This window comes from Aeromonas sp. ASNIH7, assembly GCF_002903485.1.
GTDB classification, from domain to species: Bacteria; Pseudomonadota; Gammaproteobacteria; order Enterobacterales; family Aeromonadaceae; genus Aeromonas; species Aeromonas caviae.
The window spans coordinates 2,877,501-2,935,171 of record NZ_CP026226.1 but is presented as its reverse complement, the minus strand read 5'-3'; the positions used below and the strand labels follow the sequence as shown (position 1 = coordinate 2,935,171).

Sequence of the window (57,671 nt, the reverse complement as noted above, 5' to 3'; positions counted from 1 at the left end):
CTTGAATCATGAAAATCGTCACCACATCCAACCTCGGACTCACCATTCTGCTCGGCTGCACCCTGGGCATGGGGGCGATCGGCTGGTATGGCAGCCAGCGGCTGGCTGATCTGCTCTCCTACGTCCTGGGTGCCGCCTGGCAGACGGCAGATGGTGCCATGGAGGGCTCCATCGAACTCGGCAACCAGTCGCTCTATATCCAGAAAATGCTTTCGGGGATCCCCCTCGACGCACCGGAGCTGCAACGGGCAAAAGAGGCGGCCAGCGACGCTTTGCACCGGGTGGAGCAAGGCGGGCTCATCGATGCGGCGGCCATCACCACGCTGAAGCAGCATGAGCAGACCTATCAGCAAGAGCAGGCACAGCTGCTGACCCTCTATCGCACCTTCACGAGCGCCGATGAGGCGCTGCGTGCCAGTTCTGAACGCATGTCACGCCTCTCGACCAGGCTGGAGGTGATCGGTGACGAGGCCGTCGAGAGCCTCACCCGCTCACCGGATCAGGCCATCAGCTGGAACGGCGGCCTTGCGACCCGCTGGCAAGCGGCCGATGGCGGCATGGAGGCCAACATCGGATTCCTGCGCCAGCTCTATGCGCTGGAGAAGATGCAGAGCGAAGGCCCTACTCCTGCCATCCAGGCCGAGCTGGCACAAGCCACCCGCTTCTATCAGGACGCGGTTGACGGCATGCTGGCAACCGGCCAGTTCGATGTGCCCGGCGACGGGGAGTTTGCAGGCCAAATGCTCTCCACCCAGTATCGTGCCCTGCAAGCCGACAATGCCCGCCTGATCCGTGAATGGACCACAGCCCTGAGCGCTTATCAGAACCAGCTGGCCCGTTACGAACACAGTGCCGACCAGCTCAGGCTGGCTCTGGTCGAGGTCGAGGCCCAGGGGGACGCCACCGTCGAGGATCAGGTTCACCAGCTCAACGCCATCATCGACTACACCAGGGGACTCATCCTGGGGGGCTTGCTGCTCAGCCTGCTGATCGTCACCTGCTGCGGCTTCTGGCTGGTACGCACCATTGTTCGTCCGCTACTCCAGGTCGACAAGCGCATGCAGGACATCGCCGCCGGGGAGGGAGATCTCAATGCCCGCATCAACCTCTCACGCGACGACGAGATTGGCTCCCTGGCCGGCAGCGTGGATCGCTTCATCGAGAAGCTGCAGAAAATGATCAGCGCCACCATGGACAACAACCAGCACATCAACCAGCACGTGCACACCTCGGTCAACCGGGTCCAGGCCATCAGCCAGAGCAGCCGCCAGACCGCAGCGCATGCCCAGGCGCTGCACCACGACAGCGAGCAGATGGTGCAGGTGGCCACCACCATCTCGGACAACTGCAACCTGGCGGCACACAACGCCAACGAGGTGCGCCAGCTCACCACGCAAAGCAGCCAGTATGTCTCCTCCGCCACCGCCGGCATGCAGCGGGTGGTCATGGAGGTGGGTGAATGTGCCACCGCCATCAACGCCCTCAAGGAGCAGGCAGGGCAGATTGGCCAGATCATCTCCACCATCAGCAATATCTCGGAGCAGACCAACCTGCTGGCACTCAATGCCGCCATCGAAGCCGCCCGGGCGGGCGAGATGGGGCGCGGTTTTGCCGTGGTGGCCGACGAGGTGCGCACCCTGGCCAATCGCACCGCCACCTCCAGTGCCGAGATAACGGACGTGATCAACAGCATCCAGCAGCAGACAGAGCAGGCTTATCTGATGATGCAACGCAACCTGAAAACCGTGGAATCGGGTATGGCGGACTCCGACAACACCAAGCAGATCCTGTTCAAGGTAGAAGAGGCCATCGATCAGCTCGCCGACATGGTGCAACAGGTGGCAGAGGCGACCAGCCAGCTCTCCCACACCCTGGGGCACACCACGGGCAAGGTTTCGGATATCAGCCTGCAGGCCCAGACGGGCGAACAGGAAGCCCAGGAGTGCCTGCAACTGGCCTCCTCCCTCCATCAGGCCAGCCAGCAGCAACAGCAGTTGCTGTCGCAATTTCGGGTCTAGTGCGGACGGGGCAAGGCCCCCGCCCTCCCCCCAGCGCCGCTGAATTTAGCCCTTGGGCCGGGGGGCTTCGCCTGTTAAAATTCCGCACTTGAAATTTTCCAGGGCCAAGCCGCCCGAACTAGCGAAGGTCTACCGCGATGCGTACCAGCCAATATCTGCTTTCCACTCTCAAGGAAACCCCCTCCGACGCTGAAGTTGTCAGCCACCAGCTGATGCTGCGCGCCGGGATGATCCGCAAACTCGCTTCCGGCATGTACGCCTGGCTGCCGACCGGCCTGCGGGTCCTGAAGAAGATTGAAAACATCGTCCGCGAAGAGATGAACAATGCGGGTGCCGTCGAAGTGTCCATGCCGGTGGTACAGCCCGCCGAGCTGTGGCAGGAGTCCGGCCGCTGGGATGACTACGGCCCCGAGCTGTGCCGCCTGACCGACCGTCACAACCGCCCCTTCGTGCTGGGTCCGACCCACGAAGAGGTGATCACCGCGCTGGTCCGTTACGAAGTGAACAGCTACAAGCAACTGCCGCTGAACCTCTACCAGATCCAAACCAAGTTCCGCGATGAAGTGCGCCCCCGTTTCGGCGTGATGCGTGGCCGCGAATTCCTGATGAAGGATGCCTACTCCTTCCACATCGACAAGGCCTCCCTGGTCGATACCTATGAGAAGATGCATGCGGCCTACTGCACCGCCTTCACTCGCATGGGTCTGAACTTCCGCCCGGTGCAGGCCGATACCGGCTCCATCGGGGGCACCGGCTCCCACGAATTCCAGGTGCTGGCCGAGAGCGGTGAAGACTTGATCGCCTTCTCCGATACATCCGATTACGCCGCCAACATCGAGATGGCCGAAGCCCTGGCGCCGGCTGGCGAGCGCGCTGCCGCAACCAAAGCCCTGACCAAGGTGGCCACCCCGGCCGTCCACACCATCGACGAAGTGGCCGCTTTCCTGAACGTGGCGCCGACCGCCATCGCCAAGACCCTGCTGGTACTGGCCGAGGAAGACGAGCACGGCAAACAGGCCGTCATCGCCCTGGTACTGCGTGGCGACCACGAGCTGAACGAAATCAAGGCCGAGAAGCTTTCTGGCGTGGCTAACCCGCTGACCTTCGCCAATGACGAGCAGATCAAAGCGGCCGCCGGTTGCGATGCAGGCTCCATCGGCCCGGTCGGCTTTGCCGGTCGCATCATCGTCGATCGCAGCGCCGCCCATCTGAGCGATTTTGTTTGCGGCGCCAACGAGACCGGTTTCCACCTGACCGGTGCCAACTGGGATCGCGACATCACCTCTTTTGAGGTTGCCGACCTGCGCAACGTGGTGGAAGGCGACCCGAGCCCGTGCGGCCAGGGCAAGCTGCTGCTCAAGCGCGGTATCGAAGTGGGCCACATCTTCCAGCTGGGTACCAAGTACTCCGAAGCGATGAAGGCGAGCGTGCTGAACGAAGGCGGCAAGTCCGTCACCATGGAGATGGGTTGCTACGGTATCGGGGTTTCCCGTCTGGTGGCTGCGGCCATCGAGCAGAACAACGACCAGTACGGCATCATCTGGCCGGATGCCATCGCCCCGTTCGAAGTGGCCATCGTGCCGATGAACATGCACAAGTCCGAGCGCGTGGCCGAGCAGGCGCAGCAGTTCTACGCCGAGCTCAAAGCCGCCGGTGTGGACGTGCTGTTTGACGACCGCAAGGAGCGCCCGGGTGTGATGTTCGCCGACATGGAGCTGATCGGTGTGCCCCACGCCATCGTCATCGGTGACCGTGGTCTCGACAACGGCGTGGTGGAGTACAAGTGCCGCCGCTCCGGCGAGAAGCAGGAAGTGGCCATCGGCGAGATCGTTGCCATGCTCAAGGCCAAGCTGGGTCGCTGATAACGCGACACCGCCTTTCGCTTTTCATAGGAAAGCCCCGAGTGCCACGGCACTCGGGGCTTTTTATATGGCTCTCAGCCATGATGCACAAAAATGCGTCTCCAGCGTGAACCAATGAGATAACTGCATTGCCCTGTACACGGCACGGCTGATTTCCTAGACTGGCGCTCTTTACCGAGCTTGCCCGAGAAGTTATGTCCATCGCCTCAGCCAATACCGTTGTCGTGCTCGACTTCGAGACCACAGGGCTTTCACCCGGACAAGGGGATAGAGCCATCGAGATCGGTGCCGTCAGAATCAAGGATGGCCATATCAGTGAGCGTTTCTCGGCATTGATGAATCCGGGCTTCAACGTGAGCAGCTTCATCGAGCAATATACCGGGATCAGCAATGCCATGCTGAAACAGGCTCCCCCCTGTAACGAGGTGATGGCGGATTTCGTCGACTTTATCGGTGATGACAATCTGGTCGCCCACAACGCCTCCTTCGACAAGCGCTTTCTGGATGCGGAAATAGAGCGATTGCCGGCGCAATACCGCGGCCAGTTCGCCTGTTCCCTGCTGCTATCGAGGCGCCTGTTTCCCGATGCCCCGGATCACAAGCTGGGTACCCTGGTGCAATACCGGAGCCTGCCCAATGACGGGGTGTTTCACCGTGCCCTGGCGGATGCAGAGGTGACGGCCCACCTCTGGCTTGCCTTGTTGGAAGAGCTGGCGTGTCGGCATGGCATTATCGACCCGGACTTTGCATTGCTGCTGACCCTTGGCAAGAAGCCAAAACAGGTGATTCCATCCTTCCTGCGGGAATATGCGACTCGGAAATAATATGTGCCGAGATGCATCATCAATCATCCGTGCCATGTCGGCACTGAATTTACCCGCCTTCACATCCATGATGGCCCGGCGTAAAGAGAGGCAGGCAAGCAGATAATTTAGCACTGCACATCAATGAAAAAGCGCGCCAAATGGCGCGCTTTTTTTCCTTGTCATCTGGCGACGGGGCCGGTTCACGGCGCTTCAGGCATTACGACCGATAAAGAGATCGGTCACATGGCAGCTGCTTCTCGCGGCCAGCGCATCCAGCATGTAGGCTGCCGCGTCTTCCGGCGTCATGAAACCACTCGAATCCACGTGATCCGAATTCTCCCAGAACTCGCTGCGGATCCCGCTCGGATAAAGGTTCACCAGTCGCAGGGGAGCACTCTTCAGCTCGGCCCGCAAGGATTCGAGAAAGCCGCGCATGCCCCATTTGGAGGCGCAATAGAGGCTCTCGTTGGCCTTGCCGGTCTGGGCGGCGGAGGAGAGCACATTCGCCAGCACCCCGCCCTTGTCGCCGATGAGGCGTACCGTCTGCTGGGCCACCAGTATGGTGGAGATGAGATTGCTCTCCACCACCCGGCGGATCTGCTCGGCGGTGTAGACACCCACCGGGCCGAACTCGCCGACACCGGCACAGTGGATCACCATGTCGGGCAGACCGCCCCACTCCACCGCAGCGGCAAAGGCGACATCCACCTCTTCGTGGTGTGCGAGATCGGCGGCAATGCCGATCACCGCCTTGCCGAGCAGCTCTTCCTGCTCCTGCAGTTTCTGGTAACGGCGACCCATCATGGAAACCTGATGGCCGCGTTCAACCAGCCCTATGGTCAGGGCGCGGCCCAGTCCGGACCCCGCGCCAGTCACTATGATGTGGCCCATGTGTGCTCCTCAGGGAGATCAGAAGGTGAATTCACCACCGATGAACCAGCCGTCGATGGTCTGATCGACGCGATCGAAGTCCATCTCGGCCTCACGCCAGCCGGCGCGGATCTTGAGCGGCACGGAAGAGAACTTGTAGGAGCCGCCCAGACGGTAGTCGTAGTTGTCGGCATCCTGCACGCGGGCATCACCGAAGGCGGCAAAGCCGGTCCCCGGGATGCGTACTTCACCCCCGGTGTAGGCCATCAGCACATCCTTGTCATAGGAGTAGTGCTGGGTGTTGAAATCACCGTCGTAGCGACGACCGGTCAGACCCAGATCGATCTGGAACAGATCGTTGTTGAACAGGCGATAGTAGAGGCTCAGGTCGTAAGCCAGCAGATCGTTGTTGAAGCTGCCACCGCTGCTGCTGAAGTCGGACATTTCAAACTTGGCGTTGGGCAGCAGCAGGATGCCGTGCTCCAGTTGCAGGTAGCCGCTCCAGTTGTAGTTCTCGTCGTAGCTGCCATCGGCACCCACGCTGCTGACCTGGCCACTTCCCTGGGCATTCCACAGATCGGCACCCGCCGCAAAACGCCAGTCATTGGCGGCCATGGCCCCATGGCTGAGCAGAGCCATCACAGTGCCGGCAATCAGGGTCTTCTTCATCACTTCGCTCCATTTTGGACTGGAAAGGCCATCATTTTACCCGCTGGGCAAGGAATACCTAGAGTAAAAAGCTGAACAAGCGTCCATAAATGTCAGTGCTTCATCCCTTTCATGGGTTCGACCGGCTTCACGGGCAGGCTCAGTGACAGCGTCTGCCCATCGTCCAGGGTCAGGGTCAGCGGGAAGGGCGTGCCCTGGGCCAGGGTATGGATGTCGAACAACATGATGTGCAGGCTGCCGGGCTTGAGCACGGCCTCCCCCTTGGCCGGGATCTCGATACTCTCCACCTGGCGCATCTTCATGACGCCGTTCTCGTGCAAATGGGTGTGCAGCTCGACACGGCCCGCCTCAGGAGACGCTCCCGCCACCAGTTTCACCGGTTTGTCCCCATCGTTCCTGAGCACCATGAACGCCGCTGTGTTCGGCGAGCCAGGGGGCAGCAGGCGCACATAACCATCGACTGCGTCGACCTTGGCCAGGGCCGGGGCGGCCAGAAGCAGTGCCATGGTGGAATAAAACGCACGTTTAAACATGGTTGAAATCCTTTTATGATGTTGTTAAACGAGACAAAGCTTACCCCTGTGGCAAGCTTTTGACAGCCCCCGACAACAAGGATTCAGACATGGCCCTCACAATTCTGGCCGAACAGCAGGACGGCTTGCTCACCCTGACCTTCAATCGACCGGAAAAGCGCAATGCCCTCAACACGGAAACGTATCTGGCGCTGACCGACGCACTGCGCCAGGCCGCCCGGGACGAAGAGGTCCATGTGCTGCTGTTGCAGGGCCAGGCGGGGTGCTTCACCGCCGGCAACGATCTGGCCGACTTTGTTGGCAAGCACGCCCTTGAGCCGGACGACCCCATCCTGCAATTTCTGCACACCCTGGCCGACTTCCCCAAACCGGTGATCGCCGCCGTGGGCGGCCCGGCAGTCGGCATCGGCACCACACTGCTGCTGCACTGCGACCTGGTCTATCTGGGTGACAACGCCCGGCTGCAGCTGCCTTTCGTCGAGCTGGGACTGGTGCCGGAGTTTGCCGCCAGCCTGCTGCTGCCACGCGCCGTCGGTCACCTCAAGGCGGCGGAGCTGTTGCTGCTGGCAGAGGCCATCGATGGGGAAGAGGCGCTGCGTCTCGGGCTCGCCAACCGGGTGCTGGCCCCGGCGGACCTGCTCCCCTTCGCTCGGGAGCAGGGACTGAAACTGGCGGCCAAGCCGCCGATGGCGCTCCAGAAGAGCAAGGCGCTGCTCAAGCAGGAGCTCAAACAGGCGGTGCATTTCGTCATCGACCTGGAAGCGCGCGCCTTCGCCCAGGCCCTGCAAGGGGAAGAGGCGCAAAACCGCATCGCCAGCAAGCTGCAAAAACGGCGCTGAACTTAGTTGAGACGGAACCGGCCTATCAGCTCGCAGCCCTGCACCCTGTCCTGCACCTGGATAAGCCGGGCAATCTCCGGATTGGGGTGGCGCTTCAAGAAGGAGAGCAGGGCGGCGCGGCAGCAGCCCAGCTCGCTGATGAGGGATTCGCACTCACGGTTGGGGCACTGGGGCACCAGGGCGGTGACCAGCTCGGAGGCGAGCTTGAGGTAGCGCAGTTCATAGGCGGGCTCTTCCATGGCACGCCAGAAATCGGCCATGCGGTGACAGGTGGCGACCCGCATGCTGGCCAGTTCGTCCAGATCCCCGGAGGCCAGCTCATACACTTCCCCCAGGGCCTGCTGATAGAGGCAGATCGCCGTGCCCAGAGCCCCCATGCCAAGGGCGTTCTCCGCCTCCAGCATGTAACGTTGCCAGTTCTGATGTTCCATGTTCCTCTCCTTTGCCGACACGAGTGGAGTTTGTATCATGGCCAATCGAGAACAAATATCAACCAGACCCTTTGTGCAGGATCCCTCAACCCGCCGTTCTGGGCTGATTGACGCGACACTGCTTGCCGGGGTAACCAGGCAGATCCGACGCCTTGCTGCTGCACGCCAGCCGTTTGGCTTCGGCGAGGCGATCTGCGAGGTTGACCTCATCGATCGGCTGCCAGGCCATCTGCTGGCCGAGCCAGCTGGCCCAGGCAAACTCGACGAAGTAGACCTGATCCTTCTTGCTGAAGTAGCCCGCATCCTGCAACAGCCCCGCCAGGGTGCGGTAGGGGTAATCCGGCAATTCACCGATATGGCCGGGCAACTGCTCGGGAGTCAGGGGTTGACCCCGTTCATCCTTGAGCCAGGCCCAGTGGTTGTTCTGCATCTGGCTCCAGAAATTGGCCCTGTCCTGCAACCGTGCAATCACCTTGACCCTGACCTGCTTCACCCCCTGCTGCCACAGCGCCTTGGTCAGATGGTGCCTGTCCACCAGCCAGTAACCCCCATCCGGCGCGATGACGATGGGGATCTCTTTCTTTTTCATCAGCTTGTCGAGCTGCTTCTCGCTCTTGTCCGCCAGCTCCCGGGCAGTGGTATCCACCTGCAACTGCCCCACGCCGCCCTGGGTGGGGTGCAGCGCCTCTATGTTCACCTCGCACCAGCTTCCCACCGGGCTGCTCTTCTCGCACGGGGACAACGCCCAGGCGCCCTGGCTCAGCACGCAGGCCAACAAGATCCATGCTCTCATCATTCTCTCCTTTTCCTGGCGCTCACGGCGCCCCTTCGTTGACAGCCGCATCGGATATCAATGGGACTCATGCTGGCGGTCTGACCAGCAAAGGGGATATCATGATTTCCCATCTGCCGGCGATGCATTCTCGCCGAGTTTTCTCCCCGCTTCACACATTTTGAAGGATTCACCATGAAAGGATGGAGCCCCCTGCTGGCCCTGCTGGGCTGTGCCTGCGTCCAGGCCGCCGATGTGCCGCCCGGTACCCCACTCGCCGCTGAACAGGCCGTCGTCCGTCATCTCAAGGATGAACCGGCGAGCCTGAGCCCTCTCAAGCTGGTGGGATTGCCGGAGCTGCAGGTCCTCAGAGACCTTTACGAGGGGCTGCTGACCCAGGGGCCGGACGGCAAGGTGCTGCCCGGGGTGGCCGCGAGCTGGGACAACGAGGGGAACCAGACATTCACCTTCCACCTGAGGCCGGATGCCCGCTGGTCCAACGGCGACCCCGTGCGCGCCGCCGACTTCGTCTATGGCTGGCGCAAGCTGGTTGACCCCAGGGAAGCCGCCACTTTCGCCTGGTTCGCCCAGCTCGCTCGCTTCGACAAGGTGGACGACATAGTGGCAGGCAAGCTGGCCCCCGATGCGCTCGGGGTGGAGGCCGTCGATGACCATACCCTGAAGGTGACCCTCTCCCAGCCGGTGCCCTATTTCCTGAGCCTGCTGACCCATCCCAGCCTGTCGCCCCTGCACCAGGCCAGCATGGAACAATATGGCAACCAGTGGACCCAGCCCGGCAAGCTGGTGGGCAACGGCGCCTTCGTGTTGAGTCACCGGGTGGTGAACGAGAAACTGGAGCTGACGCCCAATCCCTACTACTGGGATCGCGCCCACACGGTGCTGACCCGCGTCACCTTCGTGCCCATCAACCAGGAGAGCGCGGCCACACACCGCTATCTGGCCGGGGATCTGCACATCACCGAATCCTTCCCCAAGGAGCAGTACCAGAGCCTGATGGCCCAGATCCCGGGGGAGGTCTATACCCCGGAACAGCTCGGCACCTACTACTACGCCTTCAACACCCAGCGCCCGCCCCTCAATGATGTTCGGGTTCGCCAGGCGCTCTCCTACACCATCGACAGGGGCCTGATTGCCGACAAGGTGCTGGGCACCGGAGAGAAACCGGCCTACCACTTCACCCCGGACGTGACCGCCGGCTTCGACCCCAAGCCCAATCTGCTCTCCACCAGCAGTCAGCAGGCGCTGGACGAGCGTGCCAGATCCCTGCTGAAAGAAGCGGGCTACGGCCCAAGCAATCCCCTCAGGCTGACCCTGCTCTACAACACGGCGGAAATTCACAAGAAGATGGCGCTGGCCATCGCCAACCTGTGGAAACAGAAGCTGGGGGCCCGGGTCGAGCTCACCAACCAGGAGTGGAAAACCTATCTCGACAGCCGTCAAAGTGGCCAGTTCGAGGTGATCCGCTCCTCCTGGGTCGCCGATTACAACGACCCCTCCGCCTTCCTCGGGCTCTGGGGATCGGGCCACAGCGGCAACATGGCCCGGTTCGCCAACCCGGCTTACGACAAGCTGCTGGCGCAGGCGGCCAACAGTCAGGAGCCCACAGAGCGGGCCCGCCTGTTCGATGAGGCCGAGGCCATCTTGCAGAAGGAGGCCCCCATCGCCCCCATCTACCAGTACACCAATGCCCGGCTCATCAAGCCCTGGCTCAAGGGGTATCCCATCAACAACCCGGAAGACGTGGCCTACAGCCGTCAGCTCTACCTCGTCAAACACTGAGTCCGGGGAGGGGTCGGGACATCTGACCCCTCCTGACACTGTTCCTGTTCAAGTTCCCGGCATAAAATGCCGCCTCTTTTCATTCATCAACCCCGTGATCCGATCCTGCCATGCGTGCTCTGCTCCTGATTGCCCTGTTTGTTGCCCTTCCCGCCAAGGCCGCCGATGAAACCGAATGCCGCCAGGCCTTCCTCGAATGGATGTTGAGCCAGCAGAAGCAGTTCAGCGACCGCAAGGCCAGCAAGATGGATCGGCGCAATGCCGAACGAGCCATCGATCAGGCCCGGGATGCCTTCGCCAAGCAGGAGAGTTTCTGCCAGGCCATGGCCTGGGTCGCCAGCGCAGAAGACAATGACCCCCGCTTCAAACCGAGGACGGGGGAGATCCACGACTTCACTCCCCGCGGCTGAGCCCGCCATCTACGACTTTTTTCAGCCTTTCCCGTGTTGATTTATTGACCCAAGCCAAGGTGGTGTAACAGTCCGCATCTACAATGACGCCGTAACAATCACAAATATAAAAAATAACTTTATCAGTTACTTGGCTCATTCAGGATGCGCACATGACCACAACCCGGCACGAAGGGGAGATCCGTTTCCCCGATCACATCTCACTGATCTCGACCACGGATCCCGCCAGTCACATCACTTATGCCAACCAGCACTTTTGCGATGTGGCGGGCTACAGCGCGACCGAAATGGAAGGGGAGCCCCACAATCTGGTCCGCCACCCCGACATGCCCAAGGCCGCGTTCGCCGACATGTGGCGCCGCCTGCAACAAGGAAAGAGCTGGATGGGGCTGGTAAAGAACCGCGCCAAGAGTGGTCAGTTCTACTGGGTCAACGCCTACGTCACGCCGATTCTCAACGATCAGCAGCAGATCATCGAATACCAGTCTGTCCGCACCCGTCCCCAGGATCACGACATCGCCTGGGCAGAGCAGCTCTATGCCCGGATCCGTGACGGCAAGGCACTGCCCTGGCTAACCCGGCTGACCCTGGAGCCGGGGCAGCTGTGTCTGCTGCTCTCTGGCACCGCCCTGCTCGGCATGGGGGCCAGTCTGGTCACCGGCCAGCCGGGGTGGGGCGTCATCACCCTGCTCTGCTTGCTGGCCCAGATGGGGCATGGCTGGCATCTGCAACGGCGGCTGGCCAGACTGCTGGCCATGGCGGGCGAGGAGCAGGGCAGCGCCCTTTGCCAGGTACTCTATGCCAGGCGTCAGGACAGCCTGGCCGCCCTTGAACTGCTGCTGCGCATGAAGAAGGCGGAGCTGCGCGCCGTGGTGGGTCGCAGCGCGGACACCAACCAACAGATCCTGCAGGCGGCGGAGGATGACAGGGGGCATATCCAGACCATAGACACCCACCTGCAACAGCAGCGGGCCCAGAGCGAGCAACTGGCGGCGGCCATCACCCAGATGAGCCAGTCCATCCGCGATGTGGCTGACAATGCCCACCAGGCCAATGCGCTGGTGGGCGAGGTCCAGCAGGTGTCCGCCAGTGGTCAGCAGGCGCTGGCCACCACCCGGGATTCGGTCGACAGGCTTCATCAGGAGCTGGACGCCAGCCAGGGCGTGCTGGCGCGCCTGACCCAGGACAGCCAGAAGATCAACGGCATTCTGGAGGTGATCGGGCAGATTGCGGATCAGACCAACCTGCTCTCCCTCAATGCGGCCATCGAGGCGGCACGGGCCGGTGAACAGGGGCGCGGCTTTGCGGTGGTGGCCGACGAGATACGGGCCCTGGCCCAGAAGACCCGCAGTTCCACCGGCGAGATAAGCGACATGATAGGGGCGCTGCAACAGAGCACCCGGCAACTGTCCGATGGCATGGAGCAGGGGGCCCAGACATCAGTGCTCTGCCAGCAGCACATGGGGGCCACCGCCGAGGTGCTCGACCAGATCAACCGGATGCTGGCCCGGGTGACCCACACCAGCGACGAGATAGCCCAGGCGGTGAGCCAGCAGGCGGATGTCACCAGCACCCTGGATCAGGGGATCCACCAGATCCACCAACTGGCGAGCCACACCGCGGACAACAGCCGTCAAGCCCTCGATGGCATCACCCTGCTGGTGGAGCGGTTGCAAAACCTCTCCCGCCTGATCAACCAGTTCCACGACTGACCCCCTTGCCGTGTAGTTTGGCGCGCCCCCGGGCGCGCTGCCGATCTCTCCTCTCCTTCACGACGACAGGCTCCCGCCGGGGGCAAGAAGTCCGTCTCAGGATTTGCCCTTGAACTGCTTGATGCTGCGCTTGCCCTGGGTGCGACGGTTCGCCTGCTTGTCTCTTGGCGCCCGTTTGCTCTCCCCGCTGGCGGGTTTGTCGGTCACCGGGAAACCTGCCAGCGCCGCCAGGGGCAGGGGCCGACCGGTCAGGGCCCGGATCCCCTCGAGCGCCTCCCCATCACCGTGGCAGGTAAGGGAGATGGCCAGACCGCTCTGCCCGGCACGGGCGGTACGACCGATACGATGCACGTAGACGGGCGCATGCTCCGGCAGATCCAGATTGATCACCACCGGCAATGCCTCCACGTGGATGCCGCGCGCCATCAGATCCGTGGCCACCAGCACCCGCACCCTGCCCTCCTTGAAATCCGCCAGCGCCTGCTCCCGCGTGGCCTGATCCTTGTTTCCGTGCAGGGCTGCCACCGTCATGCCAGCCCTGGCGAGTTTCTTGGCCACCCCGTCCGCGTCGTCCCTGGCACTGATGAAGACCAGCACCTGGGGCCACTCTCCGGCCTCCAGCAGGGCGATCAGCGCAGGCACCTTGCTGCTCCTGTTGACCAGATAGAGCCGCTCCTCGATGTCGTTCACCAGGCTGTTGAGCAGCTCGGCCTCGATGCGCACCGGATCCTGCAGCAGGCCCGAGGCCAGGCTCTCCAGCTCGACCGGCAAGGTGGCGGAGAAGAGCATCTGCTGCCGCGCCTCCGGAATCGCCTTCATCAGCCACTGGATGTCGGGCCAGAACCCCATCTCCAGCAGGCGATCCGCTTCATCCAGCACCAGCATGCGCAGGGCACCCAGCCCCAGCGTCTGCTGGGCCAGCAAGTCCCGCAACCGTCCGGGGGTCGCCACCAGCAGTTGGGGGCCGAGAGCCAGTTCCCGCTCCTGCCACTCCTGGGCCACCCCGCCACACAGGGTCAGAAGGCGCACCCCCAACCCGTCGGCAATCTCCTGCAGGGCGGCGCTCACCTGGCTTGCCAGCTCCCGGGTGGGGACCAGTACCAATCCCTGTACCCGGTCGCTGGCTGCGTCCAGCCTCTGCAGCAACGGCAGGCCGAATGCCAGGGTCTTGCCACTGCCGGTCCTGGCCAGGGCAAGCAGATCCCGTCCTGACAAGGCAGCAGGAATGGCTAGCTGCTGAATGGGGGTCGGTTTTTCCAGCGCTGCGGGCAGCAGGGGCAACAGGGCTGGGTCAAGGGCGAGTTCGTCAAACGTCATGGGGATCGCAGATACAGGCTGAACGAGGATGTGGAGGCGAAGTCTAGCCAGACCCACCCCATAAGTAAAAGGTTCGGGAGCGCAATAAAAACGGCCTGCCCCGTGTGAACGGGGCAGGCCGTCAGGCAATCAGCCTGTGGCGCGACTTACAGAACGGCCAGGGCGGCGGCGTAGTTCGGCTCGTCGGCGACTTCGGCCACCAGCTCGCTGTGCAGCACCTTGTCGTGCTCATCCAGTACCACGATGGCACGGGCAGCCAGACCCACCAGCGGGCCGGAGGAGAAGGCCACGCCGTAGTCCTGCAGGAAGGAGACGCCACGCAGGGTGGAGAGGTTCACCACCTTGTCCAGACCCTCGGCGCCGCAGAAACGGGCCTGGGCGAACGGCAGGTCGGCGGAGATGCACAGCACGACGGTGTTGTTCAGGGCGCTTGCCTGCTCGTTGAACTTGCGCACGGAAGTGGCGCAGGTCGGGGTGTCGACGCTCGGGAAGATGTTCAGGATCTTGCGCTTGCCGGCGAAGGTCGCCAGGGTCGCATCGGACAGATCGCCAGCAACCAGGGAGAAGGGCTTGGCCTGCTCACCGGCAACGGGGAAGTGGCCGGAGACGGAGACGGGGTTGCCTTGCAGGGTGACGGTATTGCTCATGTTAGGTCCTTGATGATTGATGTGGGATCCAGGGTCCCCAGTATAGGCCCGCCACGGGATGACAAACACCCGCTAATGAAAGGGATTTGGCATCCCTTTGCATCCCTCCTGCTCCAGAGGCAGATCAGCGGCCACTGACATGGACCCGGACAAAGAGGAGAAGAGGGCTTGACCTTGGACTTTACACCAAGGTTTACACTCGGCGCAGTCATCCAGGATCCCGCAGGGGCGGGATCCCTCAAGAGGAACGCATCATGAGCAAATCCTGCTGCAGCCATCAACACGCCGCCGCCCCCATCAAGGCCGTCAGCAAGGCCGCCACCCCAGAGGCCGGGCACAGCCACACCAGCCACTGCTGCGACAACGGGGCACAGGCCAGTGGTGTCGCCAACCCGACCCGCCACGATCATCAGGGGCAAAGTGGCGCAGACGGCCCGGGTGATGAAGAGCCCCCCAGAGGCGCTTGCGCCACCGACACAGCCCACGACCACGACCACGATCATCATGAGCAGGGGCACGCCCACACGGCCGCCGCGACCGAGCCGCCGCTGACGCCCCCGAGCAGAACAGCCGCCGCCATAGCTGGCAGGTGCTGGGCATGGATTGTCCCAGCTGTGCCCGCAAGATAGAGACCGCCGTCAGCCGGGTGGAGGGCGTACAGCAGGCTCGGGTGCTGTTCGCCACCGAGAAGCTGGTGGTGGATCTGGCCCCCGGCCTCTCCCCCGACCCCGTTACCGCCGCCGTGCTGGCCGCCGGCTTCCAGCTCAAAGGGGGAGCTCAGAACACGGCTCGCAGCGAACCGGGCCGCAGCCCGCTGATGCAGAGGGTCAGTAACCTGCTCGGCAAATACTGGCAGCCCCTGTCGCTGGCCGGCCTGATGGGGGTGGCGGCCCTGCTGCCGGCCCAGCTAGGTCAGCCGCTCTTTACCCTGGCCACCCTCTGGGGACTGTGGCCCATCTCCCGCAAGGCGTGGGCACTGACCAGAAGCGGCTCTCCCTTCGCCATCGAGACCCTGATGACGGTCGCCGCCGTGGGGGCCCTGTTCCTCGGTGAAACCGCCGAAGCGGCCATGGTGCTGCTGCTGTTCATGCTGGGCGAACATCTGGAGGCCTACGCTGCTGGCCGCGCCCGCGCCGGGGTCACCGCCCTGATGGCGCTGGTGCCCGACAAGGCGCTGCGCATCCGCACCACTGCCGAGGGCGAGGTGCGCGAAGAGGTCGCTGCCGACCAGCTGCGCCCCGGCGACATCATCGAAATCGCCCCGGGCGCCCGCCTGGCCGCCGATGCCCGCCTGCTCGACCCCCTCGGCGCCTTTGACGAGAGCGCCCTGACCGGCGAATCCATCCCGGTGGAGCGCCATCAGGGTGACAAGGTGCCCGCCGGCAGCCTGGCGGCGGATCGGGTGCTGCGCCTCGAGGTGGTGTCCGAGCCCGGCAACAACGCCATCGACCGCATTCTGCATCTCATCGAGGAGGCCGAGACCCAGCGCGCGCCCATCGAGCGCTTCATCGACCGCTTCAGCCGCTGGTATACCCCGGCCATGATGCTGGTTGCCCTGCTGGTGGTGCTGGTACCGCCGCTCGCCTTCGGCCAGAGCTGGGACGAGTGGGTCTATCGCGGGCTGGCGCTGCTGCTGATCGGCTGCCCATGCGCCCTGGTCATCTCCACCCCGGCGGCGGTCACCTCGGCACTGGCGGCAGCCACCCGGCAGGGTGCCCTCATCAAGGGGGGCGCCGCGCTGGAGCGCCTCGCCCACATCGATACTCTGGCCTTTGACAAGACCGGCACCCTGACCCTGGGCAAGCCGCAGCTGACCGAACTGGTGAGCCTCAATGGCCAGCCTGAGGCCGACCTGCTGGCACTGGCGGCGGCCATCGAGCAGGGCTCCCACCACCCGCTGGCCCGCGCCGTGGTGACGGCGGCAGGGAAGCGGGGTCTTGCCCTGGCGGCAGCCCAGGAGCTGCGCGCCCTGCCCGGCATGGGGGTAGAGGGTCGCATCGACGGCGCCCTCTGGCAATTGCTGGCGCCGAGTCGGGTCGCCTCCCTCGATGACGCAACACGGGGCCGGGTCGCCGCCCTGGAGCTGCAAGGCAAGACAGTCGTGGTGCTCGGTCAGCCCGACGCCGCCCCGGCCGCCCTGCTGGCCCTGCGCGACCAGATCCGGCCGGAAGCGGCTGCGGCGCTGCAAGAGCTCAACCAGCTCGGCCTGCAGAGCATCATGCTGACCGGCGACAACCCCCGCGCCGCCGAGGCGATCGCCACCGAGCTCGGCATGGGCTGGCGCGCCGGCCTGCTGCCGGAAGGCAAGGTAGAGGAGATAAGCCAGCTCGCCAGCACCCGCAAGGTGGCCATGATCGGCGACGGCATCAACGACGCACCGGCCATGAAGCGGGCCAGCATCGGCATCGCCATGGGAGGCGGCACCGACGTGGCGCTGGAAACCGCCGATGCGGCGCTGACCCACAACCAGCTCGGCGGGGTCGCCGCCATGATCCGGCTCTCCCGCGCGGCGCTGGCCAACATCCACCAGAACATCGCGCTGGCGCTGGGGCTCAAGGCCATCTTCCTGGTCACCAGCCTGCTCGGCATCACCGGCCTGTGGATTGCGGTGCTGGCCGACACCGGCGCCACCGCCCTGGTCACCGCCAACGCTCTGCGCCTGCTGCGAAAACGCTAGGCCGGCCGTAAACTGCACAACCAACAGCCGCTCCAACGGGGCGGCTTTTTTATTGCCTCGCCCACGAGCAAAGAAAAAGCGCGGCTGCCGGTCGGCAGTCGCGCTTTGCTTACTCTCTCGGTGTTATCCCGCCCTTGGCGAGGCGGAATTCAACCCGGGGCTGCCGAGCCAGCCCCGGGCTCGATGGGAAAGACTTACTTGGCGCTGCACTCCTGGATGATGACGCTGCCCACCTCGCCGGAAGTCTGGGTCGGGTCAACCTTCACCAGGAAGCTCCACAGACCCTGTTCCAGCGTGATGCTGTTGTTGCCCATGCCACCGTCGCCGTGCTGGAGCGGGTAAACCTGCTCGGGCTCCAGTGCGATCAGGGTGCCACCGGCATCCTTCACGAAGAACTGCTTGCTCCAGTTGCCATCGTCGTTGGCAAACTTGAAGTCAAAGCTGCCCGCGTAGTTGAAGGCGGCCTGATAGATGGCGAGGTTGCCTTCCATCCCCTTGTAGCTCAGCTGGTAGGCCGGCTGGGCGTTCCAGTCGCTCAGACTGCCGCGCACATAGAGCGGGAAGCCGAGCGGATTGCCCGCGACGGTATCCAGCACCTTGCAGCTCTGCGCCGGTTCGGTGTAGCTGACACTCAGGGTGGGCTTGTCCTTGTTCATGGCGGTGAAGACAAACTTGTAGGTGCCAGCCTTCTCCACGTTGAACGGCAGATCCCCGCCATTGGCACAGAGCGTATTGACCTGGCCGGTCGCAAGCTGGTCGGTATCGCTGCACTTGCCGTAATTGACGGGGCCGCTCCACTCGTTGCCAGCGATCTTCACCTGGGTCGACCCCAGCTGATCCGCCGTCACCTCGGTGGTGAACTCATAGGTGAAGTTGCCACTGAAGTTCATCTTGTTGACCGGATCCCACTGATTCAGGAAACCGCGCACGAACACCTCGGTGTCACCGAAGGGAGGCAAGGTGCTCAGATCCGTCTTCTTGCTCACCGGCAGCCCCGCGCCCTGGGCACCGCTCTGCGGCTTGACGAACACCGCCGCCGACCAGGCGCCAAGGGTCAGCTGACCGCTGTCATTGGCCGCACCGCTGGCGATGCTGTCGGAGTCACGGTGGGCACCGCTCAGGACCATGCCGGTCAGATCGATGGGCTGATCCTTGCCGTCACGGAAATCGCCGATGCTCTGGGGCTGATTGGTGGCGTTGATCATCACCACCAGGCCGTCGATGGCCGGATCCAGATCCGCACCGGCGCCCACCCCGTCATCCACGCTCATCACGATGAGACCCGGGATCTGCTCAGGGCCGGTGTTGCGGAAGTCGACCCGCTTGATCACCTCGGCGCCGCTGCCAAGACGCAGCAGACGAGAGGATTGACGCAGTTCGGAGAGCTCCTGGTAGAAGTTCACCATCTGATGCATCTCGGCCGAACCCGGCTTGGCGTGCTGGCCGAGCACCTGCTCGATCAGCTCGTAGTTGGCCTCGTCCTTGTCCTTGCGCGGCAGCCCTTTGTCAAAATTATTGTCACTTAAGCCGTAGTCGACCCGGTTGTACCAGTCACCGGAGTCGTAGCTGTCCCGCTCCATGGACTTGGAACGCAGCAGCTCGACACCTGCGTGGGTGAAGGGAATGCCCTGACCCAGCATGGCGGTCGCCAGAGAGACCCCCTGCATCCGCACCAGGTCGGCCCCGGCGGGTGCCTTGTACACCAGGTTGTCGAACAGAGTCTGGTTGTCGTGCTTGTCGACATAGTTCTGGATTTCGGTCGGATCCTGGGCATAGCCCGCCGGTTGACCGTTGTAGTCGATGTCGGAGCCTTTCTTCGGTATGCCGTCCTTGTCGGTCAGCACGAACTCCTTGAGGTTGCCCGCCATGCCGAGGCGCACCAGATCGGACTGATGCAGGGCGGTGGCGAGATCGACGCCGTCCAGCTCGTTGGCATCCACCAGGGCGCCGTTGCCAAAGCCCTGGGTCTTGCGAATGGCTTCGCCGCCGTCGAACGGGCTGCCGCCGCGCACCGCATCACGCAGCCGGTCGGAGAAGGAGCCGATGCCGGTACCGGCCAGGTGCTTCTGGGTCGCCTGTACGAAGCGCTTGTCATCCTGTACCTCGCCGAAGTTCCACCCCTCGCCGTAGAAGTACATGTCCGGATTGACCTTCTTCACCTCGGCCAGGGCCTGCACCATCTGATCTTTCGGGTGATGGCCCATGAGGTCGAAGCGGAAGGCATCGATCTTGTAGTCCCGCGCCCAGGTGACCAGAGAGTCATCCATCAGCTTGGCGAACATGGCGTGTTCCGGCGCCGTGTTGGAGCAGCAGGTGGAGTTTTCCACCGAACCGGTCTCCGGATTGAGGCGCTGGTAGTACCAGGGCACAATCTTGTCGAGCACGGATTTGGTACCGAGACCCGCTTCGTTGGTGTGGTTGTAGACCACGTCCATCACCACGTTCATGCCGATGTTCTGCTTGATGGCCTGCACCATCTCGCGGAACTCCTTGATCCGGGTCGTCCCCTCCGCATTGGTGGCGTAGGAGCCTTCCGGGGTGGTGTAGTGGTAGGGGTCATAGCCCCAGTTGAAGGAGTCCACCCCGCGCAGGTAGCCGTACAGCTCCTGCACCACGGGGTTCTCCTTGCTGTCGCTGGCTTGCAGATCACCGAGCACGGCTTCGATGGTCTCGCCGCCACCACAGTGGCTGGCAAACCTGGAGTTCTTGACCTCGGGATTGACCTCGCACAGCTTGCTGAAGTCATCGCCGATGTTGGCCACCTTGGCCGGGTCCTCGTTGACGGTGGCGATGTCGAACACCGGCAGCAGGTGCAGGTGGCTGACGCCGCTCTTGGCCAGGGATTTCAGGTGGGTGACGGGCACGCTGTCGCTGTCGGTCAGTCCGAGGAACTTGCCGCGGTGCTCCACCGGCGTCGACTCGTCGTTGCCGGTCAGATCCCGGACGTGGGCCTCATAGATGGTGATGTCGGCGGGGTTCTTCTGGCTGTGGGGCGCCTTGAGGCTGTCCCAGCCTTCCGGCTTGAGGGCCGGATCGTCGAGATCCACCACCTGGCTGAACTCGGAGTTCATCGCCAGGCTCAAGGAGTAGGGGTCGGTCACCTGATAGGATTCCAGCTTGCGGCTGACCGGGTGATAGACCTGAATGTCGTAGCGGTAGTATTTGCCGACAAGATCGCTGCCCCCCTGCACGCTCCAGCTGCCGCTGACCTCGTCCAGAGTCATGGCGCGCTCGCCAAGCAACTTGTGCTGCTCGTCGAACAGCGCCAGCTTGACCGACTTGGCGGTCGGTGCCCAGAGCCGGAAGGTGACATTGCCTCCCTCCACCACGGCGCCGTAGGCCAGCTTGGTGGCCGCTTCGCTGTAAAGGGCATCGAGGGCACCGGCACTCTGCACCAGGGTCGCCCCCTGCAGGATGCCGTCCGCATCGGTCCCGATGGCGACCAGCTCACCCTTGAGCAGGGGCTTGAGATCTTTCCCCGCAGGCAGGGCGAAGGCGGCGGCATCCTTGAGGTGCGGGTATTTGGCCTGTTGCTCTTCGGTCAGGCTGGTCGGGGTCAGCTTGAGGTAGGGGAAATCGAATACGCCCTCGCTGTTTGCCGTGATGGTGCCTGACTCTGTGTAGTAGAGGCGCACATAGGGCTTGTCCTTGCCCCCTTGCCAAATCAGGGTGTTGTCGTCGATGAGATGGGCACTGGCCCCCGCCACGCCGAAGGCGGCGGTGAAGGCTTCCGCCCGGCTGCCGAAGATCTCGTTCTTGCCGGCGACGATGGCCACGGTGCGATCCGGGTGATCGTTGAAGACCACCTTCATGTCGCTGCCGGTCAGGTTCGCGAGATCGCCGTTGCGGGCGATGAAGTTGATGCAGCCTTCCATCTTGGAGAGCGGCACGACCCAGGCCGGACCAAAACTGTCCGCCGCGGACGGCGTCTTGCTCTTGTCATCCCAACCGGTGTTGAGGCCGCCCTCCGAGGTCGAGTTGCAGGCGTCGTTGTTCCACAGGTGCAGGCTGTGGCTGGCGAACGGGCCGGTGACACCGCGCGCCGCGCTGGTCTGGGTATCCACCAGGGCGATGACCGCTTCGTCAGGGCCGGCCGTCAGCAGTTCGGCCGGGGGCTGGACGTTGGGAAGACGAGCGACGGGCTCATCCTGAGGGGCAGGAGCAGAAGAACTGTTGTCGTTACAGCCTGACAAAAGCGCGAGCAGTGAGGCTGTTACCAGCGCCACTTTGGTCTTTTTCATATCCATTTTTTTATAATTCCCGCTGTAGTTAGTCTCGATATCCGAGTACCCGGTCATTGCCGAGCGGTGTCATATTAATCAGCGGGAATTGCCGTAAATGTGAGCGGATGGGCAAAAAAAACCAATCCGCATCAACAAGATAACGTTTTCATAACGAAAACTCGATCGCGCTCACAGACCTGGCACCGCTTTCGGCCCATACCAGCGGGAAGAGGGGAGCGAGTGACGAAATCAATGTCCAATCAAATGGATAGAGGGGGCTGGGTGATGAAACGGATTGAGGAGCAGGCCAGGCGGCTGGACCAGGAGTATCAGGGCATTGCCCAGTTGTTCGATCAGTTCTGCCAGCAGGCCGGCGTGCTCGCCGAACGCTATCACTTCTTCAACTGGCCGGATTATGAAGAGAGCCCGCCCCTCGCCCGCGCCTTCACCCTGCTGGGGGAACCACGGGAACTGCGGCTGCGCTGTCAACCCGGCGAGGGGGGTTCCCTGAACGGCCTCCTCCAGGTGTGTGGCGAGGAAGGCAAGGTTCACGCCAGCCTGGGCTTTCATGCCGACGGGCACCTGCTGCTGGAGCCGGGCCGCCTGCTCGACGACCCGCCGGGACTGCTGCTGAGGCTGATGCTGGGCTCCCTCTGGCAGGATCAGGGGAGCGAGCCTCCCCGCTGACGCCCGCCAGGGGCGTCAGTCGGCAGACACTTCGATGGTCAGGTGCACCAGCTCCTCGTGGATGGCGAGGCGCTCGCGGATCGCCTGTGCCGGGACCGGGGTCGCCATCTGCAACGACATCGCGGCGGCATACTGCGTCTGCCCCACCCGCCAGACGTGCAGATCGCGGATCTCGGCGCCAGGCAGCTCGGCGATCACCTCGCGGATCTCGTCCACCAGGGGCGCATCCATCTCCGCATCCAGCAAGACGCGCCCGGTATCACGCAGCAGCCCCCTGGCCCACACCGCAACCAGCACGGCCCCGGCGATGCCCATCAGGGGATCCAGCCAGTCCGCCCCCCACAACATGCCTCCCACCAGCGCCACAATCGCCAGCACCGAGGTGGCCGCGTCCGCCAGCACGTGGAGGTAGGCGGCGCGCAGGTTGAGATCCTGATGGCCGTGGTGGTGATCGTGCGAGTGGTCGTGATGACCGTGATGGTGGTCGTGACCATGGTGATGGTCGTGATCGTCCCTGAGCAGCCAGGCACAGGCCAGATTCACCAGCAGGCCCAGCAGGGCAATGCCGATCGCCTGCTGATAATGGATGGGGCTGGGGTCCAGCAACCTGGCCACCGACTCGAACAGCATCAACCCCGCCACCCCCACCAGCAGCAGGGCGCTGCTGAAGCCCCCCAGCACCTCTATCTTCCAGGTACCGAAGCTGAACCTGTGATCCCGCGCGAAGTGGCGGGCAGCGCGATAGGCCAGCACCGAGAGGCCGAGGGCCAGGGCATGGGAGCTCATGTGCCAGCCATCGGCCAGCAGCGCCATGGAGTTGTAGAACCAGCCGCCACCGATCTCCGCCACCATCATGACGACGGTGAGCAGCACGGCCCAGCGGGTCTTCTGTTCGGCCAGGGGATTCCCTTCGTGGACGACGGGGTGGTGGCAGTGGGATGAGGCGAGGGATGGCATGGATTTCTCCTGAAAACGAGGATGCTATATACTATACCCCAGTATAGTTTTATTGATCGAGAGGATCCTGGATGTCACACACGGTTCACGACAAGAAGAAGCTGCTGGCACGGGTCAGGCGCATCAAGGGGCAGACCGGCGCCCTGGAGAGCGCCCTGGAACAGGAAACAGACTGCGCCGCCATCCTGCAGCAGATCGCCGCCATCCGCGGCGCCGTCAACGGCCTGATGCTGGAGGTGCTGGAGGGACACATGCGCGAGCATCTTGGCGCCGAGGAGACGACCCATGCCGAGCGGCTGGAGGATCTGGATCAGGTGGTGAGGGTACTGCGCTCCTATCTGAAATAAGGGCGCCCGGTGATGACGGGCGCCCCTGTCAGTCGAAGTCCGCGTAGGGAGTGAGAGGCCTTGGCGGCATGTCGAGATCCCCTTGCCAGGGCTTGAAGGTGTAGCGCAGGAACAGGGTGACATGGCTGGGGGCATAGTCATCCGCCTGCTGGATGTCCACCCGGCCACCGATGCGCCAGTGTTCCGTCAGCCTGTGTTCCACCACGCCATTCAGGGTGTAGCCGAATCCACTGCTACTGCCCCCTTTCACAGGCGCATTTCTGTCTGGCAAACCGGCGGGCAGCAGGCCTTCCAGCGGGTAGCGACGGCTGTCGTCGGTTCGGGCGTAGGACCAGGATCCCGATCCCCCCAGCTCCCACGACCAGTCCGGGGTACGCTGCCGGTAGCTGACCGGCACCGAGAGCGAGAAGTACCCCTGCGGGCTGTAATAACCCCCCTGCCCCAGGGTATAGCCCCCCAGATCCTGCTGGTAGTGCCACAGCATGGTGCTGAGCCCCACGCTGGCACGGCGATGGGTCTCGTTGACGAACTTGTAATAGCCCCCTCCCATGAGCCGGGTGCGCCAGTTGTCGGGCACGTTCTTGCCGGTCAGCAGGTGCTGCTGGGCGCTGCCCCAGAACCCGACTGCCCCTCCCAGATCCCGGCTGAGATCGAGGCGGACCCCGTTCGCCCGCACCCCGCCCCAGCTGATGCCCGTGCCCGGATCCACCGTTCCCCCATAGGAGAGCAGCGAGCTGCTGACGGGCCGACGCGAGAGGGTCATCCCCCACCCCAGCGTGTGCCAGTCACCGGTCAAGGTGGCGCCCCCGACCCAGTCCACCACCTCGAAACCGAGGGGCGTGGTCCCCAGATCGAACGCCCAGGCCCCCCGCTGCCAGCCTGCCGCCAGGGTGGTGCCCCGGCTCTGCTGGTGCGCGTCCCCGCGACAGTCCCTGGCCGCGCAGGTACCGAACTGCGCCCGGTAAGGGGAGTCCGGCAGATCTCCGGCATCCATGTCGACCAGTTCAAGACGGCCGAAGACGGTACCACCGGCCAGCGGCGTATCCAGTTGCGCCATCTGGGTCAGCGCCCGCAGATCCGAGTAGCCCCCGGTACCGCTGGAGCCCCAGTAATCGCTGTCGAGGGAGAAGGTGGTCTGACTCTGCCGGTAATGTCTGTCAAGATCGCTGCGCAGGCCGGATGCCAGCCACCCCTCCCCATCCTGACTGCGTGCCAGCCGGGTCAGCTCGCCCCCCTCCAGATCCTCGCGGGGGGCCAGACCTGCGGCCACCAGCCCCTTGCGATCCCGCACCAGAGCCCCTTCCACATCATGCTCGGCAACGCGCTGGCGGGCGGCATCGCGCCAGAACAGCGCCGTCTGCTGGGAGGCTGGTTGCATCGCCACCAGGGGTTCGTAGTCGGTGAAGATGGCGCGGGCTGTCTCGCCCTCTCCCAGCGCCTGATAGAGATTGGCTACCCGGCGGTAGTAGTTGGCCCCCTCCGGGGGCAGCGGGCTGACCGGCCAGGCGGGCAGCCAGTGACGGGCCTTTGCCAGATCGCCCCTGGCCTGGGCCAGTTCGGCCATGCCAAGCCTGGCCTCGGGCTGTTGCGGCGTGCGGGCAAGCACCTCCTGATAGCGCTGCTCCGCCAGTGCATAGGCCCCCCGATCCGTGGCCCACTCCGCCAGCATCAGACTCGCCTCTTCATCCGGCTGCAACGGCTGAAGCAGGCGTTCGGCCCCCTCATCATCCCCAGCCTCGTGACGCGCCCTCGCCCTGGCGAGCACCTCGTCACGGGCGAGGCGCCGATCCAGCGCATTCATGTCCTGTGTCCAGCCGGACCTAGGGATGGCGGCCAGCACCCCTCTCGCCTCCACCGTCTTGTCCTGCCCCGAGAGATAGAGGGCGGTGGCGTAGCGCAGGGTGGCGTCCTGGGGCCGCGCCGCCAGCCGTTCCCGCAAGAGCCGCTCCCCGCTCCCGGCTTCCCCGAGGCGGGCCCGGGTATCGGCCACTCGATAGGCCAGCCACACCTCTTCCGGGGTCAGCGCGAGTGCCTGCTCGCGAAGGCGCAGCGCCGCCGCCACCTTGCCGGCCCGATCGAGCTGATCGGCCTCCTCCTGCAACAGCCCGGCCTTGAGCCGCCGCCCTTCGGCCTGCATCCCGGGGGTGCCCTGCTGCTCCAGCAGGGCCAGGGCACGCGCCGGATCCTGCTCCTTGTAGAGATCGAACAGGCGGGCCAGTGCCCGCTCCCGCGCGCTCCCCATCGCGAGCGCCTTGCGGTAGGCGGACTCCGCGTCGGCATCGCGATGGCGGCCACGCTCGCTGTCTCCGAGCCCCAGCCAGGCTTCGGGCTCACGCCCATCCTGGGCGATGGCACGGCGATACAGGGTCGCCGCCTCATCCCACTGCTCCCGTTCCAGGGCGCTGCGCCCCTGGCTCACCAGCAGCCAGTAGCGGTTGGTGGCCAGCAGGCTGCGCCATTTGTCCTTGTCGGTCACCTCGGGGTGTGCCAGCACCCGTTCAAACTGGGCGATGGCCAGCGCTCGCTGATCGTTGCGGGAGTAGGCCTGCCCCAGGGCCCCCATGAGTTCGGGATCCCCCGGGTTGGCAGCCAGGGCACGCTGCAAGCGGGAGATGGAGGCACCACCTCCCGCCGTGCTTGCGAGCGCCGACTGGCGTGCGCGATAGGCAGGCGAGGCCCACTTCTCCTCCTGGGTAGCGAGCAGCTGTTCCGCCTTGGTGGTATCCCCTTCGCCAAAGAGCACCATGTACTCCTGCAAGGCAGCGATGCTCCCGGGACCGATGGGCAGGGATTCGATGTCCGCGAGCCAGATCTCGGCGGCCTCGTCCCGCTGATAGGGATCTCGCGCCATCTCGCGCAACAGGTTCTGCGCCCCCTGGCGCCGACCCTCCGCCAGATAGAGGCGAGCCAGCCCGCCCCGCACTCTGGGCTCACCCGGATATTGCCGGTTGAGTGCCTCCAGGGCCGCCAGCCCCTTCGCCTTCATGGCCGGGATCCGTGTCTGCAACAGGGCATAATCCACCGCCACGTCGAGATTGGGGGGAAGATCACCGGAGAACAGGGAGCGATAGAGACGCTCGGCCTCCTCCAGCCTGCCGGCGCTGGTCAGCAGCCTGGCTTGTTGCAGTTGCTGGCGCCTGGCCGGTTCGTTCAGGGCCAGGTTGGCCATGCCCTGACGATAGAGCGCAGAGTCGGGGTCTTGCTTGCCAAGGCGGGCCAGCAGTGCCCCGGCCTCCTTGACCTTGCCCTGGCGCAGGGCCTGACGGGCCTGGGCTGCCAGCAGCTCCGGATGATCAGGCTCCACCAGGGAGAGGGAATAGAGGCTGTTGCTGACGAGATCTTCCCGCCCACGGGCCTCGCCAATCCTGACCTGCTCCAGCAGCCAGGCCACCGGCTGTACCGTCCCTTGCGCCAGGGCTCCGCTCATCAGGCAGGCGAGCAGGCACCCCAGGGTCACTCTGCCTGACATGACTCGCTCCAATCCGGCTGCAGGGTACCGTCGGCGGCAAAGCGATAACGCCCCTGATCCCAGCCTGCGCCGAACAGGGTCAGCACGCTGCCGTAGTAGGCATCCGCATCCAGCCCGTGATCGGAGACCTGCTTGCGCAAGGTGACCTGCGCCGGCAAGCCCCGTGACAGGGGCAGGAGGGCGGCGGCAAAGCCGCTCGGCCCCTTGCCCTGAACCTGACCACTTTGGCTGGATACCCGCTCGGGAAGATGACCCGATTCGGTCAGCTGCGCCAGCATGGGGGCAAAGTGGGCCACCAGGGAAGCCCTGGCGGGATCCTCCTCGCTCAACATGCCGAGCCAGAGATAGACGCGGATGGCGTCATAGCCACCGGTGTCGCCCTTGTCCGCCGTCACCTGCCACCCCTTGTCGGCCTGCCAGTCCACCCAGTCCGGGGCAAAGCCACGGGGCGCACTCTCCTGCAACAATTTGGGCAAGAGGGCCCGCATCTCGCCCCAGGGCCCCTTGAAGGAAGCGAATCTGGCCAGCAGTTGTGGGGGCAGATAACTGGGGTTGAGGGTCCAGCGTCCCTCCCCCTCATAGCCTTTCGCCCCGGGCAGCAACACGGGGCCAAGACCCGGCAGCGTGGCGACCTCCTCCCGGGCGATACGCCGCAGCAGCAGGGTGCCGAGGGCCGAGTAGCTGTGGTTGTCCCACAGGCGACCCGCCTCCAGCAGGCTGTAGGCGATCCAGAGATCCGAATCGGACGCGCTGTTCGCGTCCAGCACGCCCCAACTGCCGTCCTGCTGCCTGCCCCAGAGCCAGGATGGCAGGAAGCCGGTCAGATCCCCGCGGGCGAGCTGCCGCTCCGTCCAGTCGAGCAGGCGGGCAAAGGTCTCCCTGTCATCGTTGACCAGGGCGAAGAAGAGGGCATAGCTCTGGCCTTCCGAGGTGGTGATGCGGCGCCCGTCGGCAGGGTCGATGACCCTGCCCTCTTCGCTGATGTAGTGCTGGCGAAAGTGATCCCACTCCGGCCAGTGGCAGACGGCCTGCGCCGGGAGGGAACAAAGGGCCCAGAGGAGCAGGGCACCACAGACATTTTTCATCTGAGTCATCTCTTAATCTTCCTTCAGACGGCGGCGGCTGGCACTGGCAAGCAGCACCCGCAGGCCCCAGCCCAGTACCAGCATGCAGAGCAGGGTCAGCCCGGCAAGACGCACCGGATAACGGGCAAACAGTTGCCAGAGACGCTCCCACCACGGCAGGTAACCCACCTCGTAGCGATCCCCCACCACCAGGCTCTTCACCCCGGATTCCCGGATGATGGCCACCGAGCCTGCCACCTGATCGCGCAGGGTCCGGGTCTGCAGGGCATCATTGAGCAATGTGACCCCCGCCGGTCCATCCGCCAGCAGTGCGACCAGGCTGCGCTGATCATGGGTCGGCGATTGCAGCCCCAGGATGACGGCGATGGCCCGGTTGCCCGTCATGCCCACCCGGGCCTGGGGCTGGCGATCGGCCATGGTGTGCAGCAAATCCCCCTTGTGCTGGCGTGTTGGTTCGTTGACCCAGCTGCGCGTGGATTGCAGCAGGGCGTCGGGAGCCAGATCCCCTCGAAACTCCTCCGGCAGGGTGCCAATGAGCAGGGTATCCCGATCCGCAGTGCGCGCCCGCTCCCAGTCGTCCAGAACCTGCAGGGAGAGCGCCGGATACCCGGTCTCGGCCCCGATGGCACCGACGGCATCGAGCAAGGTGGTGATCTGCCCGGGATGGGGTCTGGCCGGCATGACAATCTGGGTGTCGGCGAGATCCGCCATCCGGCTGAACGGGAAGCCGGCATAGGCGAACGCCTTGAGATCGGGCATCTCGATGAAGTGGCGATAGCCGGTGAAGTCGATGGTGGAGCCCTCGTCGATGCGCACCTGATGGGCTGGCGGCATCACCAGGTCGCAACGGCCATCCTCCGTTCCTCCCATGTATTGCTGGGCATACTCGAACGAGAAGCTCAGGCTGTTGGCCTGGGTGGTCTTGAGCCCGGGCATGCGCAGCGCCATGGTGTCGCCGTCGTCGGCAAACCAGAGCGGCAGAGTCAGCAACCGCTCACTCTTGATCTCGCCGGGCTCGAGCGTGAACGACTTCATGAGCTGGCCGTTGACCCCCACATCCAGCCGGGAACCGTCGCGCAGGGTGGGCGAGGTATGGTGATACTTCAGCTCCGTCCTGATGCCGTTCTCCCCCAGCAGATAGAGATCCGGCGGCAGGCGCAGCGTCAGGCTCATGGGCCACAGCGTGCGTCCCGTTGCCTGCAACTGGCCCGGGTACTCCGTGAGCTCATCAAAGCGCATCTTGCGATCCAGTCGCACCCAGTTCGGGGCATCGTAGGGTTGACGCGGCGAGAGCGGCTTCACCTCGTCCACCATGACGCTCTGACCACGCAGCATGACATCGCCTCGCGCCAGCCCCTGCACCGCCGTCAGCAGATCCTGCTGATCCCGCCCCAGGATCAGCAGCAGCTTCACATAGGGATTGTCGGGGGAGCTGATCATGTCGATGGTGGGCCCCTTCACCTCGGGATAGTCCACCAGGAAATCGGGGCGCGCGTCATTGGTGGCAAAGATCACGGCGTTGCGATCCGGCAACTGGTTGATGAGCACCGGGAAATGCTGACCACGCCACTGGGCCTTGGTGCCGAACCAGGAGGCCAACACCGCCGCCGCCTGCTGCTGCTCCGGGGGCACTGAGCCCGTGAACACCATGGGCAGAGTCAGCTTGCCATTGTCCCGCACGTCGAGGAACGGCATGGGGAAGAAGGAGAGCTCGTTGCGCACCGGCAGGGTCTGCAACTGCAGGGTCAGCTTGCTGTCCCGGTTGACGTTGAGCCAGAGGGTGTCGCTCGCCGGGTTCTCGCACACTTTCTGATAGTGGCCGACGAAGCTCACCTTGAGGCGGTTGAAATCCTTGGCATAGCGGGGATCCAGATCGATGCTGGCATGGGTCATCGTCCCCATCTGATCCTGGTTGAGAGCCGTCACCCCCATCAGCTCGTCATTGAGATAGACCTTGACCTGGGAGATGAGCGGCAGCAGGGAGGGCGATGGCGTGAAGTTCAGGTCCAGGGTGGCCCGGGTCACCACCTCGTCCCGCCGCACGGTGAAGTCGGCCAGTCCGTCTGGCGCATTGCCGCGCAGGGAGAGGGTGCCTGGCGATGACGCCATCTGTTCGAAGCTCATCCCCTGGGTGCGCACCGGAGCGGGAACGGGCGGCAGGGGGCCGACGGCCTCGGCGGCGGTCGCACTCTGCGCCATCAGCAGGAGAGGAATAAGGTAGCGTTGTGGTTTCATCATCCTTTCACTGTCTGTGAGGTCGGAGTCCCGGCCCGGAAATCTGGGGAGACGCGACGGGGAACGAAGGAGAGGAGCCAGCGAGCCAGCTTCTCGAGGAGGATACAAACAAAGCCGATGGGTGAGGTACGGGCCAGACGCCAGTAAGCTCCCCAGCCGAGCAGGGTAATGTCGATCAGGCTGTGGAGGGGGCGATCCTTGCCCAGACGCTGCTGCCACAGGGACCAGGTATCGGCCCGGGCGAAGGTGCACTGGATGAACTCGACATGCTGTGCCTGCGCCATGGGTTCCAGCTCCAGTCCCAGCTTGCAGCCGAACACCCGCTGCACCTTGGCGGCGAACGCCTGCTCCCGCTGGTCATGGCGCAGCAGCAACCAGACCCTCTCCTTGTCGGCCAGGGGCAGGGGCGCCTCGAGCAGCACCCCGACCCCCCCGTTGGAGTAATCCCTGACGGTACAGGGGTAGAGGTGACCGTTCGCCAGCCTGATGGCCGCCGGCATCACCATCTCCACCCTGGGGTTGGCACGGACCTGCCGCGACTCGAAGGCCACCGCCAGGGCGCCGCCCAGTATGGTCATGTTGTAGAGGGTCCAGATCATGCTGAGGATCAGGGTCGGCACCTCGTCGGCAGGGCCGGTGCCGATGCGCCAGAGACCGAACCCCAGCCCGCACAGATTGAGCAGGATCAGCAGCAGATAGGGGCGGGAGACCGACAGATCGAGGAACACCTCCTCCGTCATCCCCCCCTTGGCAGTCACGTTGAACGTCCCCTTGTGGGGTGCAAAGAGCGCCACCGTGGTCGGCCTGGCGATGTACCAGGCCAGCACCGTCTCATAGACCTCGCCCCAGAAGGAGTGGCGCACCTTGCCCTGCAACCGGGAGTTGGTCAGGGCGCTGTGGAAGATGTGCGGCAACATGTAGAGGGCGATGGCCGCCGCCGGGGCATAGATGATGTAGGCGTGCAGGATCAGGAAGGCGAGCGGCGCCGTCAGGAAGATGAGCCTCGGTATGCCTGAGAGGAAATGCAGCATGGCATTGAAGTAGCACAGCCGCTGCCCCAGCTTGAGCCCCTTGCCGAAGAGGGGGTTGTCCAGACGCAGGATCTGCACCATGCCGCGCGCCCACCGGATGCGCTGACCGATGTGGGCAGAGAGGCTTTCGGTGGCCAGCCCCGCCGCCAGCGGGATCCGGATATAGGCCGAGGTGTAGCCGAGGCGGTGCAGCCGCAGGGAGGTGTGGGCATCCTCGGTGACCGTCTCCACCGCGATGCCGCCGATCTCGTCAAGGGCGGTGCGCTTGATGACGGCGCAGGAACCGCAGAAGAAGCTGGCATCCCACATGTCGTTGCCATCCTGGACCAGGCCGTAGAAGAGAGCCCCCTCGTTCGGCATCTTGCGAAACCGTTGCAGGTTGTGTTCGAACGGATCGGCGGAGAAGAAGTGGTGGGGGGTCTGGACCACGCCCAGACGGGGATCCCGGTAGAACCAGCCCACGGTCATCTGCAGGAAGGAGCGGGTCGGCAGGTGGTCACAGTCGAAGATGGCGACCAGCTCCCCGGTGGCCATCTTGAGGGCGTGATTGATGTTGCCCGCCTTGGCGTGCTCATGGGTCGACCGGGCCACATAGCGGATCCCGGCCTCCTCGGCGAAGTCGCGAAACGCCGCCCGCCCCCCGTCGTCAAGCAGCCAGATGGTCAGCTTGTCGGCGGGCCAGTCGAGCCCCATGGCGGCGTAGACAGTCCCCTTCACGATGGCGAGATCCTCGTTGTAGGTGGGGATCATCAGATCCACGCTGGGCCACTGGGCCGGATCCGCCGGCAGTTGTGCCGGAGGGCGGTGCAGGGGCCATGCGGTCTGCCAGTAGCCGAGCAGCAGCACCAGCCAGGCATAGGTCTCGGCGGCCAGCAGCAGCAGGCCGCAGGCCAGGCTGACGGGGTCGAACCAGTCGAGGGTCGAGGTGTAGCGCCACCAGATGTAGCGGCAGGAGATGGTGAGGGAGAGCACCATCATCATCAGCATGGGATAACGGCCCGGCACGGCCCGCAGGATGAAGGCCATGGCCGCCAGCAGGAGGACGAACACCAGTTGCGCCTGCAGGGTGAACGGCTGGGTGACGCAGATCAGGGAGAGGCTCCCGGCCACCACGCAGAGCAGCACGCTTTTCCAGCGTGCCTCGCGGGGCGTGGCCCTGGCGGCGGCCAGCCCTTTCTCCTCCTGGCGGGCCAGGAAGGCGCCGAGAGTCTGTGTGCCCCGGTGCCAGATCCGCTGCCAGGAGGCGGGCCAGCGCAGAGGGATGGGCTGTGGGCGACGCACTATCATCCAGAGGCTCTGCAACAGAACGCGCAGGGGATCCCCCACCCGGGGGTGCGTCAGCTGGGGATAGAGCCCCCGGGCATGGCCCAGCACCCATTGCCAGCCATGACGCTCGAGGGGGAAGAGAGCCCAGGCCAGCAGCCAGCCCAGGGTCAATGCGGCCGCCCCCGGGCGGGAAGCCCCCCGCTCGCGCAGTGCGCGATAGCGCTGCGAGCACCAGAGGCCCGCAGCCGGCGTCAGCAGCCGCACTCTCATCGGGGCACCTCCCCCTCTGCCAGACACCAGGTCGCCAGAGCGGCCAGCTCGTGGGCAACCAGACTGGTGGGCGCATAGCGGCCGACCGGCAGCTTGGCGGCCATGGCCTCCGCCATGGCTTCGTCCCTGTGCAGATGAAGATTGAGCAGAGGGAGCCCCCCTGCCAGCCAGAGATCCAGCAACCCCTGCTGCAGGGCCCGCTGGCTGGAGAACTGGGTCACCAGCAGGCGCTCATCGGCCGCCCAGGGGTGGCGGTGAAGCCGCACATGGCAGTTGGCATCCGCATTGACCACCAGCAAGCGCCTGCAGGGGATGACGGGGGCCATGCCCAGGGGCAGATCCAGCAGCACCAGATCATAGCCATCGATCCCCGCCAGCCACTCGGCTGACGCCCCCTGCCCCCCGCCATGGGAGAGCAGATCCAGTCCCTCCTCCCGGCGGTGAAGCGCTCCTCGCCACTCCCGCGCCGGCTGGGTCAGCCGGCTCCAGCCTCCCGGATCGTCATGGGACAGGCCAAGGTGGATGCCAAGCTGGTTGTCCGGGCAGAGATCCACCGCCAGCACCCTTGCCCCCTGCTCATGGGCAGCCTGGGCAAGCCCCGCCACGATGGCGGTGGTCCCCACACCTCCCCGGATCCCCTGCAGGGCGATCACCTTCATGCAGACCTCCCCTCGCCAGTCCCCTCGGGCCCTTTCACTGCCACCTCCGCCAGCAGGGGGAAGCGTGCGCACAAGGCGGCGAGCCGCTCCCTGGCGGCAATATCCTGGTAGGAGAGGCTGACACCAAAGGCCTGCTGGACCATGGCCACGTCATTGATTACCGTGCCCTCCACCGGGACGCCGAAGGGGATCTGCATGTCTGATTGCCGTTCGCTGCGCATCGTCACCTCCGGTCTCATTGGGGATAGGGGACCCAGTCCCCCTGCCCCAGCTTGATGTGGTACTTGCCCTGATATTCGATCACCACCGAGCCCTGGTTCTCGGACACCGACGGGGTCTGCGGCAGGTCGCCCAGCAGGGCATCCCAATCGATGGTCTCGCTCCCGAACACATCCTTCCCCACCAGCCTGGAGACCAGTTCTGATACCGCCAGGAAACTGCTGGGGGTGTCCACGTTGCGGGTCGCCTCGTGGGGCGCCTTGGTACCGAGCAGGGCAACCCCCACCGGCACCTGGGTGATGCTCGGGCTGGGAATGTCCCGCAGCCCGGCCATCTGCATCTTGTCGCCGGTGAGAGCGGCGCCATGCTCAGGCACCATCACCACGGCCACCTTGCGGCCGGATTGCTCCAGCGTCGTCATGAAGTCGTCCAGCTGATCCAGCAGGGTCTTGAGCCTCGCCTTGTAGGGCGCTATCTGGCGGCTCGCCACATAGCGGTTGCCATCGTGCAGGGCGATGAGATTGAAGAAGGTGACGTTGCGTGCCGCCTGACTCTGTGTCCGCTCGTTCAGCCAGCGGCCGAACAGGGCATCCCCGCGATAGATGGGCTCGCCATCGAAGGAGGCGAGATCATGGGCCAGCCCCTTCTTGTCCATGGGGGTCACATCCAGCCCGGCATACTGCTGCAGGCCGGTCAGGTAGTTGCCAAAATCCCCCGAGTGATCCATGGCCACCTGCTTGGCAAAGCCGAGCTGGGCCAGATTCTCGAACAGCAGACACTGCTTCGGCGCCGTCACATAGAGCCCCTGGTGGCTGGTCTGCCCGCAACTGGCCCGCAGCAGGCGAATGGAGCTCGGGCCGCTGTAGGAGGTGGCGGAGTTGAAGCGGTTGAAGCGAATGTCGAAGTGGGACCAGACCGGGTGCCCGGTCAGGCCGCTCGCCTCCACGTCACGCCAGGCCAGGGAGCAGACATTGATGATGAGCACATCGAAGGGGGTCGCCTGGGCTGGCAGGCTTTCCGGGAAGTGCACCAGCCTCTCCTGCTCCTCCCGATAGAAGTCATCGAGATAGGCGTTGAGGTTCTCGTTGGTCGGCGGGGCACTCTGGTCAAGCTGCTCCTCCATGGGCAGCACTGAGGGGCGGGTCTCCTCCCGGGACGTGTTCACGACGTGCTCGCTCGCCCCCTTGCTGCTCGCGAAGGGATTGCTCACCTGGGGCGAGACCCAGAGCCAGAGCAGCGCCAGCAGGATCCAGGGGGTGAAGCGCAACCACTGGGCGATGAACAGATAGAGCGTCAGCAGCACGAACCCCGCGCCGACCATCTCCCAATTGATGAAACGCCCGAGTAGCTCAGCCCAGTAATCCAGGGTGAAGGAGAAGACCTGGCTGCCCTGGGCACGAATGCTCTCTATCCCCGGCAACCAGGTATCGTGATAGAAGATCCCCGCCCCCACCGGCAACGCCAGCCAGTGCCGCGCACGGCGCCACCCGGCCCTTGGCAGAGGAAAGATCAGGAAGGCGGCAAACACCAGGTTGATCAGGGGGTGGAAGTTGAGATATCCCCCCCAGAGCAGGGCGAACTTGGCAAGAAAATAGACATTCCAGCCACCCAGGCCGTGCCAGTCCAGCCAGGGGGAATCGGCATCAGAAACATGTCGGGTCATCGGCGATGAGTCACCTGTTATCGTGGGCCCCCCGAAGGGGCCGGGCATACTGCAATGGTTGTCAAAAGAATAGCCTGACTATTATGCAACTATTTCTTTTGTCTCAGGCGGCGCCGAACCTGGCTCCCCCGGATGGGTGGGAGGGGAATGAGAGGGGCCGTATGCATCCATATATTATCCAAACGATGCCGATAAGGCAGCCTTCTCTGACAAAATGGGGGGAACGTGCAGACGGGATGCAGGATCCTGGCAAGGGCCCCGCATTCACCACTGCGACAGACTTTGTCAGCCCTGTCGCCATCTCGAACAACTTGAGGCCACCTCTGGATTGCGCCATCATATCGGCCCGGCTGATGGCCGGCCGAATTGGACAGTCAACTTCAAGGACCCCCCATGTTTGAACACGTCGATGCCTATGCTGGCGACCCCATACTGACGCTAGTCGAGACCTTCCACAAAGATACCCGCGAGCAGAAGGTGAACCTGGGGATTGGCCTCTATTACGACGAGCAGGGCCGCATTCCGCTACTGCCGTCGGTGCAGCAGGCCGAAGCGCAGCGCGCCGCCGCCCCGGCCCCGCGCCCCTACCAGCCGATGGAAGGCGCCGCCAACTACCGCACCGCGGTGCAGCACCTGCTGTTTGGCGCCGAGCACGAAGCGGTCAAGGCGGGTCGCATCGCCACCATCCAGACCATCGGTGGCTCCGGCGCCCTGAAGATCGGTGCCGATCTGCTCAAGCGCTACTTCCCGACCTCCGAGGTGTGGGTCAGCAATCCCACCTGGGACAACCACAAGGCGATGTTCGAGGGGGCCGGCATCAAGGTGCACGACTACCCCTATTACGATGCGGCCACCGGCGGCGTGCAGTTCGACGCCATGATCGACTGCCTGAGCAGCCTGACTGCGAAAAGCATCGTGCTGCTGCACCCCTGCTGCCACAACCCGACCGGGGTGGATCTCTCCCGTACCCAGTGGGACCAGGTGATCGCCCTGGTGGTCGAGAAGAACCTGATCCCCTTCATGGACATCGCCTATCAGGGCTTCGGTGACGGGCTGGAAGAGGATGCCTATGCCATCCGCGCCATGGTGGCCGCCGGTGTCAGCTTCTTCGTCAGCAACTCCTTCTCCAAGAACCTCTCCTTCTACGGCGAGCGCTGCGGCGGCCTGTCGGTCATCTGCCAGGATGCCGAAGAGGCGGGCCGGGTGCTGGGCCAGATGAAGGCCACCGTGCGCCGCAACTACTCCAGCCCCCCCACTCACGGTGGCCAGATCACCGCGGCGGTGATGAGCCAGCCCGAACTGCACGCCATGTGGGTCGGTGAGGTGACCGAGATGCGCACCCGCATCAAGGCCATGCGCCAGAAGCTGTTCGAGGTGCTGAGTGCCAAGGTGCCGGGCCGCGATTTTGGCTACTTCATCAACCAGCGCGGCATGTTCAGCTACACCGGCTTCACGCCGGAGCAGGTGGACCGCCTGCGGGAAGAGTTCGCCGTCTACCTGGTGCGCTCCGGTCGCATGTGCGTGGCGGGCCTCAACAGCCGCAACGTCGACTACGTGGCCGACGCCATGGCCGCCGTGCTCAAGGGCTAAGCCCGCAAGCCCCGCTCAGGCGGGGCTTTTCGTTTGTCCCCTTGCCCGTGGAACCGTGATGGATCTCATTGCCCTCTCCCGCCTCGGCGGTCGCCACCTGGTGACCCTGCATCTGCTGCTCGACAGCCAAAGCGTCACCCGCACCGCCGAGCGGCTCTGCACCACCCCCTCCACCGTCAGCAAGACCCTCAACCAGTTGCGGGATCTGCTCGGCGATCAGCTGCTCTACCGCCAGGGCAATCAGTTGCAGCTGACCCCGTTTGCCGAACGCCTCGGCCCGACGCTGCGCCGCCTGCTGGGGGAGCTCAACGGCCTCACCGGCCAGGGCGGCTTCGATCCCGCCAGTTGGCAGGGGGAGCTGAACCTGGCGATGCGGGAGAGCAGCATGATCTGGCCCATGGGGGCCGTACTGGGTCAGTTGATGCAGGAGGTGCCGGGGCTGATGCCCGTCGTGCGTAACAAGGACGAGCAGGGACTGGCTGCTCTGGCGGCGGGCAAGCTCGACTTCGTGATCCTGCCCCACGATCAGAGCCAGCCCGGGGTCAATCAGCCCGGCCTCGTCTGGGAAACCTTGCGGGAGGACGAGCTGGTCTGCCTGATGCGCGCGGATCATCCGGCGTTGACGCGCCCCTGGGATCTCGATGCCTACCTGAGCTGGCGCCACATCGCCATTCGCGATCAGGAGCTGGCCGATCCCTTCTTCGAGCAGAGTCTGGCCCAGCGCCAGGTACGGCGCAGACTGGGGGCCACCCTCCCGGATTTTGGCAGCGCCGCCGCCCTGCTGCGCCAGAGCGATCTCATTCTCACAGCCGTGAAGGGCTGGGCTACCCGGGCTTGTACCCAGGGGCTGGTGAGCCGCCCCGTCCCCTTCGATTACGGCGCAGTGAGCCACAGCCTGGTGTGGTATGGCCCCCTGGGGGAAGATCCCGCCCTGCGCTGGTTCCGTCAGCGCATCCTGCAACTGGCCCGGGAGCTGGACGCCCCACAATGATGCCTGGCGGCAGGACTCAGGGCTTCTTGGTATAGATGGGGCCTGGGAAAGAGGTGACGTTGTTGCCCAGTTCGGTGATGCGGGCGGCCCCCTGCTTGCGCACCTGATCGACCCGCAGCACGTGGTGCATGGGAATCAGGGTGCGGGTGACGTCGGCAAATTCGCTCTTCAGCTTCTCGTGGCTGGGGTCGACGATGAGCGCCGTGTGGGTGTCCCACACGAAGTGGGCGATCTCGATGAAGCCGAACAGCTGGCCCTGATTCACCTCTCTTACATAGACTTCGTAACGCTCGCTGTGACAAATGAACTGCACTCGATAAAGGGCGTTGGATTCACTCATGGGTATCTGTTGGTGATGGACGGTTTGCCCATTCTAGCCGTCCCCTCGGACAGCCCCTATAGACAGAGTTCACAGTTGCGTCATATCGGGTCACAGCATCCCTACGTGCCGCAGAGCTCAGATCGCAGGCAGCATCACCGACCCAAACCCCTTGGCCTTCAATGCGTTGGCAAGCACTGTCAGATCAGCCAACCCGGCTTCTGGCCATGACAGCGCCTCCCCTCGCACCCCGTGGTGGCGAAAGCCGTTGAGGCGGATGGGCACGGGCCCCAGCGACAGCAAAAAGGTCGTCAACGCCTCCTCCAGCGCGCCAGTGGCATCGAGAAAATCGCTCCGCCCCGGCACCATCAGCAGCCGCACCTCCGCCAGCTTGCCCGCCTGCGCCAGCAGTTGCAGCGATACCAGCACCCGCTCGCGGCCCCGCCCGGTCAGGGCCAGATGCACGGGCTCGTGCCACCCCTTGAGGTCTATCATGGCGCCGTCCAGCACCGGCAACAGCCGCTGCCAACCCGTTTCACCCAGGGATCCGTTGCTGTCGAGCAGGCAGGTGAGACGGGCCAGATCCGGCGCAGCCTTGATGGCCGTGAACAGGGCGATCACGAAGGGCAACTGGGTGGTCGCCTCCCCGCCGGAGACGGTGACGCCGGTGAGCAGCGGGCCATAGCGGCGCAGCAAGGTCAGCACTTCGGCCACCGACATCTGGCGCGTCTTGGGGTTGGCACTGCGCGGGCAGGCCTCCAGACAGGCGTCGCAATCGGTGCAGAGCGCCTCCTGCCAATGAACCTTGCCCTCGCTCATGGCGAGGGCGCCACTCGGGCAGACCGCAAGGCAGTCGCCGCAATCGTCGCACAGCCCGATAGTGTGGGGATTGTGACAACCGGGGCAGCGGAAGTTGCACCCTTGCAGAAACAAGACCAGCCGGTTGCCCGGCCCGTCTACGCAGGAAAAAGGCAGCACCCTGCTCACCAGGGCGCTGCGCGTCAGCAGAGCTTCATCCATCGGACTCGGCTCAGTACTGGCTGATGGTCGACTCATTGGCCACCACTCGCGGTGCCCGCTGGCGAATAGCGGTCACGTCACTCGCCTCGGCACCAAGACAGGTGGTCTGCAACCGCGAGCCCTCCTCTGCGAAGCGGGCCACGTCGCTCTTGCGGATCATGTAGCCGGTCACCCGAACCAGATCGCTGTCGGCCACGTTGGCGGTGAACTCGCGCATGCCGATGGCGAGCGCCCCCTTGCAGAGCTGCAGCAGCGCCTGCGGATTCTGGCGTATGGTGGGATCCAGGGTCAGGATCTCGCTGCTCCCCGAGTGGTAGTAGCCGTGGTGGGGCGCCAGGGCCAGCAGGTGACTGGCGGGATCCGGCTCCTCGCCATAGGGGATCCGACCCCCCGGAGTCACGCCCCTGTCCACGCTGAGTCCCCCCTGGGCGTGGAGTAGAGCGCGGCCGCCCCAGGCATGGGTCTGGCCCCTCCTGGCCACCCATTCGGAGAGGCGAGCCGAGATGCGATAGCCAAGCTGGTTGGCCTCATCGTCATGGCCATAGCGCCACGGCAAGCCTCCCTTCTCCATCAGCAGGTTCACCGCTTCCGCCATGCCGTAGATGCCGAACATGGGGACGAAGCGCGCCTCCTCGATCAGCCCCTCCTCCACCAGGAAGCTGTCGAAGAAACCCGACTCCCGGTGCAGGAAGGCGGCGCGCGCCTCGATGAGTCGCGAGGCCTGCTCGCAATAGTGAGGCAGCGTGCGCGCCATGAAATCCTCAACCCCTGCGCTCTGCCCGGCCACGCCCTTGAGGGAGAGGCGCACCAGGGTATTGGCACCGCCCCCCAGGGGCAGGGCGTTGTAGCAGCTGACGATGCCAAAGCCGCGTTCGTCGAAGGTGTCCCTGTGCAGCGGATAGTTGACGATGTGGGGTTTGCTGCAGGCCGCGATGTTCTCGACCCCTTGCAGCAGCAGGCTGTCCGGGGTCTGCTCCGGATCGTGGAAGAAGGTGAGGTTGGGGGCCACCTGCTTGAGCTCGTTGTCGATGCGCAGGATCAGGCGGCAGATCCGGTTGTCATCGGGGCCGATGTTGACGTGCATGAAGGCATCCGGCAGCACCCGATCCAGGTAGATCCAGAAGGCCCTCAACTTGCGATGGAGCGCTTCATCATCCAGCTCACCGACGAAGGGCAGCAGCAGGTGATCGAGGCGCCCCAGCCAGACCGGCATGCCGGTGACGGAAGGAACGTGGTGATAGAGGATGCGCAGGGCATCGAGCGCTTCATCGAAATCCCGCGGCGGTGCCAGCTCCAGCCAGGCTGAGCCCTGGGTCAGGAACTTCTCGTAGTCCGGCAGCACATAGCGCGGCTTGTAGGGGGCGTGTCCCTCGAACATGTCGCACAGCACCCCTTGCGTCATCGCCTCGGCGACGTCTGCAGGCAACTCGGGGTAAGGCAACGCGTTTTCGGCGGCGAGCGCCAAGGCCCGACTCTTCTGGGCCGGTGAGAGCAGAGGGTCGCGCACGATGCGCTGGCAGGTTTCGGTGAAGGACATGGTTCACTCCGTGGCGGGTGGAGCCAAAATCCTCACACTTGAGAGGCCTTTTTTGAAGTGACATTCCCAACAGGGCGGATATCCCATCAAGACATCCGCCATGCCGGATCACGGCACGCCCTTCACCAGGGCCAGAACAGGGCCACGCCCCCCAGCCAGCGCAGCAGGAAGAAGCCCCCCATGCCGACGACCACCACCACCAGGGTAGGCAGGCGCAGCAGGGTCAGCACCGTCACCAGCAGGGTGGCGGCCAGGTAGTCCGGATCCCAGTCCAGCCCGTGGCCGGGCTCATAGCTGAAGACGATGGGCAGCCAGATGGCGGTCAGCACCGACTGGGCCGAGAAGCTGAGGAAAGCCCCCATCTCGGCCCCCGGCTGATAGCGGGTCAACCGCGAGAAGAAGGCAAAACGGTTGAAGAAAGTGATCAGGGCCAGCAGCCCTATCATCAGCCAGCCCATGATCACCTCCTCATCCGGTGCAGCACATAGCCCACCACCATGCCGGCCAGGGCCGAGACGATGATGTGGATCTCCGCCAGCAGCGGCTTGGTGACGAGCGCCGTCCCGCCGCTCACCAGGGTGGCCGCCACCATGGGCAGGTTCTTCATGGCGGGGAGCGTCATGGCGATAAAGGTGGCGGCGATGGCAAAATCCAGCCCCATCTTGTCCAGCCCGTCAATGTACTGGCCGGCGGCGATGCCGAGCAGGGTCGCCAGGTTCCAGAACAGATAGAAGACAAAGCCCGCGATGAGCGCATAGGCGGGATTGAAGGCGCCGCTGCGCTCCCTGTCTTTCAGCGCCACCGCAAACATCTCGTCGGTCAGGAAGAAGGCGAGACTGGCCCGCCAGCGCAGGGAGAGCGGCAGCACGTCGCGCCGGAAGGTGAAGCCATAGAGCAGATGCTGGGAGGTGATCACCATGGTGGAGCCCATGATGGGCAGCAGCGGCGTCCCCGCCCCGAACAGGGTGGTGGCCGAGAGCTGGGCCGCCCCCGCATAGACCAGCAGCGACATCAGCTGTGCCTGGAGCGGGCTCATACCCGCCTGAAGCGCCAGGGCGCCACACAGTATTCCCCAAGGGATGACGGAAATGGAGAGCGGGAGCATATCCAGGGTGGCACGCCACCAGAGCGCCCCCGTGCGCTCGGGCGCAGGGAGGCGGGTTTCCGACATCATGGGATCATCCTTGTCACAGCCAATGCGAACCGGAAAAACTAGCACGGCGCAGGAGGCTGTGTCACGTCATGGTCTGCGACAAATGCAACGCCCGCATGAGAGCGGGCGTTGGCAGGCGGGATCAGGGCTCGATGATGATGGGGGTGCCTGGCTCGATGGCGTTCCAGATCTCGTCCATCTCGTGGTTCAGCACCGCAATGCAGCCATTGGTCCAGTTGGACGGCTGCACCCTGCGATCCCCCAGGCTGTTGCGCTGGCCGTGGATCATGATCATGCCGCCCGGGTTCACACCCAGCTCGTTGGCGCGCTTGATGTCGTCCAGATTCGGGTAGTTGATGTGAATAGCCTTGTAGAAACCGGAGTTGCTCTTCTTGTAGTCCAGGGTATAGCGACCTTCCGGGGTACGCTGATCCCCCTCACGCTGCTTGTGTCCTTTGGGAGCCGGGCCCAGGGCAATCCAGTAGCGCTTCACTTCCTTGCCATCCTTCATCAGGGTCAGGCTGTAACTCGACTTCTTCACCACCACCATATCGGCGGACAGAGTGGCAAAACTCAACGCGGGCCACAGCCCCAGCAAACACAGCAATACGGCTCTCACTATCCATCCCTCTGCGAGCCTTCTGGGCTCTCTTGTTAGCAAATCATCTGAATGTCGCCACTCTCTGGTGGCGAGCGAGCGCCATGATATGGGATCGCCGTGAATACTCAATATATCGGGAGAAACATATCTGTGGCCAGCAGGGGGAAATGGCCGTCAACCCGCCATGCAGAGGCCCTGCCAAGGGCTGGGCGTCGTCTCTTGCCTGCAACCGGGCACCTCAGCGCAGGTCGTCAAGGCCAGGAAGATGGCGCAGGGAGAAAAACCAGCGGGCAGCGCCGCCGCCAGTGACACTTGAGCCTGTCCACCCGCCAATCCCCGGCTGGCACCATGGGGTCAGGCCATCTCAACGCACAAGAAAAGAGCCCCTGATGGGGCCCTTTGACGGTGCAACACCGGGCTCAGGCCTGGGTCACTGGTTCGGCGGTCTCAAGGCGCCGGATCCAGGCCTCGAAGTCTGCCAGCATGCGCGCCTCGGACTCGCTGTTGTCGGCGATAAGCTCGGCCCCGTGCACCACCCGGATATGGGCGTCGAGGGGCGTCCCCTCCCCTGCCGGTGGGCGCTGCCGCGCCGCCGCCATGCACGTCTGTGCCTGTTGCCACGCCTCGGCGGCACTCCGGTTGCACGCCTCTGCCAGCGGCACCGCACTGAAACCCTCGCCGGTGAGGCTCTGCAGCGTCTCGTCATGGGTCATGCCGTTGCCCGGTCCCCAGTAGTGGGCGGCCAGATCCGGTCCGATGCGCGGGTTGTCGGTGAGGTAGCCGTCGCGTTTCAGGAAGTAGGCGCGGGTCTGCTCCACCGCCATCAGCGCCAGCAGATAGCCGTGATAGGCACAGGCCGACTCCTGGTTCAGAAGGTGCGGGATCGCCAGCAGCGGGCGCGGGCTCTCCACCCCCAGGATCTTGCGCTCCCACTTGCGGGCCAGGGCCAGCACGGCGGCCGGGGTGCGCTCGCTCTCTGCCATGGCGTAGAGATCCCGCTCGAAGTAGGCCACCAGCGCAATCTGGCGCTCGTTGAAGGCGCGAAATGGCTGGCGCGCTTCAATCATGGCCTGGATAAGCGCATCGGGGATGGGTTCTCCCGCCGCGTTTCTGGCGTAGCGCTTGAGCCAGTCCGCGTCGTCCAGCAGGCTGTCGCAGAACATGGACTGGGTCTCGGCATAGGCCATGGAGGTGGGCGGAAACTCCTGGGAGAAGCAGGGGGCGTTGCCGGTGACGTTGGCAAAGTGCGCCGCGTGGCCGCCCTCGTGGAACAAGGTGTTGAGCCCGCTCCAGCCGCTGCCCACCTGGGCCGGATTGGCCAGGCTGGTGAAATTGACCACCGCCGGCACCCACTCCCCTTCCTGCCAGAAGCTCGGCACCGGGCCATGACAGAAGCCGTTCTCGTATTTTCCCTCCCGGGTCAGCAGATCCAGGGTGAGGGTGGCACCGCGATACTGGATGCCGAGGCGGCGGAAGCTCTCGACCCAATCCTTCAGCGCCCGGGAGAAAGGCACGTAAGGGTCGAGCTGGCGGGTCACGTCACCACTCACGCTGTAGCGCAGGTTGTGGGGCAGCAGGGCTGCGTCCCCCTTGGCCGCTTTCAGCTCCGCCAGACTCTGGTGCAAGCGAGCATCGGTGCGGGCGATGAAGTCGTCAAGAATGGCAAACAGCTGCTCCGGGCTCATCTGCTCGTTCTTGTGCACCTTGTAATCGAAGTAGTCGCGATAGCCCATGGCACGGGCGAAGCGGTTGCGCAGCGCGACGATGGCCAGATAGCCGTTGTCGACCACCCACTGCTCCAGGGTGTGGAACATGGCGAGCGCGCTCTGGCGCACCGGCTCGTCGCGACTTGCGGCCAGCGCTGTGCTGGCGGCGGGCAGACTGCCGGGGACCTGGCGGCCCTGCTCGTCCAGCAAGGTCAGCTTCAACCCCTTACGACGGGCGAAGAGATCCGCCTCGGCGGCCACCAGCTCGTCCATCAGGGCGGAGGCAGCGGGATCTTCGATGACGTTGCACTCGAAGAAGGCGATCCAGCCCCCCAGGCCGCGCCTGAGATCCGCCTCTTCGGCCTGGGCATGCATCTCCCGCAGCACCGGCAGGCGGGCAGGATCGGCACAGAACGCCTTGTAGGCCTGTTCGGCCGCGGTGAAGCCTGCCTGATCGTCGCTGGTGCCCATGTAGGTGGACCAGAACAGGTCCTCCTTGCGTCTGTGCACCTGCAGGTAATCGGCATTGAGCTGGTTGAGATAATTCCTGGCAATGGAACTCATAACTTCCCTCTTGTTATGGGGCGACCACGGGGGCGCCCACTCCTTTTTGGTGAAATGCCAACCCATTCACACTTCTTGCGAATGGAGCAGACAAATTGTGCGCCGGGATGCGCGCCATCACGCTATCAAAAGCGAGGGTTTCTGTCTGCTGGCTATACTGGTTGTCAAACTGCTCAATTGGCTGTTTTCCACCGCAACCCATTGAAAGTTAATGGTATGTTAAAAACAACAATAATCAGGTCCGGCCGCTAGAACGGCCACAATCAGACCCGCATGGGAAAGTAAGGATAAGACTATGTTCAAGCTCGGTGATATTGCCGTGAGTCGCAAACTGATGCTGCTGCTCTCACTGGCCCTGGTCGGCTTCATCGCACTGCTGCTCATCTCGGCCAGTGCCCTGCACCGCAATCTGATGAGTGAACGGGAAGCCAGGCTGCAGGCGGTGCTGGATCTGGCCATGAGCCGGATCCAGGCCCTGGCCGCCACCCTCCCCCCGGAGCAGGCCAAGGCACAGGCCAAGGCCATGCTCGACAGCATGCGCTTTGACGGGGACAACTACCTGTTCGTACTGGATGAAGACCGTCGGGTGGTGGTGCATCCCGCCAAACCCGAGCTGGTCGGCCAGCAGATGGGCAACAACCCTGCCGAGTCCCACTGGCAGCACATGGTGGATCTCGGCAAGGGCGGCCACCAGGGCAGGCTGGAGTATCAGTGGGTCTCCCCGTCCGGCGAGGCGGCCCAGAAGATGTCGCTGGTGACGGGCTACCAGCCCTGGGGCTGGATCCTGGGCTCCGGTGTGTTGTTGCAGGACATTGAGGCCACTATGTGGTCGCAATATGAGTGGATGGGTGGCGCCACCTTGCTGGTGATCCTGTTGATGGGGCTGCTGGGACTCGCCATCAGCCGCTCCATCGTCAATCCCCTGGCCGAGATCAACAAGGCCCTGGCCCGGGTCGCAGCTGGCGATCTGGTGGTCAGCATCCCGGTGCTGGGCAGGGATGAGCTCGGCGCCGTCGCCAGCTCCACCAACCAGGGGCTGGATGCCATCCGCCGCGCCCTGCTGGAAGCGAGCCTGGGGGCCCGCAACGTGGCGGATGCCGCCCTGCGCATCGCCGCCTCCGCCGAACAGACCAACCAGGCGGTCAACAGTCAGCGGGATCAGCTCGCCCAGCTCGCCACCGCCATGAACGAGATGAGCGCCACCATCGCCGACGTGGCGGGTCACGCCGAGAATACGGCCCGCGACACCCAGGATGCCACCAGCGAGGCCGGGCTCGGCAACCAGGATGTCCATGCCAGCGTGCACGGCATCCAGGCGCTGGCCACCGAGGTGGATCAGGCCACCTCGCAGGTCAACCAGCTCAAGGAGGGGGTGATGCAGATAAGCGAGGTGACGGCGGTCATCAGCGCCATCTCGGAGCAGACCAACCTGCTGGCCCTCAACGCCGCCATCGAGGCGGCCCGGGCCGGCGAGCAGGGCCGTGGCTTCGCCGTGGTGGCCGACGAGGTGCGCCAGTTGGCCAGTCGCACCCGCCACTCCACCGAGGAGATCCAGAGTACCATCACCCAGTTGCAGCAACGGGCTGTCACCGCCGCCAACGCCATGGACGCCAGCCGCAAGCTGGCGGAGAGCAGCGTCAACCAGTCCGAGAAGGCGGGGCAGGATCTCTCCCTCATCGTCAATCACATCCAGCACGTGAGCGACATGGCGACCCAGATCGCCACGGCGGCGGAGCAGCAGAGCATGGTGGCGGAAGACATGAACCGCAACGTCAGCGGCATCAACGACTCGGCACTCGAGATGTCCCAGGCGGCCTCCCAGTTGGCCCAGGAGAGCGAACTGCTGGCCGGTCTCTCCCGAAGCCTCGACGAGCGACTGGCGGTGTTCAAGCTGGACAACGCCCAAGCCCAGGACAGGATGATGCGACCGACCCAGGCGTCCTCTTCCCGAGCAGGCATGCAACCCCGCCACTGAGTGGCCCCGTGAACCCCTGCCAGTCTGGCAGGGGCTCCTTTCCTGTCATGGCCACGGGAGCCTCTCCCGGGCCACCCTCTCGCACTGAACCAGCGCGCAGATCCCGATGGAGTGATCTGCTGCTGATGCGCTGCTCCGATGAGATGGCACTGTCAATTTTCACACTTATTTTTTTAACAAAATATAGTCATGATGAGTGGTCGCCACAGGCGGCACCATGATCCTTTCTGTAGTCATTTGGCAAACTGGTTGAAAGGCCAGGACGCAAAGCCTCCGGTCTAAAGACAAGCTGTCCAGGATAGCGGGGTTGCAGCACCGTGTTTCGGGGAACTCCCCTGCCAACGTGACTGCCCACATCACCGAACAGAGGAATGTATGGCAGCAAATATCCGACTCACCCATCTCGCGGCAGCGCTGGCGCTGCTGGCCAGTGGCGGCGTACTCGCTCACGGCTACATCAGCCAGCCCGAAGGGCGCAACTACCTGTGCAAGACAGGGGGCAACAGCCAGTGTGGCGCCATCCAGTGGGAACCCCAGAGCCTGGAAGCCCCCTCCGGCTTCCCCGATGGCGGCCCCGCCGACGGCCAGATAGCCTCGGCCGGTCACCCCCAATTCGGCGAGCTCAACACCCAGACCCTCGATCGCTGGACCAAGCGTGAAGTGCAGGCCGGTCCCTTCGCCATCAGCTGGACCTTCACCGCCAACCACGTGACCCGCAACTGGCGCTACTACCTCACCAAGCAGGACTGGAACCCGAACCAGCCCCTCACCCGGGATGCGTTCGATCTCAATCCCTTCTGCGTCATCGAGGGCAACATGGTGCAGCCCCCCAAACAGGTGACCCATCAGTGCACCCTGCCCCCGCGTACCGGTTATCAGGTCATTCTCGGGGTGTGGGAGGTAGGGGATACCGCCAACAGCTTCTACAACCTGATCGACGCCCGGTTCAAGGATGGCACCCAGCCACCGCTGACCTGGAACCAGGGAGGGACCATCTATCCCTCCATCGACCTGGTGGCGGGTGACAAAGCCAGAACCCGGGTGTTCGATGCCAATGGCGAGCGCACCGATCTCCAGACCGAGCTGACCATCGCCAGCACCGAGCAGGGCCAGAAGAACAACTGGGCCCACGCCCTGGCGAGCAAGATCAACGCCGAGCAGAGCCAGATCCGTGCGGGCCAGCAAGGCACGGACGGCCAGTTCAACCCCGTCTATGGCCAGAACCCGGTCTACCTCAAGGCTGGCAGCAACCTGCAACGGGTCGAGATCCAGCTTGAGCAACAGCAGCCCCCGGTTGAGAACGGGATCAGCGTGAGCGGTCTGGCGAGCGACTACACGCTCGACAACGGCAAGCTCACCCTGACTTTCACCGTCACGGCCCAGGGGGATCTCGCCATCACCAACACCCTCTATGACCACGGCGGTGTCGCCAGGGGACAGAGCAGTGCCGACATCAAGGACGGCAGCCAGAGTTTCTCCATGGCGCTGACCGGCTTGAGTGCAGGCCACCATCAGCTGGTGATCGAGGGCAAGCCCAAGGCCGGTGGTGACGCGGTGCAGCAGACCCTGGACCTCATGTTCAAGGATCCGGCAAGCGGGGGCGATTACCAGTTCACTTTCCCGGACGGCCTCAAGTCCTACACCGCCGGAACCCGGGTGCTGCAGCCGAAGAACGGCAAGGTCTATCAGTGCAAACCCTTCCCCTACAGCGGCTGGTGCAGCCAGTGGGCGAGCACGGCCACCCAGTATGAACCGGGCGTAGGCTCCCACTGGCAGGAGGCCTGGACAGCGCAGTGATGGGACGTATCCGACCTGGCGAGAAGCCGCTCGGCGCTTCCGGTGCCAGATCAGGTCAACATCAAACAAACGGGGAGCCCATGGCTCCCCGTTTTTCATCCATCCCTCGGTTCAGATCTGATAGTCGAGCAGGGGCTCGTTGCTCATGGCGCGGGCCTGGATCTCCGCCAGCGCCAGCTCGGGGTTGCAGAGCTGGATGAACTGCCAGGCAAAGTTGTGCTGGAACTGCCCCTGCTTGAGGCCGATCCAGGCGGTGTGCGGCGCAAACAACCGACTGCCGTCCAGTTGCACCAGCCCCTTGTCCCGCTGGGAATCGAACGCCATGTCCGCCAGTATGCCCACCCCCATCTCCAGCTCGACATAGGTCTTGATGACGTCTGAGTCCTGGGCGGTCAGCAGGATCTGCGGCACTATGCCCGCCTCGGCAAAGGCATCATCCACCCGTGCCCGACCGGTGAGGCCGGCCTGATAGGTGACGATGGGCCAGTGGGCCAGAGCGGCCAGGGTCAGCTCCCGCTCGGCGGTGAGGGGGTGCTGCTCCGGCACGACGATATTGTGGTGCCAGCGGTAGTAGGGAAAGGCCACCACCCCTTCGCTCTTGTCGAGCTGCTCGCTGCTGATGCCGATGTCCACCTCACCGGTCTGCACCAGCCGCACTATCTCCTCCGGGCTCCCCTGACGCAGCTCCAGCTGTACCAGGGGAAATTGCTCCCGAAACGCCTTCACTACCCTCGGCAGGGCATAACGGGCCTGGGTATGAGTGGTCGCGATGAGCAGCCGGCCCGAGTCGCGATTGGCAAAGGTGCTCGCCAGTTTGCGGATGTTGTCGGCATCCCCCAGGATACGCTCGGCGATCACCAGCAACTCCTTGCCCGGCTCGGTCATACCGAGCAGACGCTTGCCATAGCGAATGAAAAGGGCGAGCCCCAGCTCCTCCTCCAACTCGCGAATGTGGCGGCTGACCCCGGACTGGGAAGTAAAGAGGGCATTGGCCACGTCGGTCAGGTTGTAATCCCGTCGTGCCGCCTCCCGAATGATTCGCAATTGCTGAAAGTTCACCTCATCGCCTCCTGCGCTGAGTGGCGGTGGCTCGTGCCACCGTCCTCTTGTTATGGATTGCCGGGATCATGGCCCGGCAGCAAGCCTGACAGAGGGCCGCACCTCGCGGCTTGCCCTCAGATCTGGTAGTCGGGATAGAGCTGTGCCTGCCTGGCCACCAGGCGCACCCCCTGGCCGGGAGCAAAAGCGCGGGCGGCCTCCTTGCTCAGTTCGGCCTCGTAGTGGGCGCCTCCCGTCTCCCCATCGCCACGCAGTTCCACCCGGATGCGCGGCCCCATGGGCAGCAGGCGGGTAATGGTGGCGCGAATGCCACCGGGGGCATCCGAGGGCAGGATCTCCAGCTCGTGGGGGCGCACATAGGCAATGGCCGCACTCCCTTCTGCCAGATGGGAGGGGATGGGGCCACCCAGTTGCTGTTCACCGATGCCGAGCCCCTGCCCGGCCACCCTGCCACGAAACAGGTTCACGCTGCCAAGGAAGCTGTGCACGAAGGCACTGGCGGGCTGATCATACACTTCGGCAGGGGTGCCAATCTGCTCTACCTTGCCGGCGTTCATCAGCACCACCCGATCCGCCACCTCCAGGGCCTCTTCCTGATCGTGGGTCACGAACAGACTGGTGACATGCAGCTCGTCGTGAAGCTCACGCAGCCAGCGGCGCAGCTCCTTGCGCACCTGGGCATCGAGGGCGCCGAAAGGCTCGTCCAGCAGCAGCACCTTGGGCTGCACCGCCAGGGCCCGGGCCAGGGCGACCCGCTGGCGCTGACCACCGGAGAGCTGGGTCGGGTAGCGTGCCGCGACGTGGCTGAGCTGCACCAGATCCAGCAGCTCCTTGACCCGGGTGCGGATGGCCGCCTCGTCCGGGCGTTCGCTGCGCGGCTTGACCCTCAGGCCAAAGGCCACGTTCTCGAACACCGTCATGTGGCGAAACAGGGCGTAGTGCTGGAACACGAAGCCAACGTTGCGCTCGCGCACATGGAGATCCGAGGCATCCTCGCCGCGGATGATGACGCTGCCACTGTCCGCCTGTTCCAGCCCAGCGATGATCCGCAGCAAGGTGGTCTTGCCGCAGCCGGAGGGGCCGAGCAGGGCGACCAGCTCACCGTCGTGAAAATCGAGGTTGATGTCGGCCAGCGCCGCGTACTGATTGAAATGCTTGTTGAGCCCTTGAACCTGAATGCTCATGAATGCCTCTCCTATAACCGTTAATTCGGGATCAATGGGACTGGGTCGGTTGGCCGCGCAGCCTGGCCAGCAGGGTCTCCCCCAGCAGGGTGAAGATCCCGAACAGCGCCAGCAGGCTGGCCACCGCGAAGGCGGCACCGGTCTGGTACTCGTTGTAAAGGATCTCGATGTGCAGCGGCAGCGTGTTGGTCTGGCCGCGAATGTGGCCGGAAACCACGGAGACAGCGCCAAACTCCCCCACCGCCCGGGCGGTACAGAGCAGCAGGCCATACATCAGGCTCCAGCGAATGCCGGGCAGGGTCACCCGCCAGAACATCTGCAACCCGCTCGCCCCCAGCATGATGGCGGCCTCCTCTTCCTCCGGGCCCCGCGCCTCCATCTGGGGCAGCAGCTCGCGTACCACGAAGGGCACAGTGATGAAGGTGGTCGCCAGGATGATCCCCGGGGTAGCGAAAATGATCTTGATGTCGTGCTCGCTGAGCCACTCGCCGAACCAGCCGCGACTGCCGAACAGCAGCACGAACATCAAGCCCGCGATGACCGGCGAGACCGAGAACGGCAGATCGATGAGGGTGATAAGCAGTTGCCGGCCAGGAAAGCGGAACCGGGCGATGGCCCAGGCGGCGGCCAGCCCGAACAGCAGGTTCAGGGGCACCGAGCAGAGCGTCACCAGGGCGGTCAGCCCCAGGGCGCTCAGGGCATCCGGCTCGCTGATGGCGTGCCAGAAGAAGGCCAGACCCGGGCTCAGCGCCTGGATGAAGACGGTGGCCAGCGGCAACAGCAGCAAGGCGGCAAACCAGCCCAGACCGACGGTGACCAGCAGCCATTTGACCCAGACCGGTTCATGGGTCACCGGAGGATGACGCGCCGGGGTGGCCGGAGCGGACTCCTGGGCCTGATCGAGATGTGCAGTAGAGGCGTTCATATACGGCTTCCTCCGATGCGAGCCCAGCTCCAGGCTTGCAACTTGTTGATGAGCAACAGCAGCACAAAGGAAATGAGCAGCATGACGGACGCAATGGCCGATGCACCGGCGTAGTCATACTCCTCCAGGTGACTCATGATCATCAGGGGGGCAATCTCGGACACCATGGGGAGGTTGCCGGCAATGAAGATGACAGAGCCGTACTCCCCCACGCCGCGAGCAAACGCCAGGGCAAAACCGGTGAGCAGCGCAGGTACCAGGGTCGGCCACAGTACCCGGATGAAGGTCTGCCAGCGGTTGGCACCCAGGCTCGCGGCCGCCTCCTCTTGCTCGCTCTCCGCTTCCCGCAGCACCGGCTGCAGGGTACGCACCACAAAGGGCAGCCCGATAAAGGTCAGGGCAATGACCACCCCTATGGGGTTGTAGGCAAGCTCGATGCCCAGCGGAGCGACCCATTGGCCAATCCAGCCGTTGGGGGCAAAGATGGCGCACAAGGCAATGCCGGAGACGGCAGTCGGCATGGCAAAGGGCAGGTCGATCAGCGCATCCACCAGTCTGCGGCCGGGGAAGGTATAGCGCACCAGTACCCAGGCCAGTATCAGACCGAACAGACTGTTGAGCAGGGCGGCAATGAAAGCGGCGCCAAAGCTCAGGCGAAAGGAGGCGAGCACCCGGGGGGAGCCGATCACCTGCCAGAACTCGGCGGCGCTCAGGTTGTTCACCGCAAATAGCACCAGTGCCGAGAGCGGCAGCAGCACCAGTATGCCCAGATAGAGCAGACTGAAGCCCAGCGTTGGCCCCAGGCCTGGCAGGACGGAATAAGAACTTAATCGCATAACACATCCGTTTGTTATAAATACTTTGGATGTGACGATTTTGCTCACGGCGGCCAGGGACAACAAACACCAATAATGCCTTTGCTAAGCACTTTTTTATCTAACAATGGTGGAACAAGGCTTTTAGAGCGATAAGCATAAAAAAAGGTCTTTTATATAAATAAAAGACCTAAAAGACGGAGCGGTAAAACCGGGAACATGCAAAGTCAGTCACGCTGGCCAAGTTGCCAGCCCGCCTGGAAATCGTGCCGAGACAATCCGATGGTCCCTCATCGAAAACTGAGTGCGGCCTGCTTGCCCCACTCGGCAGGAGCAGGCTCCACGACCATTTCGGCACGGCGGTATAGGGTACCGAGCAAAGCGAGGCCCTGGTGCCACTCCCCATGGCCGGACTGGGCATTGATATGGCCCACCTCCCCCGCATCGAACAAGGGCACCTGCCACTGCCGGCTCCAGAACTCTGCCCGCTCGAAACTCATCCAGGGGTCATTGCGGCTGGCGATCAACTGGGCAGAGACCTTGATGGACCCCGTCAACACCTCATCCGGGATACCGAAACGGGCAGGATCGGCAGGGGCAACGATGAAGATGGAGGAGACCTTGTCTGGTTGCAGTCTGGCGGCAGCGATGGCCGTTAGAGCGCCGAAGGAGTGGGCTACCAGGTGGACCCGGCTGCGCCGGCTCCTGAGCTTGCTCGCCAGCTTTGCGCTCCAGACCGTGAGATCCGGCTTGTCCCAGGGCAGACCCATCATTCTCTGCCACTGGGGAAATTGCTGGTGCCAGCGGCTCTGCCAGTGATCCGGCCCACTGTTGTGCAGACCGGGAACCAGAAGGATCTTGTTCATCGTGGTACTCCTATCTGTTGTCACAGGGGCCTGCGTCTCTTAGCGGCCCGGTTGGTAAATCTGGTCAAACGATCCGCCCTGGGCGAAGTGCTTCTTCTGTGCCTTGTCCCAATCTCCTTCCAGATCCTTGACAGTAAAGAGCGTCAGGTTGGGGAACTGGGCCGCAGTCTCCTTCAGGATCGCCGGATTGCTCGGACGATAGTGGTATTTGGCGATGATGCGCTGCCCTTCGTCAGAGTAGAGATACTCGAGGTAAGCCTTGGAGACGGCCTCGGTACCATGCTTCTTGGCTACCTTGTCCACCACGGCTACCGGCGGCTCTGCCAGGATGGAGACCGAGGGCACCACCAGTTCGAATTTGTCGCTGGTGCCCGGCTGATTGAGCACCAGCAACGCTTCATTTTCCCAGGCCAGCAACACATCCCCGAGCCCGCGTTCGATGAAGCTGGTGGTGGCGCCACGTGCCCCGGAGTCCAACACCTTCACATTCTTGAACAGATCGCTGACAAACTGTTTGGCGCCCTCTTCAGTGCCGCTTTTCTTCAGGGCATAGCCCCAGGCAGCCAGATAATTCCAGCGCGCACCGCCGGAGGTCTTGGGGTTGGGGGTGATGATGGCGACATCCTTGCGCACCAGGTCGCCCCAATCCTTGATCTGCTTGGGATTCCCCTTGCGCACCAGGAAAACGATGGTGGAGGTATAGGGAGAGGCATTGTTGGCCAAACGCCCTTCCCAGTCGCTGGCGGTGAGACCTGCCTTGGCCACCGCATCGACGTCATAGGCCAGCGCCAGGGAGACCACGTCAGCCTCCAGTCCGTCCACCACGGCACGAGCCTGTTTGCCTGAGCCACCGTGTGACTGGCTCACCACCACATCGTCGCCGGTTTTGGCCTTCCACTCCTTGGCAAAGGCACTGTTGTACTCCTGGAACAGCTCCCGCGTCGGGTCATAGGAGACATTCAGCAGCCGCACCTCGGCGGCTTGGACCTGACCGAGAGCCAGCAGGGAGAGAGCGGTGAGAGCGGTCATTCGCAGTTTCATGGTGATACTCCATATCGTTGGGTTGAGTACAGCATGCCCGCTTATGCATATTCCATGAAGAAAGAAAAAGCGCTTTGCTTATCTCTTATCCGCATATGAGCTCCCGATGGTCCTCTGGCACTCTCGGCCAGAGCGTATTCGCGTGCTTGCGATGCTCATCTCCAGACTCGACAAAGCCCGGTCGATTGGCCGGGTTGGGAAAGCATGGAGGAGCAAAGGCAAACCAGAGCGAAGGGTAAGCCCTGGGCAAAGAGACAATACCAGGCACGCAAGCACCACAGGGGGGAAGAGGCGTGTTGTCAGTAACAGGCGGCAGACCCGTCGGTTGCCTCTTGTTCCCTGAGCTCTTATCCAGACGCCAGAAAGCAAAAAGGCCTTCCCGTCAGGGAAGGCCTTTCAATTTAGTGGCGGAGCGGACGGGACTCGAACCCGCGACCCCCGGCGTGACAGGCCGGTATTCTAACCGACTGAACTACCGCTCCGCATTCGGTTAGCTTTCGCTAAATCTTTTGCTGCTTGTTTGTGAGGTGTCATCCTCGCAGCCGGTTATGTGATTCTTCACATCACCGTTTAATTGGGTGCCTGGCAGTGTCCTACTCTCGCATGGCGAATGCCACACTACCATCGGCGCTACAGCGTTTCACTTCTGAGTTCGGCATGGGGTCAGGTGGTTCCACTGCGCTATTGCCGCCAGGCAAAATCTTAATCCAGAAAGCTGACGTGAATAACGACTTCGCTAGTGTGCGTTGTCATTACCACTGAATTTGAGTAGTTCGTTCATTCGCTACAAGGCCAGAAACACTTCTTGGGTGTTGTATGGTTAAGCCTCACGGGTAATTAGTATGGGTTAGCTCAACGTATCGCTACGCTTACACACCCCACCTATCAACGTTGTGGTCTCCAACGGCCCTTTAGGACCCTCAAGGGGTCAGGGATGACTCATCTCAGGGCTCGCTTCCCGCTTAGATGCTTTCAGCGGTTATCGATTCCGAACTTAGCTACCGGGCAGTGCCACTGGCGTGACAACCCGAACACCAGAGGTTCGTTCACTCCGGTCCTCTCGTACTAGGAGCAACTCCCTTCAATCATCCAACGCCCACGGCAGATAGGGACCGAACTGTCTCACGACGTTCTGAACCCAGCTCGCGTACCACTTTAAATGGCGAACAGCCATACCCTTGGGACCGACTTCAGCCCCAGGATGTGATGAGCCGACATCGAGGTGCCAAACACCGCCGTCGATATGAACTCTTGGGCGGTATCAGCCTGTTATCCCCGGAGTACCTTTTATCCGTTGAGCGATGGCCCTTCCATTCAGAACCACCGGATCACTATGACCTACTTTCGTACCTGCTCGACCTGTCCGTCTCGCAGTTAAGCTGGCTTATGCCATTGCACTAACCTCCTGATGTCCGACCAGGATTAGCCAACCTTCGTGCTCCTCCGTTACTCTTTGGGAGGAGACCGCCCCAGTCAAACTACCCACCAGGCACTGTCCGCGAGCCCGATTCAGGGCCCTGCGTTAGAACATCAAACATACAAGGGTGGTATTTCAAGGACGGCTCCAGCGCAACTGGCGTCACGCCTTCAAAGCCTCCCACCTATCCTACACATGTAGGTTCAATGTTCAGTGCCAAGCTGTAGTAAAGGTTCACGGGGTCTTTCCGTCTAGCCGCGGGTACACCGCATCTTCACGGCGAATTCGATTTCACTGAGTCTCGGGTGGAGACAGCATGGCCATGGTTACACCATTCGTGCAGGTCGGAACTTACCCGACAAGGAATTTCGCTACCTTAGGACCGTTATAGTTACGGCCGCCGTTTACCGGGGCTTCGATCAAGAGCTTCGCTTGCGCTAACCCCATCAATTAACCTTCCGGCACCGGGCAGGTGTCACACCCTATACGTCCACTTTCGTGTTTGCAGAGTGCTGTGTTTTTGATAAACAGTCCCAGCCATCTGGTCACTGCGACTCCCGACAGCTCCATCCGCAAGGGACTTCACCATCAAGAGCGAACCTTCTCCCGAAGTTACGGTTCTATTTTGCCTAGTTCCTTCACCCGAGTTCTCTCAAGCGCCTTGGTATTCTCTACCCGACCACCTGTGTCGGTTTGGGGTACGATGACTTGTAATCTGAAGCTTAGAGGCTTTTCCTGGAAGCAGGGCATCAATGGCTTCCGCACCGTGGTGCGTTCGTCTCGTGTCTCAGTGTTGTGTCTCCGGATTTGCCTAGAAACACCACCTACGCACTTTCACCAGGACAACCGTCGCCTGGCCCACCTAGCCTTCTCCGTCCCCCCATCGCAATTACAAGTCGTGCAGGAATATTAACCTGCTTCCCATCGATTACGCCTTTCGGCCTCACCTTAGGGGTCGACTCACCCTGCCCCGATTAACGTTGGACAGGAACCCTTGGTCTTCCGGCGAGGAGGCTTTTCACCCCCTTTATCGTTACTTACGTCAGCATTCGCACTTCTGATATCTCCAGCATGCCTCTCGACACACCTTCGCAGACTTACAGAACGCTCCCCTACCACTCACACTTAGTGTGAATCCGCGGCTTCGGTGCCTGGTTTGAGCCCCGTTACATCTTCCGCGCAGGCCGACTCGACTAGTGAGCTATTACGCTTTCTTTAAATGATGGCTGCTTCTAAGCCAACATCCTAGCTGTCTGAGCCTTCCCACATCGTTTCCCACTTAACCAGAACTTTGGGACCTTAGCCGGCGGTCTGGGTTGTTTCCCTCTTCACGACGGACGTTAGCACCCGCCGTGTGTCTCCCGGATAGTACTTACTGGTATTCGGAGTTTGCATGGGGTTGGTAAGTCGGGATGACCCCCTAGCCCAAACAGTGCTCTACCCCCAGTAGTATTCGTCCGAGGCGCTACCTAAATAGCTTTCGGGGAGAACCAGCTATCTCCGAGTTTGATTGGCCTTTCACCCCCAGCCACAGGTCATCCCCTAACTTTGCAACGTTAGTGGGTTCGGTCCTCCAGTTGATGTTACTCAACCTTCAACCTGCCCATGGCTAGATCACCCGGTTTCGGGTCTACACC

Annotated in this window: 42 protein-coding genes, 1 tRNA gene, 2 rRNA genes, 1 pseudogene and 1 riboswitch (1 of these 47 only partly in view); of the genes and pseudogenes, 14 read left to right on the top strand and 32 right to left on the bottom strand. The window is 63.6% G+C overall.

What is annotated here, in order from left to right; all coding sequences use genetic code 11:
- Positions 1-8: 8 nt before the first annotated feature.
- The 3 genes from C2U47_RS13770 to C2U47_RS13760 all read left to right on the top strand — a co-directional run bounded on the left by C2U47_RS13770 (position 9) and on the right by C2U47_RS13760 (position 4,704).
- Complete coding sequence (locus C2U47_RS13770) at positions 9-2,018, top strand: methyl-accepting chemotaxis protein (protein ID WP_049635942.1); 2,010 nt, start codon at positions 9-11, stop codon at positions 2,016-2,018.
- 137 nt (positions 2,019-2,155) lie between these two features.
- A complete protein-coding gene (locus C2U47_RS13765; RefSeq protein WP_049635943.1) occupies positions 2,156-3,880 on the top strand; it encodes a proline--tRNA ligase in 1,725 nt (574 codons plus the stop codon).
- 194 nt (positions 3,881-4,074) lie between these two features.
- Positions 4,075-4,704 carry a 3'-5' exonuclease gene (locus C2U47_RS13760; protein WP_049635944.1) on the top strand — a complete coding sequence of 210 codons (630 nt, stop codon included), beginning with the start codon at positions 4,075-4,077 and terminating at the stop codon, positions 4,702-4,704.
- A gap of 192 nt (positions 4,705-4,896) precedes the next feature.
- Here the strand turns inward: C2U47_RS13760 and C2U47_RS13755 are convergent, their stop codons facing one another.
- The 3 genes from C2U47_RS13755 to C2U47_RS13745 all read right to left on the bottom strand — a co-directional run bounded on the left by C2U47_RS13755 (position 4,897) and on the right by C2U47_RS13745 (position 6,758).
- Positions 4,897-5,577, bottom strand: coding sequence for an SDR family oxidoreductase (locus tag C2U47_RS13755; protein ID WP_045523363.1), 681 nt, complete (start codon positions 5,575-5,577; stop codon positions 4,897-4,899).
- Between the two features lie 18 nt (positions 5,578-5,595).
- Positions 5,596-6,225 (bottom strand): TIGR04219 family outer membrane beta-barrel protein, encoded by a 630-nt coding sequence (locus C2U47_RS13750; RefSeq protein WP_049635945.1) that lies wholly within the window; start codon positions 6,223-6,225, stop codon positions 5,596-5,598.
- Between the two features lie 92 nt (positions 6,226-6,317).
- Positions 6,318-6,758: a copper chaperone PCu(A)C gene (locus C2U47_RS13745; protein ID WP_039039478.1), complete on the bottom strand. Its 441-nt coding sequence runs from the start codon at positions 6,756-6,758 to the stop codon at positions 6,318-6,320.
- Between the two features lie 89 nt (positions 6,759-6,847).
- Between C2U47_RS13745 and C2U47_RS13740 the strand changes: the two genes are divergently transcribed.
- Positions 6,848-7,597, top strand: coding sequence for an enoyl-CoA hydratase-related protein (locus tag C2U47_RS13740; protein WP_049635946.1), 750 nt, complete (start codon positions 6,848-6,850; stop codon positions 7,595-7,597).
- 2 nt (positions 7,598-7,599) lie between these two features.
- Here C2U47_RS13740 and C2U47_RS13735 read toward each other — a convergent pair whose 3' ends face one another.
- A complete protein-coding gene (locus C2U47_RS13735) occupies positions 7,600-8,028 on the bottom strand; it encodes a DUF2753 family protein (RefSeq protein ID WP_010672859.1) in 429 nt (142 codons plus the stop codon).
- 85 nt (positions 8,029-8,113) lie between these two features.
- Positions 8,114-8,821: a ParB-like protein gene (locus C2U47_RS13730; protein ID WP_010672858.1), complete on the bottom strand. Its 708-nt coding sequence runs from the start codon at positions 8,819-8,821 to the stop codon at positions 8,114-8,116.
- 174 nt (positions 8,822-8,995) lie between these two features.
- On the opposite strand from C2U47_RS13730, the gene C2U47_RS13725 reads away from it, so the two are divergent.
- The 3 genes from C2U47_RS13725 to C2U47_RS13715 all read left to right on the top strand — a co-directional run bounded on the left by C2U47_RS13725 (position 8,996) and on the right by C2U47_RS13715 (position 12,722).
- Positions 8,996-10,600, top strand: coding sequence for a peptide ABC transporter substrate-binding protein (locus C2U47_RS13725; RefSeq protein WP_049635947.1), 1,605 nt, complete (start codon positions 8,996-8,998; stop codon positions 10,598-10,600).
- 110 nt (positions 10,601-10,710) lie between these two features.
- The gene (locus C2U47_RS13720) at positions 10,711-11,010 is read left to right on the top strand and encodes a hypothetical protein (protein WP_049635948.1); all 300 of its coding nucleotides are present in this window, start codon (positions 10,711-10,713) and stop codon (positions 11,008-11,010) included.
- Positions 11,011-11,162: 152 nt separating this feature from the next.
- Entirely contained in the window at positions 11,163-12,722 is a 1,560-nt protein-coding gene (locus C2U47_RS13715) for a methyl-accepting chemotaxis protein (protein WP_042864414.1), read from the top strand.
- A 96-nt stretch (positions 12,723-12,818) separates the two neighbouring features.
- On the opposite strand, the gene C2U47_RS13710 is transcribed toward C2U47_RS13715, so the two are convergent.
- Together C2U47_RS13710 and tpx are read right to left on the bottom strand one after the other, a co-directional pair.
- A complete protein-coding gene (locus tag C2U47_RS13710) occupies positions 12,819-14,039 on the bottom strand; it encodes a DEAD/DEAH box helicase (RefSeq protein ID WP_103261702.1) in 1,221 nt (406 codons plus the stop codon).
- A gap of 146 nt (positions 14,040-14,185) precedes the next feature.
- Positions 14,186-14,686 carry a thiol peroxidase gene (gene tpx / locus C2U47_RS13705; protein ID WP_010672853.1) on the bottom strand — a complete coding sequence of 167 codons (501 nt, stop codon included), beginning with the start codon at positions 14,684-14,686 and terminating at the stop codon, positions 14,186-14,188.
- A gap of 254 nt (positions 14,687-14,940) precedes the next feature.
- On the opposite strand from tpx, the pseudogene C2U47_RS13700 reads away from it, so the two are divergent.
- Positions 14,941-17,363: pseudogene (locus C2U47_RS13700) on the top strand (zinc/cadmium/mercury/lead-transporting ATPase).
- Positions 17,364-17,557: 194 nt separating this feature from the next.
- Here the strand turns inward: C2U47_RS13700 and pulA are convergent.
- Positions 17,558-21,610 carry a pullulanase-type alpha-1,6-glucosidase gene (pulA, locus tag C2U47_RS13695; RefSeq protein WP_103261701.1) on the bottom strand — a complete coding sequence of 1,351 codons (4,053 nt, stop codon included), beginning with the start codon at positions 21,608-21,610 and terminating at the stop codon, positions 17,558-17,560.
- A gap of 261 nt (positions 21,611-21,871) precedes the next feature.
- Between pulA and C2U47_RS13690 the strand changes: the two genes are divergently transcribed.
- On the top strand, positions 21,872-22,273 hold the full coding sequence (locus C2U47_RS13690; RefSeq protein WP_041211001.1) for a hypothetical protein: 402 nt from the start codon (positions 21,872-21,874) through the stop codon (positions 22,271-22,273).
- Between the two features lie 15 nt (positions 22,274-22,288).
- On the opposite strand, the gene dmeF is transcribed toward C2U47_RS13690, so the two are convergent.
- Positions 22,289-23,230 carry a CDF family Co(II)/Ni(II) efflux transporter DmeF gene (gene dmeF / locus C2U47_RS13685; protein WP_053288129.1) on the bottom strand — a complete coding sequence of 314 codons (942 nt, stop codon included), beginning with the start codon at positions 23,228-23,230 and terminating at the stop codon, positions 22,289-22,291.
- A 71-nt stretch (positions 23,231-23,301) separates the two neighbouring features.
- Between dmeF and C2U47_RS13680 the strand changes: the two genes are divergently transcribed.
- Positions 23,302-23,577 carry a metal/formaldehyde-sensitive transcriptional repressor gene (locus tag C2U47_RS13680; RefSeq protein WP_049635952.1) on the top strand — a complete coding sequence of 92 codons (276 nt, stop codon included), beginning with the start codon at positions 23,302-23,304 and terminating at the stop codon, positions 23,575-23,577.
- Between the two features lie 28 nt (positions 23,578-23,605).
- Here C2U47_RS13680 and bcsC read toward each other — a convergent pair whose 3' ends face one another.
- The 7 genes from bcsC to bcsG are packed head-to-tail and all read right to left on the bottom strand — an operon-like array spanning position 23,606 to position 35,474.
- Complete coding sequence (gene bcsC, locus C2U47_RS13675; protein ID WP_080988546.1) at positions 23,606-27,046, bottom strand: cellulose synthase complex outer membrane protein BcsC; 3,441 nt, start codon at positions 27,044-27,046, stop codon at positions 23,606-23,608.
- Entirely contained in the window at positions 27,031-28,140 is a 1,110-nt protein-coding gene (bcsZ, locus tag C2U47_RS13670; protein WP_049635953.1) for a cellulose synthase complex periplasmic endoglucanase BcsZ, read from the bottom strand. Before bcsZ ends, bcsC begins: the two co-directional genes overlap by 16 nt.
- Before the next feature lie 3 nt (positions 28,141-28,143).
- Complete coding sequence (gene bcsB, locus C2U47_RS13665) at positions 28,144-30,369, bottom strand: cellulose biosynthesis cyclic di-GMP-binding regulatory protein BcsB (RefSeq protein ID WP_080988547.1); 2,226 nt, start codon at positions 30,367-30,369, stop codon at positions 28,144-28,146.
- Positions 30,366-32,933, bottom strand: a complete 2,568-nt coding sequence (gene bcsA / locus C2U47_RS13660; protein ID WP_049635955.1) for a UDP-forming cellulose synthase catalytic subunit — start codon at positions 32,931-32,933, stop codon at positions 30,366-30,368. Before bcsA ends, bcsB begins: the two co-directional genes overlap by 4 nt.
- Positions 32,930-33,592 (bottom strand): cellulose biosynthesis protein BcsQ, encoded by a 663-nt coding sequence (bcsQ, locus tag C2U47_RS13655; protein ID WP_103261700.1) that lies wholly within the window; start codon positions 33,590-33,592, stop codon positions 32,930-32,932. The genes bcsA and bcsQ overlap by 4 nt, the downstream gene beginning before the upstream one ends.
- Positions 33,589-33,813 (bottom strand): cellulose biosynthesis protein BcsR, encoded by a 225-nt coding sequence (bcsR, locus tag C2U47_RS13650; protein ID WP_039039486.1) that lies wholly within the window; start codon positions 33,811-33,813, stop codon positions 33,589-33,591. Before bcsR ends, bcsQ begins: the two co-directional genes overlap by 4 nt.
- A 14-nt stretch (positions 33,814-33,827) precedes the next feature.
- Entirely contained in the window at positions 33,828-35,474 is a 1,647-nt protein-coding gene (gene bcsG / locus C2U47_RS13645) for a cellulose biosynthesis protein BcsG (protein WP_041214509.1), read from the bottom strand.
- A 393-nt stretch (positions 35,475-35,867) separates the two neighbouring features.
- Here bcsG and C2U47_RS13640 point away from each other — a divergent pair, with 393 nt between their 5' ends.
- Positions 35,868-37,064: an amino acid aminotransferase gene (locus C2U47_RS13640; RefSeq protein ID WP_103261699.1), complete on the top strand. Its 1,197-nt coding sequence runs from the start codon at positions 35,868-35,870 to the stop codon at positions 37,062-37,064.
- Between the two features lie 58 nt (positions 37,065-37,122).
- A complete protein-coding gene (locus C2U47_RS13635) occupies positions 37,123-38,055 on the top strand; it encodes a LysR family transcriptional regulator (protein ID WP_103261698.1) in 933 nt (310 codons plus the stop codon).
- A 16-nt stretch (positions 38,056-38,071) separates the two neighbouring features.
- Here C2U47_RS13635 and C2U47_RS13630 read toward each other — a convergent pair whose 3' ends face one another.
- The 7 genes from C2U47_RS13630 to C2U47_RS13600 form a co-directional block, all read right to left on the bottom strand.
- Entirely contained in the window at positions 38,072-38,395 is a 324-nt protein-coding gene (locus C2U47_RS13630; protein ID WP_039039461.1) for a DUF1820 family protein, read from the bottom strand.
- A 117-nt stretch (positions 38,396-38,512) separates the two neighbouring features.
- On the bottom strand, positions 38,513-39,394 hold the full coding sequence (locus C2U47_RS13625) for a YjjW family glycine radical enzyme activase (protein WP_162624112.1): 882 nt from the start codon (positions 39,392-39,394) through the stop codon (positions 38,513-38,515).
- A 10-nt stretch (positions 39,395-39,404) separates the two neighbouring features.
- Positions 39,405-40,931: a YjjI family glycine radical enzyme gene (locus C2U47_RS13620; protein ID WP_103261697.1), complete on the bottom strand. Its 1,527-nt coding sequence runs from the start codon at positions 40,929-40,931 to the stop codon at positions 39,405-39,407.
- A gap of 122 nt (positions 40,932-41,053) precedes the next feature.
- On the bottom strand, positions 41,054-41,389 hold the full coding sequence (locus tag C2U47_RS13615; protein WP_010672834.1) for an AzlD domain-containing protein: 336 nt from the start codon (positions 41,387-41,389) through the stop codon (positions 41,054-41,056).
- A 2-nt stretch (positions 41,390-41,391) separates the two neighbouring features.
- Positions 41,392-42,105 carry an AzlC family ABC transporter permease gene (locus C2U47_RS13610; protein WP_103244220.1) on the bottom strand — a complete coding sequence of 238 codons (714 nt, stop codon included), beginning with the start codon at positions 42,103-42,105 and terminating at the stop codon, positions 41,392-41,394.
- A 121-nt stretch (positions 42,106-42,226) separates the two neighbouring features.
- On the bottom strand, positions 42,227-42,703 hold the full coding sequence (locus tag C2U47_RS13605) for a L,D-transpeptidase family protein (protein ID WP_029313677.1): 477 nt from the start codon (positions 42,701-42,703) through the stop codon (positions 42,227-42,229).
- Between the two features lie 401 nt (positions 42,704-43,104).
- Positions 43,105-44,955, bottom strand: coding sequence for a M3 family metallopeptidase (locus tag C2U47_RS13600; RefSeq protein ID WP_103261696.1), 1,851 nt, complete (start codon positions 44,953-44,955; stop codon positions 43,105-43,107).
- Positions 44,956-45,250: 295 nt separating this feature from the next.
- On the opposite strand from C2U47_RS13600, the gene C2U47_RS13595 reads away from it, so the two are divergent.
- Positions 45,251-46,930 (top strand): methyl-accepting chemotaxis protein, encoded by a 1,680-nt coding sequence (locus C2U47_RS13595; RefSeq protein ID WP_103261695.1) that lies wholly within the window; start codon positions 45,251-45,253, stop codon positions 46,928-46,930.
- A gap of 229 nt (positions 46,931-47,159) precedes the next feature.
- Positions 47,160-47,245: riboswitch (cyclic di-GMP riboswitch) on the top strand.
- Positions 47,246-47,305: 60 nt separating this feature from the next.
- Positions 47,306-48,727 carry an N-acetylglucosamine-binding protein GbpA gene (gbpA, locus tag C2U47_RS13590; protein WP_103261694.1) on the top strand — a complete coding sequence of 474 codons (1,422 nt, stop codon included), beginning with the start codon at positions 47,306-47,308 and terminating at the stop codon, positions 48,725-48,727.
- Positions 48,728-48,838: 111 nt separating this feature from the next.
- Here the strand turns inward: gbpA and cbl are convergent, their stop codons facing one another.
- From cbl to C2U47_RS13545, 9 genes are all read right to left on the bottom strand, one after another.
- Complete coding sequence (gene cbl / locus C2U47_RS13585) at positions 48,839-49,786, bottom strand: HTH-type transcriptional regulator Cbl (RefSeq protein WP_010672828.1); 948 nt, start codon at positions 49,784-49,786, stop codon at positions 48,839-48,841.
- 116 nt (positions 49,787-49,902) lie between these two features.
- A complete protein-coding gene (locus C2U47_RS13580; RefSeq protein ID WP_010672827.1) occupies positions 49,903-50,970 on the bottom strand; it encodes a sulfate/molybdate ABC transporter ATP-binding protein in 1,068 nt (355 codons plus the stop codon).
- Positions 50,971-51,001: 31 nt separating this feature from the next.
- Complete coding sequence (gene cysW / locus C2U47_RS13575; protein ID WP_010672826.1) at positions 51,002-51,895, bottom strand: sulfate ABC transporter permease subunit CysW; 894 nt, start codon at positions 51,893-51,895, stop codon at positions 51,002-51,004.
- A complete protein-coding gene (cysT, locus tag C2U47_RS13570; protein WP_039039454.1) occupies positions 51,892-52,731 on the bottom strand; it encodes a sulfate ABC transporter permease subunit CysT in 840 nt (279 codons plus the stop codon). Before cysT ends, cysW begins: the two co-directional genes overlap by 4 nt.
- A 269-nt stretch (positions 52,732-53,000) precedes the next feature.
- The gene (locus C2U47_RS13565; protein ID WP_010672824.1) at positions 53,001-53,576 is read right to left on the bottom strand and encodes an RBBP9/YdeN family alpha/beta hydrolase; all 576 of its coding nucleotides are present in this window, start codon (positions 53,574-53,576) and stop codon (positions 53,001-53,003) included.
- Between the two features lie 39 nt (positions 53,577-53,615).
- Positions 53,616-54,617: a sulfate ABC transporter substrate-binding protein gene (locus C2U47_RS13560; protein WP_042014565.1), complete on the bottom strand. Its 1,002-nt coding sequence runs from the start codon at positions 54,615-54,617 to the stop codon at positions 53,616-53,618.
- A gap of 405 nt (positions 54,618-55,022) precedes the next feature.
- A tRNA-Asp gene (locus C2U47_RS13555) sits at positions 55,023-55,099 on the bottom strand.
- 98 nt (positions 55,100-55,197) lie between these two features.
- A 5S ribosomal RNA gene (rrf, locus tag C2U47_RS13550) occupies positions 55,198-55,312 on the bottom strand.
- 121 nt (positions 55,313-55,433) lie between these two features.
- Positions 55,434-57,671: ribosomal RNA gene (locus C2U47_RS13545) — 23S ribosomal RNA — on the bottom strand (it continues 651 nt past the right edge of the window).

Excerpts from the sequence above, each read along its gene's own strand:
- C2U47_RS13715 (WP_042864414.1), top strand. The coding sequence starts at position 11,163 with ATGACCACAACCCGGCACGAAGGGGAGATCCGTTTCCCCGATCACATC.
- bcsG (WP_041214509.1), bottom strand. The coding sequence starts at position 35,474 with ATGACCCGACATGTTTCTGATGCCGATTCCCCCTGGCTGGACTGGCAC.
- C2U47_RS13730 (WP_010672858.1), bottom strand. The coding sequence starts at position 8,821 with ATGAGAGCATGGATCTTGTTGGCCTGCGTGCTGAGCCAGGGCGCCTGG.
- cysT (WP_039039454.1), bottom strand. The coding sequence starts at position 52,731 with ATGCGATTAAGTTCTTATTCCGTCCTGCCAGGCCTGGGGCCAACGCTG.
- bcsQ (WP_103261700.1), bottom strand. The coding sequence starts at position 33,592 with ATGAAGGTGATCGCCCTGCAGGGGATCCGGGGAGGTGTGGGGACCACC.
- tpx (WP_010672853.1), bottom strand. The coding sequence starts at position 14,686 with ATGAGCAATACCGTCACCCTGCAAGGCAACCCCGTCTCCGTCTCCGGC.
- C2U47_RS13735 (WP_010672859.1), bottom strand. The coding sequence starts at position 8,028 with ATGGAACATCAGAACTGGCAACGTTACATGCTGGAGGCGGAGAACGCC.
- C2U47_RS13565 (WP_010672824.1), bottom strand. The coding sequence starts at position 53,576 with ATGAACAAGATCCTTCTGGTTCCCGGTCTGCACAACAGTGGGCCGGAT.
- dmeF (WP_053288129.1), bottom strand. The coding sequence starts at position 23,230 with ATGCCATCCCTCGCCTCATCCCACTGCCACCACCCCGTCGTCCACGAA.
- C2U47_RS13740 (WP_049635946.1), top strand. The coding sequence starts at position 6,848 with ATGGCCCTCACAATTCTGGCCGAACAGCAGGACGGCTTGCTCACCCTG.
- C2U47_RS13560 (WP_042014565.1), bottom strand. The coding sequence starts at position 54,617 with ATGAAACTGCGAATGACCGCTCTCACCGCTCTCTCCCTGCTGGCTCTC.
- C2U47_RS13580 (WP_010672827.1), bottom strand. The coding sequence starts at position 50,970 with ATGAGCATTCAGGTTCAAGGGCTCAACAAGCATTTCAATCAGTACGCG.
- pulA (WP_103261701.1), bottom strand. The coding sequence starts at position 21,610 with ATGGATATGAAAAAGACCAAAGTGGCGCTGGTAACAGCCTCACTGCTC.
- C2U47_RS13615 (WP_010672834.1), bottom strand. The coding sequence starts at position 41,389 with ATGGGCTGGCTGATGATAGGGCTGCTGGCCCTGATCACTTTCTTCAAC.
- bcsA (WP_049635955.1), bottom strand. The coding sequence starts at position 32,933 with ATGAGAGTGCGGCTGCTGACGCCGGCTGCGGGCCTCTGGTGCTCGCAG.
- C2U47_RS13635 (WP_103261698.1), top strand. The coding sequence starts at position 37,123 with ATGGATCTCATTGCCCTCTCCCGCCTCGGCGGTCGCCACCTGGTGACC.
- C2U47_RS13680 (WP_049635952.1), top strand. The coding sequence starts at position 23,302 with ATGTCACACACGGTTCACGACAAGAAGAAGCTGCTGGCACGGGTCAGG.
- C2U47_RS13595 (WP_103261695.1), top strand. The coding sequence starts at position 45,251 with ATGTTCAAGCTCGGTGATATTGCCGTGAGTCGCAAACTGATGCTGCTG.
- C2U47_RS13755 (WP_045523363.1), bottom strand. The coding sequence starts at position 5,577 with ATGGGCCACATCATAGTGACTGGCGCGGGGTCCGGACTGGGCCGCGCC.
- gbpA (WP_103261694.1), top strand. The coding sequence starts at position 47,306 with ATGGCAGCAAATATCCGACTCACCCATCTCGCGGCAGCGCTGGCGCTG.
- C2U47_RS13745 (WP_039039478.1), bottom strand. The coding sequence starts at position 6,758 with ATGTTTAAACGTGCGTTTTATTCCACCATGGCACTGCTTCTGGCCGCC.
- C2U47_RS13610 (WP_103244220.1), bottom strand. The coding sequence starts at position 42,105 with ATGATGTCGGAAACCCGCCTCCCTGCGCCCGAGCGCACGGGGGCGCTC.
- C2U47_RS13750 (WP_049635945.1), bottom strand. The coding sequence starts at position 6,225 with ATGAAGAAGACCCTGATTGCCGGCACTGTGATGGCTCTGCTCAGCCAT.
- bcsC (WP_080988546.1), bottom strand. The coding sequence starts at position 27,046 with ATGTCAGGCAGAGTGACCCTGGGGTGCCTGCTCGCCTGCCTGATGAGC.
- bcsZ (WP_049635953.1), bottom strand. The coding sequence starts at position 28,140 with ATGACTCAGATGAAAAATGTCTGTGGTGCCCTGCTCCTCTGGGCCCTT.
- bcsB (WP_080988547.1), bottom strand. The coding sequence starts at position 30,369 with ATGATGAAACCACAACGCTACCTTATTCCTCTCCTGCTGATGGCGCAG.
- C2U47_RS13765 (WP_049635943.1), top strand. The coding sequence starts at position 2,156 with ATGCGTACCAGCCAATATCTGCTTTCCACTCTCAAGGAAACCCCCTCC.
- cysW (WP_010672826.1), bottom strand. The coding sequence starts at position 51,895 with ATGAACGCCTCTACTGCACATCTCGATCAGGCCCAGGAGTCCGCTCCG.
- C2U47_RS13640 (WP_103261699.1), top strand. The coding sequence starts at position 35,868 with ATGTTTGAACACGTCGATGCCTATGCTGGCGACCCCATACTGACGCTA.
- C2U47_RS13620 (WP_103261697.1), bottom strand. The coding sequence starts at position 40,931 with ATGTCCTTCACCGAAACCTGCCAGCGCATCGTGCGCGACCCTCTGCTC.
- C2U47_RS13710 (WP_103261702.1), bottom strand. The coding sequence starts at position 14,039 with ATGACGTTTGACGAACTCGCCCTTGACCCAGCCCTGTTGCCCCTGCTG.
- bcsR (WP_039039486.1), bottom strand. The coding sequence starts at position 33,813 with ATGCGCAGCGAACGGCAATCAGACATGCAGATCCCCTTCGGCGTCCCG.
- C2U47_RS13630 (WP_039039461.1), bottom strand. The coding sequence starts at position 38,395 with ATGAGTGAATCCAACGCCCTTTATCGAGTGCAGTTCATTTGTCACAGC.
- C2U47_RS13760 (WP_049635944.1), top strand. The coding sequence starts at position 4,075 with ATGTCCATCGCCTCAGCCAATACCGTTGTCGTGCTCGACTTCGAGACC.
- C2U47_RS13600 (WP_103261696.1), bottom strand. The coding sequence starts at position 44,955 with ATGAGTTCCATTGCCAGGAATTATCTCAACCAGCTCAATGCCGATTAC.
- C2U47_RS13690 (WP_041211001.1), top strand. The coding sequence starts at position 21,872 with ATGAAACGGATTGAGGAGCAGGCCAGGCGGCTGGACCAGGAGTATCAG.
- C2U47_RS13720 (WP_049635948.1), top strand. The coding sequence starts at position 10,711 with ATGCGTGCTCTGCTCCTGATTGCCCTGTTTGTTGCCCTTCCCGCCAAG.
- C2U47_RS13725 (WP_049635947.1), top strand. The coding sequence starts at position 8,996 with ATGAAAGGATGGAGCCCCCTGCTGGCCCTGCTGGGCTGTGCCTGCGTC.
- C2U47_RS13770 (WP_049635942.1), top strand. The coding sequence starts at position 9 with ATGAAAATCGTCACCACATCCAACCTCGGACTCACCATTCTGCTCGGC.
- C2U47_RS13625 (WP_162624112.1), bottom strand. The coding sequence starts at position 39,394 with ATGGATGAAGCTCTGCTGACGCGCAGCGCCCTGGTGAGCAGGGTGCTG.